The following is a 57671-nucleotide window of genomic DNA, read 5'->3' as shown; positions in this document are numbered from 1 at the left end:
GCAGGCGATTGATGAATTTGACGAAAATATTCGCCGAGGTGCTTATAAAAAAGGGCAACGTGGGCGCGGACGTAATCGTCAAGAATCAAAAACACAGACTACTGATAACGCAACACCTAATCAGAACAGTACAAAGCAAAATAAAGCCGATGACCGTGCTGAAAAAGGTAGAAATGATCAAACAATGGTAAATGATTCGTCAAATATTCCAGCCCGTCGCCGCCGCGCGGCCAGCCAGTCTAAAGCTGGCCGCAACGACAGTAGCAGACACAACGTGCAGCAAGTAGAGCAAGACAATAATGAGCTTGCTCAGCTACAGCAGTTGTCTCTTGCTAGTAACAAGCAATCGGCAAGTCAACAGGCAAAGCCTAAGCCATTATTTGTTATAGAGCACGAGAACGTTGTGCCGCCATTGCAGAAGCAACTGTCAGCTGATGATACGTCGAAACGTAGTAAAGCACCTGTGCGAAAGCCAGCATCAACCAATCAAGATGCACCAAAGCAAGCGGCTAAAACTGAGCACTCAAATAACGTTCAGCCGTCTAATACTAATCAGCCAGAAGCTCAAGCGTCAGCTAATCAGGCTAGACCAGTTCGCTCGATCGCAAGATCACCTGCGCTAGTCAGTATGGATAACGAGCCGATCCCGCATAAGCGTCGCCGTCGTCAACCTACTGTAGATAGTACGAGCAATATCGAAGTACAAGGCAATAACGATGCGAAGGGCAGTAATGACAAAACACAGCCAGTAGCGAAGTATGCGAAAAAAGCGCCTAAACCTGCAGTTGAAGTGTCTGATAAAAGCGATACTAAAAGTGTAAAGGACGTAGCTAGCAAGGCATTAGATAGCAGAGACGCGACAAAAACCGCTGCACCTGCGAGAGCCAAGAAATCGGTGAAAGCAACTACTGCAAAGGCTACTAAAGCGAAGCAAGATACGAGCGCTCAGCTGCCTGCTGTGAAAGTAACTGATAGTAAAGGCCCTGTACCATCGAAGCGCCGCCGCCGTCAGCCTAGTACTGAAAGCGCATAATATGGATAACAGTACAGATAATAGTAACTGGGTTACCTGTTATGTGGGCTTGGGTAGCAACCTCGCTAATGAGCTGGGTTCGCCTGCCGATCATTTGCAGCAGGCGCTTGCAGTAATGCGAGCACATGAGCAAGTACGCGAAGTAAGTGTCTCTTCTTTTTATGCTTCAGCACCGATGGGGCCACAAGACCAGCCAGATTTTGTTAATGCAGTGGCTGGTTTTGAGACAACGTTTGCCCCTTACGAGCTGCTTGCTTTTTGTCAGCAGTTAGAGAGTATGGCCAAGCGGGCACGTTTGCGTCGTTGGGGTGAACGTAGTCTAGATGTTGATATTTTGCTATACGGCGAGACACAGATTACTGATCCAACATTGACAATACCGCATGCTGGCTTAAGCGAGCGCAATTTTGTCTTAATACCACTGCGAGAGTTGGCACCAAATTTAACCATCGCAGGTAAGTCGATAGGTGACTATTCCCAAAGTCGCGATTGGACAGGTTTAAAATTACTATCAAGCGATTGATTATAAGTAATTGATGCTAAGTGATAGACATTAAATGTTTGAAAGATTCGTCTAACGTATTTCAAGCATAGCTCTTATAGTAGCAATATTGATAATCAAAGGCATTGCAAATTAATTGAGGGTCATATGACGACATTATCTACTCTAAATAAGTTTAAAAAAGAAGGTACCAAGTTCACTTGCTTGACCTGTTATGACTCGATGTTTGCACGAATGATGGAAAAAGCCGAAATTGATACGATTTTAATTGGGGATAGCTTGGGCATGGTTGTACAAGGCCATGACTCAACATTACCTGTAACAGTTAAAGATATGGCTTATCACACTGCCAATATTGCTCGTAGTAACAAGCACGCGTTGATATTGGCTGACCTACCGTTTATGAGTTATGTGACATTACCAGAAGCCGTTACTAATAGCCGCACGCTAATGCAAGCAGGGGCGCATGTCATAAAAATCGAAGGTGGTAGTGAGCTTTGTGAATTGGTAACGACCTTAGCGCAAGCAGGTACACCAACTTGTGTACATCTTGGTTTGACTCCGCAATCAGTCAACGTGTTTGGTGGTTATAAAATTCAAGGTCGCGGTGACGAAGCGGCTGATAAACTGCTTGCCGACGCCAAAGCAGTTGTCGCTGCAGGTGCTGCACTGCTAGTGCTAGAGTGTGTTCCAGCCGCGCTTGCAAAAGCCGTTACTGAAGCTGTTGCCGTGCCAGTCATTGGTATTGGTGCTGGCGCCGATACTGATGGTCAGGTATTGGTTATGCATGACATGCTAGGTATGGCGCATGGCCGAGTGCCACGTTTTATCCATGATTTTTTAACAGATGAGCGTAATAGCGCACACAGTATCGAAGGTGCTTTTGCGCTCTATCAGCAGTCAGTACGCGAGAGTAGCTTCCCAACTGAGCAGCACCAATTTAGCTGATTTTGACGTTATTAAAGTTGTTTAAGCTATTGAAAAAAAGAACGTTTGAATAGAAGAAAAGTAATCATGTCTCCAACTATTTATCATGATATCTCGTCATTACGTGAAGCGCTGCATCCTTATCGTGGTCAGCAAAGTGACAGACAAGACCGTCAGCAGCGCATTGCGCTAGTACCAACGATGGGTAATCTGCATGACGGTCATCTTGAGCTGGTAAAAATTGCCAAGCAGCATGCAGATGTAGTGGTGGTCAGTATTTTCGTTAACCCTACTCAGTTTGGCGTTGGGGAAGATTTTGACAGCTATCCCCGTACGCTAGATGCAGATGTAGCTAAGCTTGCGACAGTGGATGCAGATTATGTGTTTGCACCTAGTATTGATGCAATGTATCCAGTATTACCACCACCTACTGCTGTATTAGCTGGTGCTATTGCCAATCAGTTATGTGGACAATCACGTACTGGACACTTCGATGGTGTTGGTATTGTGGTTTCTAAACTGTTCAACATTGTGCAACCAGATGTGGCAGTATTTGGACAAAAAGACTATCAGCAGCTTGCTATCATTAAGCAGTTGGTACGTGACTTGAGTTATCCTATTAATATCATTGGTGCGCCTATTGTTCGTGCTGATGATGGCTTAGCGCTATCATCGCGTAATCAATACTTAAGTGCAAATGAGCGTCAAGCTGCCCCTGTATTACATCGAGCATTGCAAGAATTAGCGCAGAGTTTGAAAAGTACGGCTCTTAGTCAGCAAGCATTTGATAAGCTATTAGTAGAGACGCGGACACGTATTAGTGACGCAGGTTTTATTATTGATTATCTGGAAATCAAGACTGAGGAGTTAGGTTCTGTCGTAAGTGACTCTAAAACCTTTAATATAGAAAACAAAAATATCGTTATTTTAGTTGCAGCGTGGCTAGGAAAAGCGCGTTTGTTAGACAATCAGTTGGTAGTGGTAAATTAGCTTTTATGACATAGCAGTAGACTAGACACAATAGACTTGGATGAGTAGATCATGGGTGTAAGTCAGGATCAAAATAGTAATACAGCAGCAACGATAGCAGATCAGACGTCTACGAATAAGCTCAGTATATTGGTGGTCTCAGGGCGTTCAGGATCTGGTAAAACCTCAGTATTGAATATCTTAGAAGATCTAGGCTATTACTCTATTGATAACCTACCGCTGTCTTTGTTACCTAATGCTGCTCATAAACTGGTCAATGAAAGCGGCATTCATCGTATTGCGCTGGGTGTCGATATTCGAACGCCACGTGCTGATTTATCTAATTTTGCAGTGACGTATGCTTCTCTTAAGGAGACTTATGGGTCTCATGCGGTACAGATTTTATATGTGACTGCACAAGAGAGTACACTGATAGCTCGTTTTAACGCGACGCGCCGTGTACATCCTTTGATGTCACAAGATATCGATAGTGATAACGCTAAGCATATTGCCTTTAATTTACCCGCTGCTATCAAAAAAGAAGTTGAGCTATTAGAGCCAATTGCTGGTCATGCTGATATTAGGATTGATACCAGTAGCCTAAATATCCATCAGTTAAAAGACAGCTTGCGTGAACACATAGGCATGGACAACCAGATTGTCATCAATCTACTGTCTTTCGGTTTTAAATACGGTAGCCCTATCGATGCTGACTTTGTATTCGATGTTAGAATTTTACCGAATCCGCATTGGAACCCTGAGTTACGTGACTCGACAGGTCTGGATACTGAGGTAGGCGCATTCTTCTCAGATTATCCAGAAGTAGCAGAAATGATGGGTGATATTGATAAGTTTTTGACCCGTTGGCTACCAGAGTTTTTGCACAATAATCGTCATACGGTCACGGTTGCCATAGGCTGTACGGGTGGCAAACATCGCTCTGTTTTTATCACTGATCATCTACAACGCCGCCTTGCTGACGCCATGCCTAAAGGCGTGAAGGTATTGGCAAAACACCGCGAAAAAAGTCGTTGGTAATGATATCAGACACTATTTAATTTATTAATTATTATTTTGGAAAGCTTTTATGATCGACTGGAAAGAACAGGATATGCGCGTTTCGCGCACAGAACTCAAAAAAGCCCATGAGCGCTTGCAGCAATTATCTATACCGCTTGCTAGCTTATCGAAAAAACAGCTAAAAGCTTTACCTGCTAGTGATTATTTTATGGCGGAGTTAATGGCATTGGCTGATATTACCAGCGCTAATGCTCGCAACCGTCAGACCAAACGTGTTGGCAAGCTGATGATTGAAGAAAATCGTCATGAGCTGATAAAGGCACTATTTGATGCCTTTTTTCCTAAAGAGCAAGTTTCAAAAATAGAGAGCTGGTACGAGCGTCTGAATATCAATGATGAAGGTACGCTCAAGCAGTTTGTGAAGCAATATAAGGCTTCTGAGCACCATAGTATGTATCAGTTACTATTGTGGATAGAGTATGCCAAACATATGCAAGATGATGAGTTGCTAGCAGAATCTAAAGCAGATTTGGCAAGCTATATACGTGAAGTGGCTATTTTATCGCAGCTGAAGAAATAACATCTATATACCAAGCTAGAAATCTATTAATTAGAATTTTATTAGTTGAAAGATTAGTAGTTAAAAAATGGGTGATTAAAAGACGTATAGCTAAAAGGTTAAGATGCAAAAAAGCCAATCAATTTATGATTGGCTTTTTTGTGCACGACATACCGATGTGCTGTACGTCATGTGAGTTATTTAAGTATTTATTGCTTGAATTATTTCTTTTCAGCGCGAGTTTTGTCAACTAAATAGTCAACAACTTTAGCGACTTTAGCGTTTTCACCAGTTACCACATATTTGCCTTGTACCACGACAGATGGAACACCAGTGATTTGATAACGCTTGGCACCTTCTTGAGAGCGACCGATTTTTGTACCAACAGCGAATGAGTTATATAGGCTGTTAAATTTCTTTTCATCAACGCCTTTTGATGCATACCATTTGCTTAGTGACGCTTGATCAAACAGTTTTTTACCATCTTTATGGATAGCGTCAAATAATGCGTCATGAGTTTTGCTTTCAAAGCCTAAAAGCTGAGCCGCATAGAAACCGCGAGCATTGGCTTCCCAAACAGGGTTAAGTGCTGCTGGTGTCTTGAAGAAGGCAACATCTTTGTCTTTGGTTTTTGCCCATTTTTCCATGTGCGGGTTAAGCGCATTACAATGTGGGCAGCCATACCAAAAGAATTCACGAACAATGATAGCATCACCGCTGATTTTCTCTGGGTTGTCTAGCACACGGTAATCTTTTCCAGCGACATAATCTGCAGCTTGTGCGCCCATAGAGGCAAGTCCAATGGCCATGGCTAGACCAGTCAGTGTGATGACACGTTTCATACTTTATCCTTGAGGTGTGGAGACTTAGAATGGGTTAAGAGGTTGGTGTCTATATGGTTGTTAAACATGTGACGCTTTAAAATATATAGTTTTTAAAGGGTCTAAACCAGACAGTGTCGAGTATAATCGAACAATAGCAAAGTATCGACTATGATAACGTAAAATGTATGTACTTGTGAATCGCATTCTTAACCGATAGTTGTAAAGCTGTTAGCTATTATTTAAGGTATATTGCTTGTTACTTTCTGAACCTACTGTTTCTCAAACGTCTACTTTATTTCTATGTAAGATTTAAGATAGTCGAAAGTATTAGGATGCGATATTGTCACAAAAGTATTTAGCTCTTCTATATTAAGATACTGCCCAAAAAACAGGGTAAAGTTTGAGCCTATTCACAATCGGTGACGATGTGCTTACGACAAAACTGCTACTCTCATGCTAATATTAAGCACATAATCGTGCACTGTAAACGATAATAACGATAGTGACAATCAAGGAACATACCATGAGTTCAGCTTTAAATTCTTCATCAACTTCGAGTGATCAAAATAACAATAGCACTTTCAATAATACAGAGTCTAACACCATCAACGTAGATCCTAGCGAAGTCGAAAAATTTAATAACTTGGCGAGTGAGTGGTGGAGCAATACAGGGGCGTTTGCAACGCTACACGAGATCAATCCATTACGTTTAAACTGGATAGAAGAAAACGTCAAACGTGGCTATCAAAACGCTGCTAATAAAATCGCTGAGCAAGGACTTGCTGGCAAAAAAGTACTCGATGTAGGGTGCGGCGGCGGAATATTGTCAGAATCTATGGCTCGCCGCGGTGCTGATGTGACAGGGGTTGATTTAGGTACAGAAAACTTAAAAGCTGCTGCGTTACATGCAGAACAAAGCCAGTTAGACAATACGCTTCGTTATCAGCATATACCCGTTGAAGAGTTAGCAAAAACGCAGGCTGGTCAGTTTGACGTGGTGACTTGCATGGAGATGCTAGAGCACGTGCCAGATCCTAGTTCGATTGTGCAGGCTTGTTATGAGTTGTTAGCTCCTGGCGGCGTCTGTGTGTTATCAACGATTAATCGCAATCCTAAGTCTTATCTGTTTGCCATCGTGGGTGCAGAGTATGTGCTGCGATTGCTTGATCGCGGCACCCACGACTATGCCAAATTTATCACGCCAGCTGAATTAGACAAGATGGCCCTTAATACTGGATTTGTTCGTCAGGATATTATCGGTTTGCATTATAATCCGCTGACCAAACGCTACTGGCTTGCCCAAAACGTCGATGTTAATTATATGATAGCCGTACAAAAGCCATTGGTTTAATGCTACACGCAGCCATTTATTTGCCATACTTTCACTAAACACGTCATCAATCTCAAGAGCATTCACTATGACCCAATTTGTAAAAGCTGTTTTATTTGACCTTGATGGGACATTAATCGATACTGCTGCTGATTTTGTTCGTATCATTGGTAAAATGAGTCTCGAAAATGACTGGCAGGCACCGCCTGAAGCGGAAATCCGCGAGCAAGTCTCTGCGGGTGCCTCGGCCATGGTGCAATTGATGCTAAGACATAACGATCAACTCGAAGTCAGCGAGGAAGCGTTGCTTGAGTTTCGTCAGCAGTTCTTAGATGATTATGAAGCAGATATCTGTGTAGATAGCTGCGTGTTTCAGGCGCTTGAAGCGGTACTGACTGAACTTGAAGCAAAGGGCGTGCCATGGGGTATCGTTACCAACAAGCCGCGTTATTTAGCCGAAAAGCTATTAAGTGAGATGCAACTGGATCAGCGCTGTGCGGTTTTGGTCTGTCCAGATGATGTATCACGTACCAAACCAGACCCAGAGCCAATGTATATGGCGCTAGAAAAACTCGGTATTCCGCGAGGGGCAGCGGGCTGCGTACTCTATGTCGGTGACCATGTACGTGATATTGAAGCTGGCAACGCCGCTGGCATGCCAACGATTTTGGCCGCTTATGGATATATTCCGCCTGAAGATCAAAAGTCTTTAAAAAAATGGGGCGCCGACTATATTACGGATACCCCTGAGCAGTTAAATAAATTGCTGCTATCGTCTGGTAAGTTTGAATATTTATAGACTGCTATATATCATCAGATTTACAACCATAAGCACATATCCTCAACGATTTAATGATAAGTAGTGAGCAATGCCATGAGTGACAATAATAATCAACCAGTCGTTCAACAAGACAATAAAAAAACGGTTCAGAGTCCTATTCAGCCTTTGACTCATGATGATATTCGTAGCTTTGTACCGTCCAGTAATTGCTTAGATGGTAAGACTATTTTGGTGACTGGTGCGGGGGATGGTATTGGCCGTGTTGCCGCACTGACCTATGCTCGTTATGGTGCCACAGTTTTATTGTTAGGACGCACTAGTAGCAAGCTTGAATACGTCTACGATGAGATTGAGAGTCTTGGTGGTAAGCAGCCTGCTATGTTGCCTATGAACTTAGAAGGGGCGACTTACGCCGAAATGCAGCAGCTTGAAGGGCTAATTAATAAAGAAGTCGGCCAGTTAGATGGCATATTGCATAATGCTGGTGTATTAGGACAACTGACGCCGCTTGAGATGTATGACGTTGATACTTTCGCCCAAGTGATGAAAGTCAATTTCACAGCGACTTTTATGCTGACTCAAGCGCTATTGCCGCTATTAAAAGATGCTGATCATGGGTCTGTTGTCTTTACCTCTAGCACTGTAGGTACACATCCTCGCGCATTTTGGGGGGCTTATGCACTTTCTAAACAAGCAGTAGAAGGGATGAGTGATATCTTTACTCAAGAGACGCAGAACACAACCAATCTACGTTTTAACTGCGTTAATCCAGGTGGTACTCGTACCAATATGCGTGCGCATGCGTATCCAGGTGAAAACCCTATGAGCTTAAAAACACCTGAAGATATCATGGCAGGCTATGTCTGTCTGATGAGTGACGAAAGTATTGGCGTACGCGGTCAAGTAATTGAGCTACAACCTAAAGATTAGTAGCAAATTTTGTAAATCGATTACGTCATTCTTTATGGATGATTTTATACACTATCGCAGGTTGCAATTAACCATAGCTAGCCCCATCTATTTGTTATTAAAGACATTTGTACTGTCTAATTATAATGAATAAAAAAATAGGATAAGATTATGGCAGGTGGCTGGTCAAGAGATGGTGCTGAGCACGAACAGATGGATGCAACTGTAAATGATGCGTTGGAGCGAGCGCGACGTTCGTTACCGACAGGTGTGAGTGCTGAGCTGTGTGACGAATGTAGTAAGCCTATTCCAGAGGCAAGGCGACTGGCAGTGCCCGGTATTCAGCACTGCGTTAGCTGTCAGACGGAGCTTGAACAAGAAGCAAAAGCGGCTGAGCTATTTAACCGTCGTGGTAGTAAAGATAGTCAATTGCGTTAAAAAATAGTTAGTTGCGTTGAAAAAAAGGGCAGACATTGCTAGTCAAAATAGCAATGTCTGCCCTTTTTTTGTCTGTTGCTATATAACCAGTGTCATCAGTTCGCGATCGCACTCTTCCCAATCTATCAAGGCCGATGACGCTTTGGCACCATTCTCAGTTTCTGATTTTTCTGTAGCTTTATCGACAGCATTTGTATCGACAGTATTGTCTAATTGCAAAATAATTTCCAATCGACTATCCGTCTGTGGGTCAATGGTTCTGGTGGTTAGACTACCAGGGTTAAAATTGATCTGCATCCAGCCATCAGAAGTATGCACCACGCCTTTGATACGTTGCCAGTTTGGCAGTGCTAATAACCAATTCTGTAAATCGTCAGCGTTTAGTATGTAGTGAGCGGGTAGTCGCCATCCAGCCAATTGAAAGTCTTGCTGATCTTCATGGTAGCGATAGGGCAGATCACTATCAGCACTAGCCTGAGCTTCGGTCTCATCGGTAGATGAAATCGATGATGGTACAGTTGCTAAAGAGTTGGCTTGAGACTGTACAGCAATCATCGATTTTTGAGGATGAGCCATACTGATTTTTCGTTGATTCGAAATGATAGAGCTGGGCTTATTCAGTTGGTCGTTTAAAGTAGACGAGTATGCATCTGCTACAAGTTTATTTGCTACAAACTTATCTGATGAATGGACATCTGATGAGTCTGTTGTCTCAGGTGTCGTTAGTTCTGATGCTGCCCAAATGATTTTTACTTGTGAATTTAGCTTGGTTATCCATTCTACTAAGACTTGTTTTTCGCTAGTATCTAATTGGACATAACGATTGATTAGCAGCACATCGGCATCACGAACATGCGCTTGAAAACCATCATGGTCACGATACTTAATCTGTTGCCACTGCTCGCCACTCAGTACGGTTATCACCGCATTCATTTTTAGGGCAGTTTGCCAGTGCGGCGCACTAAGTTGTAGTATCAGCTCACGTGGATGAGCCAACCCTGTGGGCTCAATGAGTAATCGCTGCGGATGATGTTCACTGAGCAGACGACTGATTGCAATTTGTAAGGGCAGCTGACTGGTGCAGCAAATACAGCCACCACTGACTTCACGAATGGCGATATTTTTTTGCTCAAGATCGTTATCTTGGGAGCTGGCTAGGAGTGCGCCATCAATACCGATACGACCAAACTCATTGATTAAGAGAGCCCAGCGTTCGTCATCAGGTTTTGTTGCCAGTAACTGATTGATTACGGTGGTTTTGCCAGCACCTAAAAACCCTGTCACTAACGTGCAGGGTATGTTTTGAAAAATAATTGGGTTTTTCACAGGTATGCTCATCATATTGGCACGTGTTTGTGAATAAACAAACACGGCCTATATTAAAAAAATTAGATCAGTCAAAAGTTATTCACTCTTGATGGTTTCTACCTCAGCTTCATCAGGAACGAACACATAACCCACGCCCCAAACAGTCTGGATATAACGCGCCTGTGAAGGGTTGTCTTCAATCAGACGACGTAGACGTGATACTTGGACGTCGATAGAACGCTCCATCGCACCCCATTCACGACCACGAGCAAGGTTCATCAATTTATCACGGGTCAATGGCTCACGTGGATGCTGTACGAGCGCTTTTAGTACTGAAAACTCACCTGTTGTCAAAGTGACTACGTTACCATCGCGTTTAAGTGTACGTGTCGATAGATCTAGTGTCCATGGACCAAACTCGACCACTTCCATTTGATGACTTGGTGCACCTGGCAATTCACGGTTTTGACGACGTAATACAGCTTTGATACGAGCCAACAGCTCTTTTGGGTTAAAAGGCTTGGGCAAGTAATCATCTGCACCCGCTTCTAGACCGGCGATACGGTCAGCATCGCCACCTTTAGCAGTCAGCATAATGATAGGAATGTCCGCATTGTCTTCACGTAAACGCTTACAGATACTGATACCGTCTTCGCCTGGTAGCATCAAATCGAGTACGACCAAAGAGAAAAGCTCACGTTGCATGAGTTTGTCCATCTGACTGCCGTCATGAGCGGTACGAACGACAAAGCCGTCGTCTTCTAGGAAGCGTTGCAACAAAGAGCGTAGACGAGCATCGTCATCGACGACTAAAATACGCTGAGTCAACGTGTCAGGGCTGTTGTTATCAGTCATACAGGCATCCTTTTATAAAAATTATTGTTATCAGAAACTACAAGTAAATAGCTATGAGCAAAAACACTGCCACTAATTATCATTATTTAATTATTGGTTACGAATAAGCACTTCATAAAATTAAAAACTATTGTTCAATATGTCAGCACATATCAATATTTGTGTTATTGATACTTTAGTGTATAAGATTGCACCGAGAATTGCATCACCCATGATAATAAATGCTGTATGCGTTTGTTTAACAAGTCCATAGGATGTGTGATATAGAACGATTTGCGTCTTAAAATGCGCAATAAATAACGAAAAGATAAAAAGGATTTTTATTCATGCAGCTTTTGCTATAATGCAAAGCTACATTTCTCAACGATTGATACGTATATGAGTAGCACTGATACCTTAACGTCATCTCAAACCTCGACAAATGCACAGGTTTTAGATGCAACCACACACGCGAATATTCACGACAAGCTTGCTCGCGCGCTTGGCATTAAGACTGCTCAAGTCAATGCGTTTGTCAAACTTTATGATGAAGGCGCGACGGTTCCTTTTATTGCGCGTTACCGTAAAGAAAAGACTCAGAATCTTGATGATGCGCAGCTGCGTGCTTTAGAGAAGTCTCTTAACTATGAGCGTGACATGGCAACACGTCGCCTCAAAATTACTGAGCTGTTAAGCACACAGGGCAATCTGACTGACGAGCTACAGACGCGTATCGATAATGCGACGTCTAAGCTTGAGCTTGAAGACATCTATCTGCCATATCGTCCGCGTCGTCGTTCACCTGCTGCCAAAGCTCGTGCCGCTGGTCTTGATACTGCTGCCCAAGCAGTCTTGACCCAAGAAATCACTCCGACAGATGCCTTGGCTGATTATCAAGTCCAGTCAAGTATCACTGATGACAGTGGTAATGAAATCGAAGTTGATTTTAGCGATATTGAAAAACAACTCGCTGGCGTACAAGCGATTATCGTTGATGAATGGACACAAGCATTGGGCTTGCTAGATAACTTGCGCAGTGGCTTTGCCAAGACTGCTAGTATCGTATCTAGCGTTGCAAGCGAAGAAAAGCGCGAAGTTGGCGAAAAATTCAAAGACTACTTTGAGCATAGCGAAAGCCTTGCTCGACTGCCAAATCATCGCCTATTAGCAATGTTACGCGGTCGTCAAGAAAACGTCTTGGGTCTAAAGATTGAAGGCGAAGACGCACCATTTATCGAAAAAATTATCAATCATTTCGATGTTGATGCCAAAGCGCCAGCAGCCCGCCGTGAGTTTTTGTCAGAGGCAGCCAGTAGCTTGTGGAAAGACAAATGGCGTCCGCATATCGAGCACCGCTTGTTAACTGAAAAGCGCCTAGCCGCAGAAGCGGATGCGATTGATGTGTTCGCTAGCAACTTACAGCATTTGCTAATGTCTGCACCTGCAGGTCCTAAAGTAATCTTGGGTGTCGATCCTGGTATCCGTCATGGCGTAAAAATGGCCATCGTTGATGCGCAAGGTCATATGATGTCAGATAGCGAAGAGAAGCCTGTCATCGCGACAGTGTATCCGTTTGCACCTGATAATAAGATGGATGAAGCCAAGAAAGTCATCGATGCGCTGTTGAGCACTTATAACGTTGATTTGGTCGCTATCGGTAATGGTACGGCAAGTCGCGAAACAGATGCGATGATCAAAGAGATTTTGGCTGCGAACGATGCATTAAAAGCCAAAGCTGTTATCGTTAATGAGTCGGGTGCGTCTGTTTATTCAGCGAGTGAACTTGCTAGTGATGAGCTGGCCAATCTAGACGTTTCTGTACGCGGAGCGGTTTCTATTGCTCGTCGCTTGCAGGATCCATTGTCAGAACTTGTTAAAGTTGATCCGAAAGCCATTGGTGTGGGTCAATATCAGCATGACGTCAATCAAAACCAGCTTGCAGACAGTCTGGATAAAGTAACTCAAGATAGCGTGAATGCCGTGGGTGTGGATGTGAATACAGCCAGTCCAGCTATCTTAGCTCACATCGCAGGTCTTAACCGCAATGTGGCGCAGCAAATCGTCACTTATCGCAAAGAGCATGGTGCATTTGATAGCCGTGAAGCGCTCAAAAACGTCCCACGTCTAGGTGCTAAGACATTTGAGCAAGCAGCTGGTTTCTTGCGTATTCATAATGGTAGCAATCCATTAGATGCCACTGGTGTGCATCCAGAGAGTTATGCATTGGTCGATAGCTTACTCGCACAAGCGGGCAAGCCGTTGTCAGAAGTTATTGGTAACGACGGTGTGCTAAATACTATCGATACGACTACATTGGCTGCTAACGATGATAATGTCAGCGTAAAAGCGATTATCGAAGAGCTTGCTAAACCTGCTCGTGATCCTCGTCCTGAGTTTAAAACGGCCAATTTCCGTGATGACGTCAATAGTATCAAAGATTTGAGCGAAGGCATGACGTTAGAAGGGGTAGTCACTAACGTAACGGCCTTTGGTTGTTTCGTTGACGTCGGTGTGCATCAGGATGGTTTGGTACATATCTCGCAGATGGCCAATGACTTTGTCGCAGATCCTATGAACCGTGTCAAACCTGGCGATATCATATCGGTACGGGTTATCTCTATCGATGAAAAACGTGGTCGTATCGGCTTTAGCATGAAACCTGAATCTGAAAAACCTGTCCGTACGGCTGCCAAGTCTACGACAGCTAGTACAGATGGTGAGAAAACCAGTCGTCCACGCAGTAATAATACAAATAGTGACCGTCCAAATAATAGCCGTCCAGCTGCTGACAAACGACCGTCTAAGCCACGTGGCAAGCGTCAGGATAAAGACAACGCGAGCAATCGTAGTAAGCCAGTAAAAAGTGATAAAGCTGAAGCCCCAAGTAAAATGGGTACACTCGGCGCTTTATTACAAGAAGCTGGCGTGACTAAAACTAAGAAATAAATGCTGCTAAAAATAGCTAAAATTTATAGTTTGGTATAAAAAAAAGGCAGCCATATGGCTGCCTTTTTATATAAGTAATACGCTTACAAAATAATCAAACAAACTAACTATCTGCTTAGCGTGATACAGCGATACGACGGTTCTCTTTGAACTGTACGTTTGCTGGCTGAGTAGCTAATAACTCACCACGCTTGTCTTTTTTCTTTTCTTGCAAAGTACTAGCAGCATCTGCAACTTTATTCTCAGTAGCCGCTTCACCAGCAATCAAAGGCTGATAGTCTGCATTACTGTGTTGCATGTTAGGCGCTTGAGCGTTCTGTACAGGAGCCTGAGCAGTTGTAGCAGTAGTCATTGTTGCCGCATTGGTTGTTGCCTGAGCGTTATTCATCAAAGCTGCATTATCATTGCTTGCTTCATTATCCATATCGTCAGTTTCGTCGTTCATCTCATCTGCTTCGTTACCCATGTCCATATCGACATCAGCAGTAGTTGACGCTTCGACATCTACAGCGCCAGGTTGTGTCGCTAGCAACTCACCATCAGGACCTTCTATTTCGGCCTGTACAGTGCTCTCGACAGCAGCGTTACGCATATCTGCTGGCATTAGATCGCTGTTGTTAACGGGTGCCGCCATTGCCATAGTTGGTAGTACAAGGGTAGCGCCGACGATTAGTGATAAAACATTCTTTTTCATTATAAAACTCCATGATACATAATTAGCAATAGTTAAAAACGGTAACTCATATTTAATAATGAGCCGTTTTTATTTAAAGGTGTCTGTAAATACTGTACGCAAATTATCAACGATGTAGTTTATATTTCAGTAGCAAACTCATTAAGGTTCTAACAGTTTAATGTTTTCTTGTGACGTTATGAAACTGCCATACCTAAAGTCTAGCTGATATTTTAACTTCTAGATTTTTCAAAAACTCATTAATAGCAAAGGTTGATTGTGTTATTACAACTGTTAATAAGTGAGTCTGCTAATAATAAATATCTACCGACTTCTCTAGTATTGAGAATATGAATATTTGATTGCTCATAGTTGTTATTTGAACTTAGATAACTGTTATTAATAGTTTTCTGAGTGCTATTTGTCAGTATTACAGAGACTTTCATCAGTAGTTTTTATTTATAATTCAAAACCAGTGTTTAGATAATTATCAGATTTTAGTACATAAGTTTTTTGATGATATACATTTAATTAAACTAATGTTTACATACAATTTTTCTACAATATTTATAAAACGATAGTAGAAATATTAGATTAGTAGTTAGTATCATAAAGTATTAAATAATTGGGAAACAGAAACATTGTTCACCAAAAAAATACGTTGTTCTTAATTTAATTTTCGTCTAAATATTTATAGCAAGCCATAAAAAACCGTATCTCGAAACCAAGATACGGTCATAAAAACATTGAGCTTTTGTTATCATTCAATAGATTAACTATCAATCACTTCAAAGCTAAGACCAGAATGCGCTTCTAAGCGAGTTATTAGCTTATCTCCCATCGCAGATGCTGGTGTCCAGAACCCACCGCCAATGTCCTCTTTGCTGATATCTTGTGCCAAGCATAATGCCGCCTGCGAAATCATACGAGAGGTACTACCGTAACCAGGATCTCTATCACCTGTTACCTTAACAGTAATAGTGTCATTTTTGGCCGTTTGGCCAAAGTGACGAATATCAAAGTAGCCGTTTTCTTGCTCGTCCTTAGAAGGGCCTGAGCCAGCTTTTGGTAAAACGTGCTTGGATAGTAACTCGCGACTTGGTTTAATCATCATCGCAGTAGCAAAGCCCAATAAACCTGCACTCATAGCATAGCTAGACAGTTTTCCTTTGACGCCATCTTTCATCCACATCGCTTCATCATATTTGAAATCGCGACCGTATTCATAGCTGAGTAATTGGTTAGTGCGATGGACGATACGCGTATTGATGGTCGCCATGACGAAAGGTGCTAACCAGCGCTTATGATTGCTATCATATACTGGTTTGCTAACATTATCCTGACGTACATTTGGTGCATCAGTATCATCGTTTAACAAATATGGATTGGCCACTTGTTTGCGACGTGCTTTGTCCTCACCAGCTTCTTCAAATATTGATGCCATTGACGCGATAGTACCACCTGAGATACCACCTTTCGCTGCTTTGACACGCATATGGATGACATTACAGGTCTCGCCGAACTTTTCTTCTGCCTTAGCTTGGGTAAAGTATGCGCCCAAATCTGATGGGATAGAGTCAAAACCACAAGAGTTAACAATACGGGCACCACTTTGCTTGGCAGTGTCTTGGTATTTATCCATCATATCTTTGATGAAAATGGCCTCACCAGTAAGATCGACATAATCTGTACCGTTTTCAGCACAAGATTTGATCAGTGGCTCACCATATTTCAGATATGGGCCGACAGTAGAAATGATGACTTGAGTTTGCTTTGTCATCATATCAAGGCTGGCAGCATCGTTACTGTTGGCAATAATAATGTCTACCTTACTCTCAAGTTTGGCCTGTAACTTATTGAGCTTATCTTCATCACGACCTGCGATTGCCCATGATACGTTTGAGCCATCTTCATTTTTATTATTTGATAAAAAATTGGTTAAATAGTGGGCAGTGATCTGACCGACGAAGCTTGTCGCACCATATAGAACAACTGCATAAGGGCGTGTGTCGCCGCTGGTTTTTTGTGTAGGGTTTTCAGTATCCGTATTGGTATCCATATGTATTGTCCTTAATAGATTTGAGAATAAGTGGATAGTAAACTATAAACCAAGTCGTTTGATTAGGTTAGGGGTTTGTGAGGTCGCTACAGTTTATAGTTTGCAGCCTACCTCACATACAACATCACATATAACGTGAGGAATTTAAAATAGTTCTGCATATAGTTAAAAGAATAGCGTTCATCAAAAGAGTATTCAATAAAAGCACATTCAGGTAAAAAGCGCTTAGTTTAAGAACTCTCAGTTAAATAACGCTGTATTCAGAAATATAATTCTATTTCGAAAATATCATCTATTAAAGAAAAAGAGGTATGAGACATCAACAGTTACTACAAACTTTACATAACCTACCGATATTATTACTAAAATGAACGTTTTTTAGAGACGAACATTGCTAATCTATAAGCGTAAACAGTAATAACTAGCATTAGATAAAAACAAGTTAAATAAATGCTATATAAATTTTAATATCTGTTTTTCACCATTATTTGAGGAGAATATTATGTTTCGTTGGGCTATTATTTTTGCAGTGGTCGCACTGTTAGCGAGCTTATTAGGGTTTGGTGGCGTTGCAGGCTTGTCTGCTAATTTGGCATACATTTTCTTAGCAGTTGCTGTGATTTTGTTTATCGTTGCCTTTGTCAGTCGTAAAATGTAAATACGGCTTATTGTTATAAAGAATTACTATAAAAAAGACCCTCAATTGAGGGTCTTTTTTTGTCTGCTTTAACGAAGGTAATCGTTAGAAAACTAGGATAATCGGCATCAAGGCATACGTTGTAGACTTGCTACTATAAGCGTTTGGGCTGAATAATATGCTCCATGCGTTTGGCTAAACGAATATCTAGACTAGATATACCGCCTGTATCATGGTTGGTTAGACGAACTTCTACGATATTGTAGGTGTTACGCCATTCAGGATGATGCTCAAGCGCTTCAGCATGAAATGCCACTTGATTCATAAAGCTCATAGCTTCGATAAAATCGCTAAAGTGATAGGTCTTGACGATGCTATTGCCGTCACGCTGCCAACCAGCAAGCTCTTCTAGCTGTAGATTGATTTGTTTGTCAGATAAACTACTCATATTAATAACCTTTATTGTTATGTCGAATTGGTTTATTAAAAGTGGTGCTAGGGTATGTCTCCTATGCTAAATAAATATCTACATATTTTTCTGCTTTTCCCGATATCACTTAACTGAACCTAGTTAACGAATTAGTTGAGCCTAATTATGTAGCCAGTTAAATCAAATCTTGATACTCAGGATTTTTGCTAATGTATGATGCGACAAATGAGCATTGCGGTATCACTTTCTTGTTTTGCTCGCGTGCATAATTCAATGCGTGCTCTACCAGTGCTGAACCAACACCGCGTCCACCCAACTGCTGCGGTACGATAGTATGATCGTAAACCAACTTGTCAGCCCTTTCCTGATAGCTAATATAACCTGTCTGACCATCGATAGAGGTCTCAAAACGTTTTGCTGCTTGGTTATGAACAATTTCTAGATTTGGTTTAGAGGTTTGGTTACTCATTAATATACTCCATTTCTTATTATCAAATTTTTATTATGAACTAAATATTTTATTAATTTAATAGTGCCAGTTTAGTATGTGGGTTTGATGCTTAACAATCTAGACGCTTACCGTAATGGTTGATAGGGCGACTGTTAACATCATTTATGTCTTTTGTCCTACCTTATCATGGTCGTATCTGGTTGCAAATCTGAATATGTCACAATGCATAGGATATGGCTTTACGAACGACTGGAGGCAAAAAGCGAGTGAGACCGCCAGTATTTTCTATCGCTAATTTTTCTTCTAAATTGTTTTCTAAATTGTTTTCTAAATTGGCCGCTGACCTATCATCTTTAAGAGTAGTACTATCTGCATTTTCCGTTGATTGCATATAGGCTTGCCATTCTTTTTCACTAGGTTTGCTAAAGTGATAAATACGTCCCAGTACTTGCTTTAGTTGTGTGCCAAAGCGGCCAGTGTTGTAGCTTAAATCATACTTACGGCATATGGCCTGTACCTGCGGTGCAATCTTTGCATAGTGGCCAGCTGGCATATCAGGAAATATATGATGCTCAATTTGATGAGACAAATTACCTGTCAAAAGGTGAAACCATTTGCTGCCTTTGATATTGCTAGAGCCAAGGATTTGGCGTACATACCAATCGCCTTTACTTTCATTGGCATCAAGTTGGGTATAGATATGCGCTTGCTCAGTGAAATGGCCGCAAAAAATCACCGCCCACGTCCATAGATTTCGGACAGTGTTGGCAGTCATGTTACCGCTCAGCGTACTAAAGGCGCTACGACGACCTAGTGTCAGCGCTACTACAGATGGCAGTGCGATATAGTCTTTGCCTATTTGCCGTCCAATTTTGGCAAATAAGGCGCGAGACTTTTGTTGCATGATTTTGTGCAGATTAGGGGAGTCGGCGTATTCATCTGCACTGATTTGGATGTCATGAAAGGCTACCGCCCATTCAAAGCCAAATGCCAGTACCGCTGTACTAAACATATTGTAGCGATCTTCTGGCGTCCAAGGCTGCTCGTCAGTCACTCGAATCAAATGATAGCCTACGTCATGATCACGGCCAACAATATTGGTAAAAGTATGATGTAGATAATTATGAGAGTGTTGCCATAATGGAGCAGGGCAGACAATATCCCAGTCGAATTTTTGACTATTAAGGTGCGGGTGTTGCATCCAGTCATATTGACCATGCATGACGTTATGACCCAGCTCCATATTATTCAATATTTTGCTAAAGCTAAGTAAAGATGTACCTAGTAGCCAAGTAGCGACCAGACTGCGTTTCGATGGCATACGCCCAGCCGCTGCAAGTAGACCACGGGCAATGACTTCGCTATATACCACGGTCGCATATATCCGCTGTATGTAGCGTGCATCCTCACTGCCTAGCGAGTCCATAACGCTTTTGTACAGGGCATTGAGCTCTACGGCTAAAGCATCACTTTGAAGCTTTGATAAAGGTGCGCCAGTCAACGTTGGGTAGCGAGTCCGTGTCGATGCGTCTGGCTGATCGCTATCATTGATTGCTTCATCATTAAGCTGCGAGTAAGGAGCTTGCGGCGTCAAAGGTGAAGGCGCGTTTTTTGCTAGCTGTGCATCGGAAAGTGGTGTCAAGATAGGCACAGCAGATTGTGGCATAGTAACGGGTGGTAGTAAGCGCATAAATAAATCCTTAACCGAAACGGCATATATAAGCAGCACTGCATCCGGTTTTATAAGTTATCTGAGTTTTAGCCTATAAGGTGACGTTTGTCTTTTATTTCTCATAGGTTGTCTAGCATATACTTTCTATTGAGCCAGTTGTTCTATTAAGCCAGTCATCAAATATCGAGTACCACATCAGTCATGGCAATATTGATGCAAGTCTGAACAGACTCGTAACCATCCCCGCTTACTTTCCCTGTCTGGACGTTTTTGACCACGCCGCTGACTTTATTACAGCGGCATAACTGGCAAATACCTTGCCGACAACCATGTGCTAGTCGTATATCTGCATTATCAGCCGCAGCCAGTATGGTCGTGTCACTGACAAATTGCCGCTGCCGTGACCGCAAATAGACAGTGTGTTCTTCTACAGGTATCGTCTTATCGAATGTTTGATTGCTGTTATTATCAACATCAGCTAGAGCATTACCAAAGTTCTCTACGATGATGTTATCGCGCAGCTGTTTATTTGTAGGGAAGGTTATCTCTGCGGCGGCATTATATAAGCCAGCTAATAACGCTGGTGAACCGCAAGCAAATATTTGCGTATCTGCTAGAGGTAAGTTTAGCGACAGCAGACTCTCTGCACTTAAATACCTTGTGCCAGCCAAATAGGTAGTCGGATCTTCAGTATGGATTAAATGATAAATAAAGTCTGGATATGCATCCTTCAGCTGTTGCCACTGATGTTGCAGTTTGGATAAAACAGTCCGACTGTAATGCAATAGCGTTACCTGATGTCCATTACTCAGGGCTTGAGTGATAAGTCCGAGCATGGGTGTGATACCGCTACCACCAGCGATAAATAGCAAAGGAGTGAGCTGCTTATTATCCGATATTTCATGCCTTAGTATCGAGGTCTGCTCCAAAGTGAAATGACCAAGAGGCAGGCTTGTATTAACGACGCTAGCCAGTGGCATCTGTTTAGTTAAATAGTTAGATACCAACCCTTGCGGTTTAATCGCGATAGTTACCGTATGACGTTGGTCTGCCGTATGGCTCTCGGTAATATCGTCGAGCCACCAGAGGGGTTGATGCGCCAAGCCCACTATCGAGTAACTACGCTGGTGATAAACTCCATCGATACAAACGCGCAAATCGAGATATTGACCGCCTTGCCAACCACCCATCACCTCAGAAATCTGCTGTTTAAAGGCTCTATTGCTCTCAAATCGAAGTGCTATCAAATCATCACTTAATGTATAGCGTGCGATCAGGCGTAACTTAGGAGTCGTCAATGACCAAAACGGATGTAAGCGCGATCCGATAAAATCGACAAACGCACGTTGAATAATTTCAGGGCGATAGCCGTTGGCCATATTATCAGTACCTGTATGATTGCTATGAAAGTGAGTAATGTAACGCGTACAAAGTCAGCTTATAGTTAATTTTGACAATCGAACACAAAATTGAGCCAATAGACCTTGTTAAGCCACACTAACATGCTAACGGCTATTGATTAAATTTGCGAAAGTTTTGATGCTATTTTTTGTGGTCTTTATAAAACGCTAATGAATCAAAATGTTAAGTTAGTTCATTAAGATAAGACTCCTTGAGTTATTTTTTAAAGCGAGTTTTATAGCCAAAAGGCATAGCCTGCTGTCAAAAACAGTAAAACAACTGGTAAAACAACCTGTCAGCTTGCAGGGTATGCGCCACAATGCGATAATGACCTATAATTTGTAACCCTGATTTTGAGGTACGGCACGCTTGGCATCATCGCTGAGTTGCATTTGCTGTTCTCTTCTATGCAGTCTATCGGAGTGTTAATGGCTCAATATATTTACACGATGAACAACGTGTCAAAACTTGTTCCCCCTAAGCGTGAAATCCTAAAAAATATCAACCTATCGTTTTTCCCTGGTGCCAAAATTGGTGTTTTGGGTATCAACGGTTCAGGTAAATCAACCTTGCTCCGTATCATGGCAGGCGTGGATACTGAGTTTAGTGGTGAAGCACGCGCGCAGGCAGGTACCAAAGTTGGCTATCTGCCACAGGAACCACAGCTAGATGACAGCAAAGATGTTCGTGGTAATGTCGAAGACGGTATGCGCGAAGCATTAGATGCGCTAGCACGTCTAGATGCTATCTATGCTGAATACGCAGAGCCTGATGCTGATTTTGATAAGCTTGCTGAAGAGCAAGGAAAGATGGAAGATATCATCCAGTCTTGGGATGCGCACAACTTAAATAACCAGCTAGAAAAAGCAGCCGATGCGCTCCGTCTGCCACCATGGGATGCGGACGTTAGCAAACTGTCAGGTGGTGAGAAACGCCGTGTGGCACTATGCCGTCTGCTATTGTCGCGCCCTGACATGCTATTACTCGACGAACCGACCAACCATTTGGACGCCGAGTCTGTTGCATGGCTAGAGCAGTTCTTGCAGAACTATAGCGGTACTATCGTTGCCATTACCCATGATCGCTATTTCTTGGATAATGTTGCTCAGTGGATCTTGGAGCTTGACCGTGGCCATGGCTATCCGTATGAAGGCAACTATACTGAATGGCTAGAGCAAAAGAACACGCGTCTAGAGCAGCAGAACAAGCAAGAAGAATCATTTGCTAAAGCGCTGAAAAAAGAGCTTGAGTGGATTCGCAAAAACCAAAAAGGCCAACAGGCTAAGTCTAAATCTCGTGTACAGCGTTTTGAAGAATTGAACTCAACTGAGTTCCAAAAACGTAACGAGACTTCTGAGATTTATATTCCACCTGGTCCACGTTTGGGTAATAAGGTTATTGAGATCAATGACATCTCTAAATCATTCGGCGATCGTCTGCTGTATGAAAACCTAAGCTTTAACGTACCAGCTGGTGGTATCGTTGGTATTATCGGTCCAAATGGTGCGGGTAAAACCACGCTGTTTAACATGATTACTGAGCGCGATACGCCAGATACAGGTTCAGTCGATTTGGGTGAAAGTGTTAAGGTTGCCTATGTCGGTCAGGTACGTGATCATCTAGATGACAACAAAACTGTATGGGAAGAGGTTTCTGACGGCCTTGATATCATTACGGTTGGCGACTACACCACACCAAGCCGTGCTTATATCGGACGTTTTAACTTCAAAGGTTCAGATCAGCAAAAGCACGTCGGTCAATTATCAGGTGGTGAGCGTAACCGTTTGCAGTTAGCGAAAACGCTAAAGCAAGGCGCAAACGTATTGCTCCTCGATGAACCATCAAACGATTTGGATATCGAAACCTTACGTGCACTAGAGGATGCGATTCAAGTATTCCCAGGTACAGTAATGGTCGTATCGCATGATCGCTGGTTCCTGGACCGTATCGCGACTCATATCTTGGCATTTGAAGAAGAAGGCCCAGTCTGGTTCGATGGTAACTATACTGAGTTTGAAGCGTATCGTAAAAAGACAATGGGTGATGATGCTAGTCCTAAACGTGCCAAGTATAAGAAAATCACTAACTAATACGGCTGTTTAATGTAGTCCAATCCAAAAAAAGACCGCTAATCGTTAGCGGTCTTTTTTTTGTTTAGCTCAAAATCTTAAAGGGTATGGCTAGTTGTTAAAATTAACGCTTACGCCCAAACTTACGCTGTTTTTTATTACTAATCTCAGTAATGGCGTGAGTGATTTCTTCTTCGTCCAAACTAGCGACTTGCTGCAAGATTTGCATCATGTCAGGCGTTAGCACGTACTTAGCATGATGAGCGATATCGTTAATGCGATGATCGAAAGTTAGTATGCCTGTTTCATCATCTTTTTGTAGATAGTCAAGACGAGTCAACGCACTGATAAAGCTGGTAAACAAGGCGCGGTCAAAGAAATCGGGAATATCATCTGCATAAAGCACAGACAAACGCTGTCCAAGTAGGTGACACAGGTCAACAACTTCGTTTTCAGTTAAATTACCAGAGCCTTGCTGAGCAAGTAGAGCAAGCGTCATAAAGTAACGCTCAAGGCTTTGGCCAACTGGAGTTGCTAGCACTTGCAGCTGCTGATAGTGCTTACTATTAGACTCAGGCACGCTGAGCGTATCATCACCTAAGTCAACGATGAGCCCATGAGATAGTAGATTATCCACTTTCTTATTGAGCGTATCAGCCAAGCCATGTGCTGGATAATATAAGAATAGCTCACTTTGTAAGAACGGATATAGCTGCTCAGCGATACTATCGAGACGGCTGCGTTTGATACGTCCATTGCGTGCGACTAGCGCAGACAGGAACGACAGCAAAATAAAGACATGCAAGATATTGTTACGGAAGTAGCTGAGTAATGCTGCTTGCTTACCTGCGACCTGAATGATATCGCCCAAGATATGCGGCGTACGCTCAATAAGTTTTAATTTAATACCATAATCAATGATTTGCTGCGGCGTCATATCAGTGATAACCGTATCCTCTGAGTAGACCAACTGCTGAGCCAGACCTTGATACAAAGCAATTTGCTCACGGCAAATATTTTCATCCAATGCCGCTTTCGGTGCCGATAGTAAAACTAATGACAGTAGCGAGACAGGGGTGACGACTGCAGCTTTATTGATATGCTGCATGACTTTCACGCCGATGTTATCAACCATAGCGCTGGTCTTTTCATCAAGCGGCGAGTCAGTACGATCAGATGGCAAACTATTGGCTGGCACATCGAACTTTGTCATAAAGTCGCTAAGATGCAACGGCGTACCAAAGCTCAAGTGCACATTACCAAAGATACGTTCGATTTTGCGGCCAACTTTGAGTAGTCCGATTAAAGACTCTGACTCTTTTGGCTTACCCTTTAGCTCACCGACATACGTGCCGCCTTCCATAATACGCTCATAACCAATATAAGTTGGAATAAATACCACAGGCTTATTGGTTTGGCGCAATTGGCTATGGACGGTCATCGCTAGCATACCCATTTTCGGCGGTAGCAAGCGACCTGAACGTGAGCGACCACCTTCGATGAAGTATTCAATCGGAGTGTTGCGCGTGATAAGAGTATGCATATATTCGCGCAGTACAGCAGTATATAGCGCGTTACCACGGAAGCTACGACGAATATAAAAAGCAACGGCACCGCGTAATAGTGGGCCTAATACAGGTACATCTAAATTGTCACCTGCTGCGACATAAGGGATACTCAGGCCACGTTTGTAGATGACATAAGATAGTAATAGATAGTCAACATGGCTGCGATGACAAGGCACATAAATCAGCTCATAATCGGTCGCAAGGTCACGTACTCGCTCAAAGTGATGGACTTCTACGCCGTCATATAACTGCGTCCATAACCATGTCAGAAATTTATAAAAACCACGGATGATAGAATGAGAGTAGTCATTGACCATCTCATTAGCGTAGCCTCTGGCCTGACTGCGAGCCTCTCGAACGCTGGTCCCTTTTTCGGCTGCTTCCATCTCGATCGCATGCTTGATCGCTGGCGAGTACACCAGCTTGTCTACCAAGTTGCGTCTATCTGATAGATCTGGGCCAAGCATACTGGCGCGCTGTTTATCTAAATAAATCGACAATTGCTGCTGCAACATACGAACCAGTTCACGATTACTATCAGCTGATGCGACTAGCGCATAACTCGGTGCTTGCTCAGCGTCAGCTGCGGCATCATTGTTAGTAGCCGTTGACTCTGTATCGAGTGAATCCGTCGCTGTTAAATCTACTTTAAGGGCATCTGTAGCAACTGAGTCAAAGGTAGCAGGTCCTTCCACGTCGCCTTTGAGATTATCATTGATAATGGTACGTAAGTCTTGCGGTGGGTGGAACTGTACGAAAGTATCGCGGCCCATCACCCCGATATTAAATAATTGCTTAGTAATGCTAGGATCTTGCCAGTTGTCAGCAGTTAGCAGCTTAAATAGAGAATCTTCTTTTTCAGGTGCGCGTCCCCACAGAATCGATACGGGTACTAGGCGTACCTTTAGCTCCGGATATTGCAGTACAGCTGAAACCAAGCGAGAAAGGCGAGGAGACAACTGGCTGTCTTTGGCACTTGGGTGATTCAAAAATATGATTGCCGCATTTTCTTTAATATTATGGGCGGCATCATTTACTCCAACCAGTGCTGGCGGTAAGTTATGTTCTTGCGTCTGCAAGTCAATCAGAATACTGTTGGAACGAGAATAGTCCTGTAGTACATAAAACCGTAGCGTTTGATCATCATTGTCGAACTCAGGTAGCTCGCCTAATAGCTTAGGTTTTACGGCGATATCGAGCATCTGACCTGACAGCTTACGATACAGCTGATTGATCGGTGCATTAGAATAAGGCTTAGTAGCGATTGCATTGCCATCAGTTTCAGCAGTGTCAGTTTCAGACGCATGGTCAGTCGCGACCGGCGCTTTAAAAATCCGTTTTTTTAGGAACTTCGGTATCATAATCAGTATCAAAAATAGTCAAATATGTTGCGCTTATGATGCCATAAAAGCCACCAAAGCGATATATAGTGTCTGTATATACTACCAATATTAATACGGTCTGGTTACGCTGTAGTGAGTGACAAATTATACAAAATGCTCAAACATTTGAAAGTTCATATATTTAGCGTAATAATATATTTTTATCACCGATGACTCATAAATATAGCGTCTATTTTTCAATTTCATTTTATTAAGCCTAAAACTTATGACTCCAGCTATCGATCTTGCCAAAAAACGTAACCTTGATTACCAAGTACACGAATATACTCACGACAGCAATGCCGCATCGTTTGGTTTAGAAGCTGCAGAAAAGCTCGGCGTAGCGGTGGCACAGGTATTTAAAACTTTAGTAGTGACTACCGATACTGGTGTGCTCGCTGTGGCGATATTGCCAGTCGACAAGACACTTAATTTTAAAAAAATGGCTAAGGCACTATCTTCTAATAAGTTGCTATCCTGCAAGAAAGTACAGATGGCTGACCCCAAACAAGCAGAGCGTAGCACGGGTTATGTGCTAGGCGGTGTCAGTCCACTGGGTCAAAAGAAGCGACTAAAAACCGTGATAGATAGTACAGCTCAAGACCAGGGCACAGTCTATGTGAGTGGTGGCCGCCGCGGTCTGGAGATTGAATTGCCGCCTGCACAGTTGGCTGCAACGCTTGATGCTTGCTTTAGTGATATCACTGATGAATAAAATATTATACGGTGGCTGTAATCTGGCTAGTACAAAATGGCCATATCGACAATTTTGCTAAGCATATTTATGAGTAATCTATACTGGTTTTTCTTGTACTGAAGATATTTTAGCGCAAGATTGCTGTAGATTGACCATAGCGATGAGGCGTAGACTTATACGCTAGCTTATCTATTATTTTTATCTACATTTAAGGACATGCTCATGCCACATTTAACCATTCAAGTGACACCCAACGTCAGTATCGCTCATGAAGAATCATTGCTCAAATCGCTAAACAAAGCATTGTGGGATAGTGACCAGTTCAAGCAACCTGCTGATATCAAAGCACGTATTGTACCTATTAAGTCATTTCTAGTTGGTGTTGAAGACGATGAGCAAGCAAATGGATTCATTTACGCCCACCTAAAGCTGATGAGCGGACGTGATATGGCCACTCGTGACCAGTTGGCTGAGCTGTTGGTTACTACTATCGAGGAAAAAATAGGCGCAGAGCAGTCAGGACGTGCAGCATTGCAGATATGTGTAGAAGTTGAAGAGATAAGTGCGGTGTATCATAAGAAAATGCTTGGTAGCTAACAGTGCTTGCCTTAAATTACTCATTGCTGTGTATTCTGTATAAGCAGATTTTTAGTTAAGCATAAAAAAGCGCCTAAATGATAGGCGCTTTTTTATGGATTATCGATGCTGTATTAGTCAATTTTAGTCTAAGAAAGCAAAGTGATCGATTTCCATTGATGTCATGCTTTCGCTTGGGGCAACCATCGCTTCTGCGTGACCAGACGTGCGTGGTAGCAACTTATCAAAGTAGAATTCAGCAGTCTGAATTTTTGCTTTGTAGAATTCTGGTGCTTCTGTGCCGCCATTTTCTAGCTTTTCATAAGCTACTGCTGCCATACGAGCCCAATGATAACCCATCATTACGTAGCCTGAGTACATTAGAAAGTCCTCTGACGCTGCTGAGATGATTTCACGATCTTTACGTGCCATCAGCATCAAGCGTACCGTCAAGGTGTTCCACTCAGCACATAGTTTGGTCAATGCCCAAACGAATTTACGCATTTCTTTATCGAGTGCGTACTCGCCACACCATTTCATGATGCTTGACGTGTAGTCACGGATAATCTTACCTTTAGACTGTAAGATAACCTTACGACCTAGTAGATCAAGTGCTTGTACGCCAGTAGTCCCTTCGTACATCGTCGCAATACGAGCATCACGAGCGATCATCTCCATGCCCCATTCTTTGATGTAGCCGTGACCACCATAGACTTGCTGACCATGCTTGGCAGCTTCGATACCTAGCTCAGTTAAGAAGCCTTTTAGAATTGGCGTATAGAAGCCCAATTTGTCATCCCATTTTTCGAACTCTTCATCATCGCCATTGACAATACCTTGTGCCATTTTGTCGGCATAACGTGCTGAATGATAAATCATTGAGCGACCGCCTTCAGCAAAGGCTTTTTGCGTCAGTAGCATACGGCGTACGTCGGCATGGTGGATGATAGCATCAGCTACTTTTTCAGGATCTTTAGTACCAGATAGCGTACGCATAGAACGGCGTTCTTTGGCATATGGCAAGGCGTTTTGGAAAGACAATTCAGTATGCGCCAGACCTTGGATACCAGTACCGATACGAGCCGTGTTCATAAAAGTGAACATGGCTTTTAGGCCTTTATGCGGTTCGCCGATTAGATAGCCGACTGCGCCGTCAAAGTTCAATACACACGTCGAAGATGCGCTGATGCCCATTTTGTGCTCAATTGAACCACAAACTACGGCATTGCGCTCGCCAGCTTCACCTTCAGCATTCGGGGTGAATTTTGGTACGATAAATAGTGAGATACCGCGCGTGCCTTCTGGTGCATTTGGTAGGCGTGCTAGGACGATATGGACGATGTTATCTGTTAAATCATGCTCACCGCTTGAGATAAAGATTTTGGTACCGCTGATTTTGTAGGTACCGTCATCTTGTGGAATGGCTTTTGATTTAACTTGACCCAAATCTGTACCGCACTGTGGCTCAGTCAGACACATAGTACCTGCCCATGAGCCTTCGACCAATTTAGGTAAATACAGTGCTTTTTGCTCGTCAGTACCGTACTGAAGCAATGTGTTGATACAACCTGTTGATAGACCAGGATACATCGACCATGACCAGTTAGCAGTACCGATCATCTCAGCTTTAATAAGGTTGATTGACGTTGGCAGATTCATGCCACCGAATTCTTCAGGATATGAGATACCTTGCCAGCCGCCTTCTACAAACTGGTCATAAGCCTCTTTGAAGCCCTTTGGCGTGGTCACGACGCCATCTTCGAAATGACAGCCTTCTTCACCACCTGATTGATAGAGCGGGGCAATGACGTTTTCAGCAAAATCAGCCATGCCTTGTAGAATCATGTCTACAGTTTCAGGATCAGCGTTTTCGCCGTTGTCTAAGCTTTTGTAATGCGTCTGATAGTCAAATACATCATTAATCAAAAATTTGATATCACGTAAGGGGGCTTTGTAAGTTAACATAATCGCTCTCTTTGGTTAGTTCGCTATCATAGACTTATGGCGCAATATTTGAGTCACAACTTATGTAAGCGATATTTACTTATTTTAGATGAGCTAGACGTTATATTAGTCATCAAGTGAATTATTAGTGGACAGCTTTCTAGTGTATTAGTTATTAGAACGTCTTTAGTGACGGACAGCTGTTATAGCGTTGATATGATTATAAATCTTCTACAGCAACAAATATACAACTAATAACTATTATTCATGATTAATTATGTTATTAATTCATTTTAGTTTGTATAGGTAAATTGTATCTTCGCTTGAAATTATTCTATAAAGGGCTATGTAGACTCATCTAAATTCAAAGACAAATGGACTTATCAAATAGGAAAAGCCATTTATGAGCACCTCAAAAAAGCAACAGCGAGCTTCTTGGTTGAGCACACTATTAACTCGTATTAAGGGGTTAATCGATGGTGAGCTGAATCATTTACTCACAGTCAATCGCAGTCAGCGACCATGGCATATGCCAATCATCGCGGCGATTGCGATTAGCTTTCCGGTGTTTGTAGGGGCTTATTTTGGTGACTTGTCTTCAGGTATCAAAGCCTCGCTAGGCTCTATGATTATTTTAAACCTACCATTTGCAGGCGGGCTGCCACACCGGCTAGTGACGGTCATGGCTTGGGGGTTTGCGATGATACTTAGCTTTGCACTGGGTCTGATCGCGCAGCTGTTGCCAGTGCTGCGATTACCTGTGTTTATGCTGATTGGGATTAGCGTGGTGATGTTAGGTCGTTATTATCGGCAACCACCACCAGCAGGATTGTTTGTGTTGATGGCGGGTGCGATTGCGCTATTTATCCCTGTGCCGATTGATCAAGTGCTCTCAGCGATAGGGCTTGTGATATTGGGTAGTGGCTCCTCGATGTTGCTAGCGCTACTCTATAGTTTGTTCTTATTGGCGACGCGTCCAGTTGCTTCTGTACCTGTCTATGACTATCAGCCTGATATGATTAGCGATAGTCTGATCGTGGTAAGTTTCGTTAGTTTGGCGTTGGTCGTTGCTGTTCTGTTAGAGCTGCCTTATCCCTACTGGGCAGCGATGAGCTGCTTTATTATCATCCAAGGTATGCAGCTACGAACCATGTGGATCAAACAGTTGCACCGTTTATTGGGTACGTTGGCTGGCATGGGCGTGGCGGGCTGGATGCTGTCTTGGGGACTATCAGGATGGAGCATCGCTATAGCAATACTATGTATGATGTTTTTGATTGAATCGTTTGTCGATCGGCATTATGGACTGGCGGTAATATTTATCACGCCGCTGACGATATTTATCGCTGAATATGGTAGTACGATGTCAGTGCCACCAGTCGCTGGAGACGTTATCCAAGCGCGTATGATTGATACGGCGCTCGGCTGCGTGATTGGATTGAGCGGTGGTCTGGCGATACACTCTACGCGATTGCGTGTACCGCTACGCCGTTTTGAAAATTGGCTGTTACTACGTTTTAGTTAATAGGGTAGAGCTTTACAAAGATTTTTCTTTGATTAACTGTCTTTATTTAGCGCTGTTGTCGCTTGTGCGACATCGATAGTATGCCCAGTCCAACGCTCAAAGCTTAAAGCGGCTTGACCGATAAGCATACCGTAGCCTTCAGAGGTCTGTGCGCCGCGAGCGGCAAAATGCTGTAAAAATGGTAGCGGACGACCATACATCATGTCGTAAGCGTACTGACAGTTTAGAGTATCATCCAGCGGCAACGTATCACCTGACAAGCCAATCGAGGTGGCATTAATGATAATGTCAAAAGAGCCACTGAGTTCATTGGTCGCGCAAACCTCGATGTTTTGGTTATCGATTATTGAGCTGGCCGCGCTTAGCTCATTTACCAAATCGGCTGCCTTAGACACGGTGCGATTGGCAATCGTGAGAGAGCCAATACCCGCTTCAAATAATGGCAATATTACGCCACGAGCGGCACCGCCTGCACCTATTAGCGCCACACGAGCATCGGTCAGTGGCCAGTCCATACTCATAATGTGATTGATAAGTCCTTGTCCATCCGTGTTATCACCATAGAGTGCTTCGGTGATTGGTACGCCGCTTTCTAATAGTGCTTTGTTCAACAGTAATGTATTGACCGCGCCTGCCGTCTTGGCATGTTCTGATAAGCCACCACGCGCCGCACAGCAATCATAAGCAACTTGTTTAAAAGGAACTGTCACGTTAGCGCCCACACCGCCACCACAAAAAAACGCCTCCACGACAGCCGTAAAACTAGCGGCATCATCAGGGCAGTACTGACGCTGATAACTAATATCAATCCCTGCTTGTACAGCAAACTGCTCATGAATCTCAGGAGATTTACTATGGGCGATTGGATTGCCAATAACGATAAAGTGTTGGGTCATAAATAGTCCGCTGGCTAGAGAATAAAAATACTATCAAAGAAGCCATAAGTGGCGTTCAATCATCATAAGGGATAACGCTATGATTGACAAACCAAGAGGCCATTACCAATCAATGATTAGGAAGTGACATTGTTAGTCAGAGGCAGCCTTATCGCTTTTGAAAATAAATTGTGACATTGAAGCAAACATACGCAAAACACGCGTAAGCAGTTTTGTACTTTCCATTAAAGAAAAGGTCGTTTTGGTACGTTATATATTTAACAAATCTGTACTCTCGGGGAGTGCTCCGCGTAACGTAAAAGGTAGTCAAGTGCTGAGCAGTTGGGTAAACTATAAAATATGGAAACCTATATCAATATGCTGTAATGACTGCTAGATTATAATATTTGTGAAATATGCTCTTTATTGAAAACTATTCGTTATCAGCGGCGTTCCTGCCAGCTCGTTAATACTATTTCGAGATCAATCTAAAAGTGTGAGTAAATTATCCATGTGGAATCCTAACCTACAGACCCTTCTAGTCGGTACGATAATGGCAGTTGGTGTGACGCTCAGTGGCTGTGACAGCACCAAAGAAGATGCTCCAAATCCAGATGCTGAGACCACTGAGCAGGCAACAACGAATGAGCCAGTACAGGACAGCGCAAACAATCCTGACCTAGACGGTGCCACTGCTCAGCAAGGCACACCAGTGAGATATGATGTCGCAGCATGGGGTACTGATAAGGTTGAGTCACTCGCGGTGGATGAGTTAGATAGTATAAAATCTGTGTTTGGCGAAGTGATGAGTACTGACGAAAACAGCCTAGACTATGCCAGTAATCCAGCGGCGAAATATCGCTTTATGAAAACGGACGCGCCTTATCTAGATATCATCGACTCTGAAAAATATCTAGAGCTAGGCTGGTACTATGCCAATCCTACTGACACAGACAAAGAAAAAGAGCTGAGCCAAAACCACGCCAAAAAAGCCTATCAGCTATCGCGTCAATTGATGGGCGATGATGGCGGTAAAATGGTTGCTGATATGCTCAATAGTCAAATCATCAAAAATAGAATCGTCGGTGGACAAAAGATAGAGCTGGCAAAATGCGAGTTTTATAGCTGCATGCTGGTTATCAATAAAGCCGCCGCTCAAACAGACAATAGCTAAATCATGATCGATATGACATCAGTGCCAAACGGCTGGGTGTGTCTGTACCCACAAGGCGACAGGGTGACCGAAGATAGTAGTTTGACCAGCCAAACGGTAACGATGTCTTTAGATAATCGCGGGCTGGCATATGCTGATGGGTTTTTTACCACTATAGGTGTCATCGATGGGTTGATACTATGGTCAGATTATCATTATCAGCGGCTTGTCTCTCATGCTGAAGCCTTGCAGCTAAACATAAATAGCGAAGAGCTATTAGCAGTACTGCAACTGTACGCTCAGCAATTAGAGCAGGGTATGCTGAAGCTAGTAGTAACCCGCGCTGCGCAGGATGTGCGCGGTTATGGCTATACACCTAGTGCAGATGGTAGCGATTGTGAGATATGGCTAAAGGCTACGGCAATGAGAGTTTCTACTGCACTGCAATTGTCTTTACCTGATGGAAACTTAATACCTATCCAACCTTATGCCTCGGCAATATGTTTGTCTTCTCAGATTGCTTGCTTACCGCCACCGCTGGCAGGTCTCAAGAGTCTTAATCGTTTAGACAATGTCCTCGCTAGTGGTGAACTACAGCAAATAAAAGCTGAGCCATTGGCATCAAAGCTTGCTTCAACACTTAGTGAAGGACTACTACGCGATATGAGCGGGCAGTGGGTCGAGGGCACAATGAGTAACGTGTTCTATCAATTGGCAGAAGCACCACTATCAGAATCCAAAACTGCCTTTAGTATTCATAAAGATAATGAAAACTACCTAACCACTGGCCAATGGTACACCCCTTCTATGGCTCAATCAGGCGTTGCTGGCGTCATGCGTCAGGTAATTATAGATGCACTATCCACGACGCAATATCCAGTCATAATCAGGTCGCTACAAGATGAGGATTTGCCTAAATTAACGCAGCTTTTCTTTTGCAATGCACTGCGCGGCATCATGCCAATGAGCAGTCTGACGTTATTGTCAGGTGATGTTGTGGATTTTGAATCTGCCTAGTTGTTATTGAAAGATATTGAATTGGGTATCAATAAAATCATCTGGATATAAAACCACTTGCTCATTTCTATATATTTCTTGCGCTTTTAAAAGGGCACTTTGCTCATCTTCAGCGACAACATCCACGATAGTGCTTAATGTTTCGACAATTTCAACTTGAAAGGTTTGTGCTGCCTTTTTATCTTTTCTTATTATATTCACACTCGATTCTCATATATCACTTCAGTCATTTATACAAGTAGATTAGCAAAAGCCCTCAAAAGAAGTGATCGTCTTTTGTTACGCAGACTTGTGTCATAAAGCAAATCGATCAATGCTGCTTATCCAATAAGGAGATAAGCCAATGTACGAAGTTTATGAAGATGAAAGTATCCCGCTACAAATCCGTCGTTTGATGGTTTTTGATGAAATTATTCACTTACCTTGTTATTCACAGATAGCATTTAGTATTGTTTATTCTAAGAAAGATAGAAAATACACAGCATTTGGGAGTGTGTTTAAGTATGCGCATACCCGTCAAGAAGTCATTGAACAAGGTTTAGATAAGCAGTTTCATGAAGATACTGTGATGTGTGCAATCACAATCGAAAGATAAGCTTTTACTAAAGCTTCTCGCACTCCGTTAGGGCTGCTAATGAGCTGGAATAAACAGGTGAAAAATCGAGCTTATACCTGTCTCGATGGCAATGTGAAACACTTTTTCAAAGTAAATGATGAGCTAGAGCTAGATTACCCTCCTCATAAGTTTTACGGTCGTTTGGTTGCTGCCAAAGGTTTACCATTATGGGATGATAAGTGTTCTTAGTATAACTTTCGATAGTGACCACGGCTTATAAATTCAATAATGCCTTTATCTCGTAATACTTGTAATTGTTGGCGAATTTTATCTTTTACGTGCTTGTTTTCAGGATGTTTGAGCTGCAACTCATCAGCGAAACCATAAACCTGCTTTAGCGAAAAGTGAGTATCAAGCCTATCGATACATTGCCAGACATCGAGTGTCCAACCGCGTGAAGCCATAGATTGTTTGCGTAAAAATAAAGTCTTTTGGAACTGTTGGGTGACATTTTCACGCGGTATAACTTGTTGGTCTTTGACCAAAAACACTTTGCCTGATTCGGGTACGTGGCGTAAGTCAATATTGCAACCAACCCAACCTGCTCGTTTTGCCGTCATTGATAAGGGTTTACGCTTAACAATAATATCGGGTGTAAAGAAATGCTTGGGAATAATTAGAAAATTGTTGACGGTGTATTCTTTTGAGTAAGTTAAAAAGAAAAAGCTGGGATTGTCCTTACTATTGATACGCTCAATCATCGTCTTATAAGCACCATCATTGACAACATTGCTTAACTTAGCTTTTTTACTTTTTAGCTCATATTGCTCATTACAATTTTCGCAATAGAAATCAGCGACAGGTTTGTTATTAGCAAACTCAGCTAGCGACTGGGCGCTACAATTGGTGCAGTAACTATTTTCTTTTACCCATGCTTCACTGAGTACACGAACTTTTTGAGGTTCAGAGTGATAGTTTTTAGCAAGACTTTGGTTAAAATGTAGGTTCATAAGATATTTTCATTATTAATAGATAAGCTGAGAATACTGAAAAAAACACCTAAGTATTAAGCCATATAAACTGCTATCAATAGCAAGATAATTCATAAGCTAAGCAAATACCATTGAAAATCGCACGGTTCAGTGCTAAATTCTAGCAAACATCTGCCTCGCGAGTTGCCATGAGCAAGCCTACACCCAATATACCACCTGAACGTCCCAATGAGTCGCCGTCAAACAAACAAGATGGCACAGTCGAGGAGCGTGTCGATACCACGCTGCCGGACGCGCAACCAGTGGTAGATGAGGTGGAAGACACATCAGCAACGCCAGCAACCAACGTCTCGCTCATCAGTGGCAACAGTAAACCACGTCAATATAAAGTCAATAACCCATCGTTTTTTATGCAACGCGGCTATCAAGTGCTGCTGGTGCTAGGGCTCATTGCTGCATTTTTCTTAGTCATGGTTTATCAGACGTTGTTTGGGCGTATCGAGCAGCCGCAGCAAATGGTCACGATTGAGCCAGGTCAGACGTATTATGGTCTACTACCGCAGTGGCAGCAGCAGATTCCGCTGTTTTCGGCAGGCGTGGCCAAGCTGTATATCAAGTCACAAGTCGATGCGCCATTGCATGCTGGTACGTATCAACTGCCCGAAAACCCGACTATCGCTGAGGCGCTACAGATACTAGGTCAAGGCGCAAAAGCGGCTATGGTCAAGGTACAGATTATCGAAGGTAAGACATCTAAAGACCTTTATCAAGCGCTGCGTGATGATGACAAAATTGAGAAAGAAGTACTGACCGCAGATAGTGACAATGCCAGTATCGCCCAAGCATTGGATTTGACAGGTGTATTACCAGACAGTGTGGCTAATAGCAGTGACCCGATTGTTAACTATAATCTTGAAGGTTGGTTCGCGCCTGATACCTACTATTATGGTGAAGGAACCAGCGATAAAAAAGTACTGACTGACTTATATAAGCGTCAGCAGCAGGTACTGACTGATGCGTGGGAAAATCGTGCCCCGAACCTCCCTTACAAGAGTCCATATGAAGCGTTAGTGATGGCGTCTATTATCGAAAAAGAGACCAGCGTTGCTGATGAACGTCCTTTAGTCTCTGCCGTATTTAGAAACCGCTTGAATAAAAACATGCGTATGCAGACGGACCCGACCATCATCTATGGTATGGGCAGTCGTTATGATGGCAATATTCGCCGCAAAGACATCAATGAAAAGACGTCTTATAACACCTACCAAATTGATGGTTTACCGCCAACGCCAATTGCGCTACCATCAGCGGCCTCTATCGAAGCGACCTTGCATCCTGCCGATAGTGAAGCATTGTATTTTGTGGCAACGGGAAATGGTGGGCACAAATTTACCAATAGCTTGGCTGAGCACAATCAAGCGGTAAAAGACTATCTCAGTGTCATGCGTGAGAAAAAATCTCAAACGCCGCCGCAGTAATATTTCTTCTTAATCTTCTTATAAAACTTATCGTTTATTGAGTGCTACAAAGTAGATGTAGCGCTCATCAATGACATAAGGTCATATCATGTCAGTATCTATGCACACCAGCGCAACACCATCACATGACAGCATACCATCATCTAATCTACCTGAATCAAGTACTTCAAATACGGAGACGGCACCTACGTTAGGCCGCTTTATTAGTTTTGAAGGGACTGAAGGCGTGGGCAAAACCACCGCGATTGAACAGCTGTGTTTGCGGTTAGAAGCTAATGGCATTTCGTATCTGCGTACTCGTGAACCGGGTGGTAGCCCATTTGCTGAGCAATTGCGTGACATATTATTGGACCCAGCGACGGATATCGAAGACGATACTGAGCTGCTACTATTGTTTGCGGCGCGCTGTGATCATATGCAGCAAGTCATCTTACCAGCGCTCCAAAATGGTACTTGGGTTATATGTGATAGGTTTACCGACTCTACTATTGCGTATCAGGGGTTTGGGCGTGCGTATGGCGACGAGCTGGTACGTGGTAAAATCGATATGCTTATCAAACAATTTGTGACGCAGCTTCCTGAGCTGACATTGTGGTTGGATTTGCCAGTAGCCGAGGGCATGAAACGTGCCAATAAGCGCAGTGCGGCAGATCGTTTTGAGCAGCAGGCTACCGAGTTTTTTACTTGGGTGCATACTGGTTTTAGCCAGCTAGCGAGCGAATACCCTGAGCGCATACAGCGTATTGATGCATCGGGCAGTACGGATGATGTGAGTGCGCGTATATGGCAGACAGTTATGGACAGATTCGATATTAAATAATTAAATTTTGCCAAGTAGATTTATAAGGCAGTTAGATGTAATCGATAGTTAGTTAGACAGTCAGTTAGCACCAATAAAAAGCCCCGGCACATTGCTGGGGCTTTTTGTTAAGGTAAATATTTTATTTTTAAGTCAATAAAGCAGATAACTATGCACGTTATTTGTCATCTATTTTATCTATTTTTACACCATCAGTAGTAGCGATAGAGGCGTCGCTATCCTGAGCAGAGTCAGGTAGACGATTTGGGTCAAGCGCCCCTTTTTTGTTTTTAGGGGCACTACCATTGCCATTACTGTTCGTAGAGGTTTTGGTCTTCGAAGTCGCTGTCGAGTTTGCAGACATGACGCCTTTATTATCCACATTAGTAGCAGACGTTTTTGGCTCTTCTGCTGGCTCACTTTTCTCTACGGTAGTGCTAGAAGGTGACTTAGTCTCGGTGCTACTGCTTTGGGTAGCTGATGACTGATTAGCAGTGTTTTGCCCATCACTTTTGTCACTATCTACCGAAGGCTCTGGCGCTGCTGTCTGGCTATCGTCAGGGCTAGGCTCCTGCTCTTTGCGCTTTTCAGGGGCTTTTGAGTTGGATTCAAAGTTAGCATCCGCTGCCATGCGAGCCTGCTCTTGCTTAGGCGTTACATCGACTGGCTTCGGCTGTACTTCATCGTCTACCACTAGCGATATAAGCTTACGGTCACGAGGGACAGTACCGTCAAATTTATCGGTGATGACGTGCAGTTTGCCTTCTTTATCTACCGTATATAGCGGTACAAATTGCTTATTATCCGCTTTATATTGCTCAAAGCTATAGCTATCCGTAATGTTGGTAATCTTAATTCGAGCTTTTTTGGACAGCATACTGGCAAGCTTGGTATAGGTCACATCTTTGCCAAACAACCACTGTGAATGGAAGTTCGATTGCTTGTCATCACGCTCGCTTTTGACTTTTTCGTCACTGAATTTAAGACGGTATAGCTTACGCTCACCAAATTCATGACGATAGTGAATCTCGGACAACGTATTCATTTCTTTGTCCATACTCATCGCAAACAGACGACCAATACCGATTAGATCCAGATGATGATCTGCATGATCAGAGATAGGATTACCAAAGTAAGTGCGCAGACCGCTCATGCGTGCGCGTGCAATGTTGGTGTAGTTATTGTGCGCAACAATAACGTCAAAACCTTGATCTTTTAAAGAAGTAGCAATCAATAGCGCAATTGGGTTTGAGCCAACGATAAGGATACCGTTGGTCTCAGGCTCACGTACGCCAAGTAAATTACCGACTACTTTTGCACCCAAGCCTTGAATCATGACCGTACCAATGATGACCATAAATACGAGAGGTACAAGTAGCTCTACACCCTGAATATCATACTCTTGCAAACGAATGGCAAACAGTGATGAAATGGCAGCAGCGACGATACCACGTGGGCCAATCCAGCTAATCATCAGCTTTTCATTGGTCTTAAGGTTCGAGCCGATAGCTGATGCCCAGACTGATAATGGACGTGCGACAAACATCACAATCGCGAGCAGCACTAGCCCGGCAAAACCAACGCTGAGCAAGCTTGCCAATTCTACGCGCGCCGCCAGAATAATAAATAGCACTGAAATCAGCAAAATGGTCAACGATTCATTGAACTCTAAAATCGTTTCACGTGGGAATTTTGGCCAGTTTGCCAATGCCACGCCCAATACTGTGACAGTTAATAAACCAGATTCATGCTCTAAATGATTTGATATCGAAAATAACACCAGTACAAATGCTAAGGTAAAGACATTACGCAAAAACTCAGGAATCATATGACGGCGCATAAGGAACGCAAGTAGCCAAGCGCCCGCCATACCCATTGCCGTTGCCAATACGACAATTTTAGCAAACAGTAGAATACTACTGGCTTCGCCGCCTGAGATAATGTACTCATAGACCAATACCACAGCGATAGCGCCGATTGGGTCAATGATAATACCTTCCCATTTTAGGATGTTGGAAATGGTTTTGTTAGGGCGTACACTACGCAGCAGCGGCATAATGACCGTTGGACCCGTCACACAGACTAACGCACCGAATAGTAGAGCAATCAATGGATCGACATCGAATAGTAAATAGGTCGATAGGGCCACGATAGCAATGGTAATCAGTACACCGACCGATACCAGCATCTGTACCACGGTACCATGTTGCTTAATCTCATCAAACTCTAGCGTTAGCGATCCTTCAAATAGGATAATCGCTACGCCCAAAGAGATGAAGGGAAACATCAGCTCGCCTAATACCAAATCTGGGTCAAATACACCCAGCACTGGGCCAACGATAATACCAATCAGTAATAAAAATAAAATGGATGGTTGCTTTAAATACCAAGCCAACCATTGGGCGGCAATGCCAATCCCAACCACGCCGGATAGCAAAAGGGCGGTATCCATAAATTAATCCTTTTATAATCTTGTCATATTTTATATCTATCGATAGCTGTTATAAGATAGTCGCTACCGTTTATTTAACATTAAGTTGTTATCCGTTTTTGTTGTAGCCAAACCATCGCACTGATAGCCATCATGAATCACAACATAAGCTAGATATGATATAACTACTATAAAGTAGCAAAGACAAAAGCGCTTCTAGATAAATCACAATACGCTAGAAATGCAAAAGATGGAAAACAAGAGTGATGATAGCCAGTTCATAAGCCTGTAATAAACAGTCTTATATACAAGCTAACTTTTGTTTGTTTAGTAAAATATTTGGTTTGACATCATACCATGATTTTATTTCAAGCTGATGTAAGCCGTACCTGCTAAAAAGCTATCTTACGGCCACGAAAGTATACGAAGCCCGTATGAAATAACGCTGTCTTGGGTTATCCTGCACTATGCAAATGGCATCAGCATAATACTTTAAGTTTTTATTTATCATACAGTAGCTGCGTTGGGCATGCACGTCACGCACAGGATAATAGTGTTGGCGCTATGAAATGTCATATACTGAACGTTGAGAGTATTTGTTTTTATAAGACACTATTAATCATGTTCTACACTATTAACCATCTTCTAAAGACAGGCACTCTATAAATATTCAAGTAATGAGTAGGGATAAAAATAATCGTAAAGTAATGGCTAAATAGTTATGACAATAAGTTCGAATAAAAGTGATGTGCAATATAAATAGATAAGAGAATATAATTTCACCAAATAGTAACGAATAGGGGCATGCCGCTTGGTGTAGTCGCTATCGCTGACAATCATAACGTGGCTGTTAATAACAGCGATTACTCATATGGAGGACACAAAATGCCTATCAATATGTTCAAAGGACAGACCACTGCCGATATGCAGCGCTGGTTACAACGTAGTGCGCTGGCACTCGCTGTTAGTACCGCGATGTTCGCTAGTATTAATCTCACGACGATAAACAGTGCTCAGGCTGTAGTCACTACGGCTGATTTCTCTGGTTTGGTGCAACAAGTTACGCCAGCAGTGGCACGCGTCAATGTCACCAAAACGATTAGTGAAGCCGAGCTTGCTAAGGCTCAGACTGCTGAAGTATTACGTCAGTTCTTTGGTGATCGTCTACGCATCCCTGATCGAGTTGCTACTCCAGCGATTGAACATGCTTATGGTACGGCCTTTTTTATTACCTCCAATGGATATATGCTGACCAATCATCATGTCATCGCAGGTGCGGACAAAATCACTGTGACGCTCAATGACAGAACCGAGCTTGATGCAACTTTGGTTGGTAGTGACGAGCGCTCAGATGTGGCCGTGCTAAAAGTTGAAGGCAATCAATTTCCAGCCCTGCCTATTGGCGACTCAAGTGGTTTAAAAGTAGGGGAGCCAGTATTAGCAATCGGCTCGCCATTTGGTTTTGACTATTCAGCCTCTGCTGGTATTGTCAGTGCCAAGTCGCGTAGCTTTTCGCGTGAGACCAGTGTGCCATTTATCCAAACGGATGTGGCATTAAACCCGGGTAACTCTGGCGGGCCACTATTTAACCAGCGCGGCGAAGTGATTGGTATCAATTCGCGCATCTTTAGTGGTACTGGCGGTTATATGGGGCTGTCATTCTCTATCCCTATTGACGCTGCCATGGATATTTATGAGCAGCTAAAAAATGATGGTGAAGTGGCGCGTGCATATCTAGGTATTTACCCACAAGATATCGATCGCAATCTGGCCGAGGCTTATAATTTAGAGCGTCCTCAAGGTGCCTTACTGACTCGCGTATCACCAGATTCACCAGCACAAAAATCAGGCCTAAAACCTGGTGACATCATTTTGAAATACAATGACGTACAAATCATGGAGGCATCTGATTTGCTGAACTTGCTCAACCGAGCGCGTCCAAGCGACCCCTTCCGTGCACGGATTCAGCGTAACGGTAAGCAGATGGTGATTAACGGCAAGCTCGCTTACGCGCCCAATGATGTAAGAGCACAGAGCGGCGATGAGCAAAATGATGATGTACAATTGGGCTTGCGTTTACGCGATTTGACGACAGATGAACAAGCAGAAATCGCTGTCGATAATAAAACGGGCATATTGGTTACCACGGTGGATCCTACTGGATTGGCCGCGCGCTCAGGTATTCTAGCAGGTGATGTCATTACCAATTTTCATCAAAAGCCGATCGAAACAGTGGCAGACTTTTCAGGTGCTATCTCATCTCTTCCTAAAAAAGGCGTAGTCACTATAGAAGTTATACGCCAAGGCATTCCTGCTATTATTGGTCTGCGTATTGAGTAGGTGTCATGATTAAAGCGTGACTGTGAATGTCACTGTTAATGTGACTAATAACGTAACTCAGATTACGGTGCAGAGTATAAAGGCAGCGCGCACGTCAATAATTGTGCTTGTCTATCATGGAGGTCGACCTCTATAATGTTTGATTTTTTATCAAACAGCTAAGAGTAAGACCTCAACAGCAATCCATTCGTTAAATGAGTTATTGATCAATCAATAGGCTCTAAGGTGGGCCGAGTCGCTTAGTAGGCTCGTACCATTATGCAACCGCTAGGTAATTATGACTGACCCCGCTCTACATACGCTTATTACAACGACGTCAGCAGCACTGCTAGCGTACATTGCACTGTGGTCAGGGCTACAAACGTTTAATGCCAATCCTACCAAGCGCTTTATGCGTATTTGGGTGAAGCTAGCATTGTATTATGCTGCTTATACGATGCCTGTTTGGGCGATATTGCTTATCATGGTTTGGTCACAGGAGCTGATGCCGATGTTAGCGCAGCTATCACTATCTGCCGTACTGATGGCAATATTGATGATGGGCTTATACTTTTATACTGTCATTGTACAACCTAACCGCTTACGATTAGAGCATCATTCTATTGACTTAGATTTGTCTACACCGCTCAAAGTAGCCGTATTGGCAGATTTGCGTATAGGAATATATGGTGGTAAGCCGCGTCATATTCGCAAGCTGGTCTCTACTATCAATGCCTTATCGGCAGATGCCGTACTGATTACGGGCGACTGGCTATACTATCCTAGTGCAGACTTGGTGGGTCAGTTAATGCTATTTAAAGGGGTGAATAAACCTGTTTATACGGTCATGAGTACCTCAGACTTGCGTTATCAATCTATGAATACGACCAAGCAAGGTCAGCCATTATTAGAAGATACATTGGCCAGTACTTTTGATGTACTCGACATCAATTATATTGGTCAGCAATGTACGTCACTACCACTCAAATGTGCAAGAGCGAAAAATAAGCAGTCAGTCGTCAATCAGTCGACTAATCAAACTAATAATCAAGACAGTGTTGAGCAAGAAAGTTCAAATATAAATCCATTAGTAGCGGTACTTTGCGGCTGGCAAGATGTGCCCAAGCAATCTACAGATATCGAAACGTCAGAGGCGACTGATAAAGCAATGCTTGGAACAGAGATTGCCAATGCCACCAGTCCAGTGATTATCTTGGCATCACGATTTGATAGTATCAGTGATCTGCCAAAATCTTTACAACCACGCCCTTTATTGATAACCGGCGCTGCAAAGGCTATTCAAAAAAATATCCTGCTTGCTCAAAAACAAAACGATATTCGACGCAGTAGTGAGCAGTCAGCATTGCTATATAACAGTCGCATGGGTAAGCAGCGCGGCTTATATCAACATGCAAGTGCACAGATATTTGTTAGTAGCGGCATCGGTACGAGAGGGTTGCCTTTTCGATTCTATCGACCTACTATCGATGTGTTGACGATTCGTTAATATTACATAAGAGACTTATCAGCGTACGTTGATTACGCTAAACTGCTCCTTTAATGATGTAACTATTCATCTACAAGGTTTTAGTTCAAGTTCTATAAATTTAAGCAAAAAATAATACACGTTTTTTGGTACTAAAATTATGGGCTGACTGTCAATTGATTGATAGCGGTCAAATCAAAATATGCTACACTAACGAGCACTCTTATTATTATATTTCTGTCGGTTAGTAAGTACGCCTATTACTCTTGGTAGATTGCCATCACGATACTAATATCGTAGATATAATAATCTATGGTACAAACGCTATTATAGTAAGTAGAGACGCAGCATTAACATCAAGTAAGTTACGCCATCAGCGTTTATCAACGCATATAAAGCAATGGCCACTTGCAAACGACCTATCATGTGACAGCTTTAATAAAAGCTAGGATAATACAGTAAGGCACGGTTATGAGCACAGCATACGACGAGATCAAAACCCGACTACAAGGCTCAATGGTAGCCTTGGTAACGCCCATGCACCCTGACGGTAAGGTCGATTATAAACGTCTCGCAGATCTCATAGATTGGCAGATAGAGCAGGGCACACACTGCCTTGTGGCTGTTGGTACTACTGGCGAATCAGCGACCCTATCTATGCAAGAGCATAGCGATGTCATTCGCTATTTTGTCCAGCATGTTAAAGGTCGTGTACCGGTCATCGCGGGTACTGGTGCCAACAACACGATGGAAGCCATCAAACTGACTCAGGATGCTGCCGATGCAGGTGCAGATTGCGCGCTGCTCGTTGCTCCTTACTACAATAAGCCGCCACAAGAAGGCTTATTCCAGCATTATCAAGCCATTGCCAAAGCCGTAAATATACCGCAAATGCTGTATAACGTGCCTGGACGTACAGTGGTTGATATCGCTCAAGAAACGGTCGAGCGTTTGTGTGATATCGATAATATCGTTGCTATCAAAGATGCGACAGGATCTGTCGGTCGCGGTGAGCAATTGATCAAAGCCGTTGGTGACAGAATGGTTGTGCTATCTGGTGATGACGGCACTGCACTTGATCTAATGAAAGTAGGCGGCAAAGGCAATATCTCAGTCACTGCTAACGTGGCACCAAAAGCCATGAGTGAGACTTTTTCTGCAGGTTTACGTGGTGACTTTGAAGCGGCTGGTAAAATCCATGACGTGGTCAAGCATCTGCACCGTGACCTATTTATCGAATCAAGCCCTATCCCAGCGAAATACGCCTTGCATAAAATGGGCATTATCGATAAAGGTATCCGTCTGCCATTGGTTTGGCTCGCGGAGCAGCATCATGCGACTATCGATGAAGCATTGGTTCGAGCAAACATACGATAAATTGATATTTAGCCAATTGATATTCGGCGATTTAAGACTTGCTGCACATTAGATAAGTGCCATTCGAGCTAGCAGCAAGTCAACTTATCATGATAAGTCCATCGCCTACATGAGCAATAACTGCTAACTCAGAGAGACAACATGATGACAGTAACATCAAAGACAGCATCATCAACGAAAAAATTATTTCCAGCAATGCTGACCTTGGTTTTGGGTAGTACTTTGGTATTGAGCGGCTGTCAAGCAACTAAAAACTTGCTTGGTAAACGTGACAACGGTAGCTTAGATTATCAACAAAGCAAAAAGCTTGCACCGATAGAGCTACCTGCCGCACAAGAAACGGCACCCTTTGTACCTTTGTATTCAACACCTAATGCTGGGGCAAACACACTCCAACTACAAAATGAGTCAGGCAATCAGTATCAGCTACCAAAGCCTCAGCGTGCTGTTAGCAGCACTTCGAACTAAACTTATTCCCTTATCTATATCGCTGACTGTTGCGTTTTTTATCATAGCCGCAAACCATGTATCTTACATCAGTCAGCGGTAGCTGCGCGTTTTTACCACATAAGCTTGAACGAACAGGAACCCCCATAATGCAAAAGCAACAACTGCTGTATAAAGGTAAAGCCAAGTCTGTCTATGAAACAGAGGACAATGATCTTCTGATTTTGCACTTCCGTGATGATACCTCAGCGCTTGATGGTAAGCGTATCGAACAATTAGCACGTAAAGGTGTGGTTAATAACCGCTTTAATGCTTTTATCATGCAAAAATTGTCTGATGCTGGTATCGAAACACATTTCGAGAAGCAATTGTCTGATGACGAAGTGTTGGTTAAACGCTTGGACATGATTCCTGTAGAGTGCGTGGTGCGTAACTTTGCAGCTGGTAGTTTGGTGCGTCGTTTAGGCTTAGAAGAAGGTCAGGCATTGACGCCGCCAACTTATGAGCTTTTTTATAAAGATGATGCGCTAGGTGATCCGATGGTTAACGAATCACTTTCTGTATCTCTTGGCTGGGCGACCAAAGAGCAACTGGCTAAGATGGAAGAGCTAACCTATCAAGTCAACGATGTATTAAAAGCATTGTTTGATGCGGGTGATTTAATCTTAGTTGATTTTAAACTAGAGTTTGGCGTATTCCATGACCGTATCGTGTTAGGTGATGAGTTCTCACCAGATGGCTGCCGTATCTGGGATAAGAACACTAAGAAAAAACTTGATAAAGACCGTTTCCGTCAGTCATTAGGCGATGTGATCGAAGCTTATGAAGAAGTCGCTGACCGTATTGGTGTACCATTAAAATAAGTATCAGATACTTAGCATAAAATAAAAACTGAGCCATGTGCTCAGTTTTTTTATGTCATTATATTAATGTTGGTTCCCTAGTGAGGACTTGAACATCTGGCTATAGGCTAGGAGTATCAAGGTTTAAAATCTCTGAATTGGTTGCAGTGTACTTCATGGTGTACTTACCATAAATATTCCATTAGTGATCGGTGCGCTATACAGGTATCGGAATACTAACATTAGGTATAAATTTATATACCATGAAATTGATAGTATGAGTCGTTACGAACGTTATGTTAAATGGTTTTGACTAAATTATTCTGAGACGAAATAATATGAAACAAGAAGAAATTAGAGAAAAAATGACCATTCTTATTGATAAGTTATTATCAAATACTTTAAGTGAGCAAGAAGATAACAAAGTTTTGGATGAAATCAGTCGAATTTCTCCATATCGATATTGGAGTGATTTAATTTTCTGGACTAACGACTACGTTGATGAGATTGATGGAAATCTTAAGTTAAAGCACGACGAGTTTTTTGATGAGGTATTTAACGGTTCTAAATTAAATGAAGAAAAGAAAAAACAGAAAATCAAAGAACTTTTGGCACATTTAATAACAAATGATTTTTCAGGTTTACCGATACAGTCTAGCATGGCTGTAAGCGCTGAAATTGATAGACTATCTCCTGATAAGAATTGGTGGGCAATCCTACATCCGAATACAGGCGTTTTGAATCCAGAGTTTATGGATAGAGAAGGTGATTTTAATTATGAACTGTTTGTTGAAAAGCTATTTGATTAGCATGAGTCTATTATTTGAGAGTATAGTTCCCATGTAGGGTGTCGAACCAGCGAAAGCACCTGATTGGTCATCCTAATGTATACCCCAACGGAACCAGCTATTTCACTCGACAAACCTATTAACAGACCACTTAAAACAGACTGCCATAATGGAACCACTTATAACAGACTGCAATTCCTATCTATTTATCAACCTGTAATACCCTTTAGGCACAGGCTGGTAGTTTAGCTCGTATAAAAAATCAAACATAGCGCCAACACTGTCCTCGATACCTTATCTTATTTTTATGCTAATTTGTTATTGCTTACTCATATCAATTAGACCATAAAAATAAGAAAAGGTTTTGCTAATGTCTACTGCCTCATCAACTGTTTTGGAGCCTGACTGGTTCGCTCGTCCAACCTGTGTGGTCGCTGCTGACCTGATTGGTAAAGTCTTATGTCGACAGTTAACCGATAGTGATGGACAGCAAAAAACGCTACGTATGCGTATCTCTGAAACCGAAGCCTATATTGGTCAAGATGATCCTGCGTGCCATTCACATGCAGGTACTCGAACGGCACGCACAGAGATTATGTATGAGCAAGGCGGTGTGTTCTATGTCTATTTGACCTATGGCGTGCATCATATGTTAAATTTGATTAGCGGCTCTGTAGAGTCGCCTGAATCGGTATTGATCCGCGCTGGGTTTTTGACTGATGATAGTGACCGTCTTATTGAAGAGCAACAACTCAGTTCAGATAAACAGTTTACACATCCTAAGCAGTTCGCAGGTCCTGGGAAATTGACCAAACGCTTGCAAATTGATCGTCATTTATATGGCAAATCTATTTCGCCATCATCAGACGTTTGGATAGAAGATGATGGCTGCCAGCCACCTGTATCACTACGCCCACGTATTGGTATTGATTATGCAGGTGACGCAAAAGACTGGCTGCTACGTTATATATGGACTGATCACCCTTCTTTATCTAAGAACTAGCAGATTGAGATTCAAAACCATTCTATAAGGTAAACCTATGTATAAGTTGACTGTTTTTATTCCTGATGCAGCGTTAGACCAAGTGAAATCTGCTCTGTTTACTGCTGGTGCTGGGAAGATTGGAAACTATGAGCAATGCTGTTGGCAGGTACGAGGAGCCGGTCAGTTTATACCATTGTCAGGTAGTAATCCGCATATTGGTACACAGGATAGCTTAGAAACGGTCGATGAGTGGCGAGTAGAAATGGTGGTAGATGAAGCTTTTATCGATGCTACCATTGCCGCGTTAAAAGAAGCGCATCCCTATGAAACGCCAGCTTATGATGTGATAAAAGTTTTGAATTTCTAGTTTTATATAGAAAAATATTAGCTTATTGAGTGTAAGAATTCTCATAAAAAAACCAAATAAGCCACTTGATGACTTATTTGGTTATAAAGTTTTTAATGTTCCAACTTAATATTAATAGTGAATATCAGACCCTAATAATTGATTAATCTTTTTTAAGTTTAATCACGTTGTAGCTTGGATAGCCTAGCTCGATTTTATAATCATCGCGTCCACGTTCAGCCTTTATCTTAATCTTACGATCACCGTTTTTATATTTGACGTCTTTGACGCGATATCCCATGCTACGGACTTTACTAGCAGCTCGTTGCTCGACAACGGAGACATAGCTGTCTTTATCGTTCTTTTTGTCTTTGTGTTTTTTATGCCCTTTATTGTCCTTATGAGTATGCTCGTATAGGTCGTCATAGCCATTGTAGCCATTCGGCGCAGTCACACAGCCTGTGGTCACTGCCAATAAGGCTGCGACTATGCTGCCAGTCGCTACCGTTTTTAACGTCGAAAATGATAGAGTTTTCATAATGATTTCCTAATAATATGTCGTTGCTCAATATGGATAAAAGCTAAATGTACCGAGGTAATTAGTTAAAAATGCTGAAAGTAATCAATCTTTTCTGACTTTGATCACATCTAAATTTGGATAACTTAATAATATTTCGTACTTCTGTGAACCGCGTTTGGCCTCAATTTCAAAGACGCCTCGCTTGTTTTTCTCTTCAAGCTCGATATCTTCAACACGGTAGCCCATAGCCCTTACTTTGTTGATAGCACGGCGTTTGATAGTTGGGTAACGTGCTTCTCTTTTAATAGTGTCTTCAACATCGCCTTTTTTATAGCGCTGACCATTTTGATAATTACCTTGATGCTTGTTTTCTTTATAGCGGTCATTATTCTTTTGCGACTTATTATTATCCCAGTTATCTGGCCATGCTCTTTTGCTTGAGCTGATGAGTCTTAGGGTAGGGTAAGTATATTTTAGCTCGTAGGCTTGGTTGTTCTTTTTAGCATAAGCCGTAAGAGCTCGATCACCACGGTAACTATCAGCTCTGATATCTATAACCTGATAGCCTTTGCGGCGCAAGTCTTGTCGAAGCTGCTGACTTACGCGATTAAAATTATTGTTCTGGCTATTATTATCACCACGATATACGGGCTGATTGTCATATCCTGGACCTACAACCGCACAACCCACGGTCGTACCCAATAAGGAAGCGACAAGACCGATAGACAAAGTGGCCTTAATAGAGAAGGGTTTTATTATGTTCATGAGGCAATATCCTATGATGGTATTAAATAGGCGATATATGTTAAAAATATCTATAACTGCTATAACTATAAGATTTTAAAAGTATTCTGGCGAATTAAATTAAATCGTCATTAATAAGTATCTCTAGTGATTTATTTTTCGAAATATTTCCTTACATTATCTATAATAGAGCACAAAACTTTGCGCTAGGTGTCATTTGCGTTAATAAGTTGTAATAATTGTGGCAAGTAAAATAGATTGTTGTAAGCATATGCTTACACGCAATGACGTTTACGCGACTTAACATACGAGTGAGAGTTAGGCATTATAGTCACACGGCATTAGGAAATGTGACTCAAGGATTGAGTTGACCGCATTAAGGATAATGATTCGATAACTAGCGTCAGGATGACAATAGCGATTGAAGTAAGGACACAGTCCCTTTGCTGATAGCAGCAAGTAATACTGAAGCTGTAGTGTAGTAAAAAGGGCAGGATGCCCAGTATCACAATATACTGAATATTTGTGCAAGGATGCATGAAAAGCAGTCGTGATAGGTAACATGGATAGTTAACAATAAAACCGCATAACAATTGATTGCTATGCGGTTTTATCGTGTCTGGAGAATGGTAATTTATTTCTCCAACAGATTATCTGTACAGTATAAATTTGCCATAAAAAAACCGCATATATTTCTATGCGGTTTTTCAGTTTATTCAGTACAGTAGTTATGAACTAAATATATTAATATTTGTTTTCTACACGCCAGTCATCTACTTCACGCTCTGCGTCTTCTTTGGCATGACCATAGCGCTCTTGTACGCGGCCTACTAGCTTGTCACGGCTACCTTCGATATGGGTAAGGTCATCATCTGTTAGCTCGGCCCATTTTTGTTTAACCGAACCTTTCATTTGGTTCCATTCGCCTTTTAGAGTATGTTCGTTCATTGTATTATTCCTTTTATTGAACTTATTGTGTTTGATTTATTTCTTAATAACTATTTTGGTTCTTATTTCACGATTTCGATTACTGATACTACTATTTAATTTTTATTCTAATTATATTGCACAAGGATAAAGGATGGGTTCCAAATATCTTGTGAGATTAAATATAGGACTTTTCAATTCAGCTGTCTGTATATGCTATGTTTATAGTGTTACTTAATTATAGTGAGCGTTTACTAAGTGTTATCTACAGGGCTGCTGTAGTAGTCCCACGTAAATTGCGTCTATTGTGCGTGATAATAATTTTTTCTATGAATTTATTTTTTATATGAATATTAAAAAAATATATCATTATTCGAAAATACTTATGTAGATAAAAAAGCAGATACTCAAAAATAGAGTAGCTGCTTTTTTATTGTCTTTGAAATTGATTGAAAGTTATTTCGTCGAATATTTATTCAAGTACTGATGATAGCGTTTGGTGAGTTTCTTTATTCGTATACGATCAGAAATTAATGAGAAAATTGGCGACGCATTTGGTTTGGGTGATTTTCCTTGCCCCATGCGTTGTAATTGTCGTTTGATGACCGCCATTGTAGCAACTGCACTTAAGGTTTTATCTTTCCAGCGTACCACAGGATTGTGAGCACTAAGCGTACTATCACTTTTCCAGTCATTCGGTAGAGCAGGGTTCATGGCTAATGCGGTTCCCATACCAACCACGTCAATCCCTTGCGCCAGTACATCTTCTGCGACAGCCAATCGCCTAACGCCACCTGTCGTCATGATAGGCATGGTAGCGACTTGAGCAATCTCCTTTGCAAAGTCTAAAAAGTAAGCTTCTCGTTGCAACGTGCGACCATCAGCTGTACTGCCTTGCATGGCTGGGCTTTCGTAACTGCCACCTGATAATTCGACCAAATCTACGGCCAATTCATTCATCGCTAAAATAACCACTTTAGCATCATCTGCATCGAATCCTCCGCGCTGGAAATCGGCCGAGTTTATCTTAACAGCCACTGCAAAGGTAGGCGCAACTTGAGCACGAACGGCTTTGATTACTTCGATTAATAATCGCATCCGATTCTCAATCGAACCGCCGTATTCATCTTTACGTTTATTAGTAAGCGGTGATAAAAATTGAGAAATTAGATAGCCGTGGGCGGCATGAATTTGTACACCATCGAAGCCAGCTTGCTCTGCTTTTAGGGCACTATCCGCGAACCGCTGTATCAGTTGCTCGATATCTTGCTGCGTCATCGCACGCGGTTTACCAAATAGATGAGAGTGCTTACCTAAATCTATCGCTACGTCAGAAGGTGATAGCACATCGCCGCCCATGGCAACATATAATTGACGACCAGGATGATTGAGCTGCATCCAAACCTGTGTATTGTTGTGTTTAGCAGCATTTGCCCACGCTCTAAAAGGCGCTATCTCACTGTGTTTGTCTAATACGACACCACCAGGCCCTGTCATAGCGCGGCCATCGACCATCACGTTTCCCGTGATCAACAGACCTGTACCGCCTTCTGCCCAGTTTTTATATAGATGGAGCAGAGTAGAGCCAGGGACTTGACCGACATCAGCCATGTTTTCTTCCATGGCAGCTTTTGCTAAGCGGTTGGGTAAGGTAGCGCCACAAGGCAGCACTAAAGGGGAGAATGCAGGTGATGTCATGATAGTGGCCTAAAAATAGTTGTTTTGTGAAGCATGAGTTCTACTATGGGTTTGGCTATAGACATATGGTTTAAATGACTATAACCTTATAGCTAAGATATTCGCTGTCGGCAGTTGACCATTATCATCACATTTTTTTGGCACAATAGCACCTAAGGTAAATTACTGGTGTGTCGATATAATTATCTATTGAATAGGAAGACCTCTGCATTGAATGTACTAACGCAAGATTTAACAGTCCCAGTAGAATCTAAACGTGAGCTAGCAAAAGCCAAGACTCGGCGTGCGTTATTAAAAAGTGCCTTGCGGTTGTATAGTTTGGAAGGTGCTCAGGGCATGAGCATGAATAAAATTGCCAAAGGTGCAGGTATTGCACAGCCCAGTTTTTACAATCATTTTGAGAGCCTAGAGGCGCTGCAAAACGAGCTGAGCACCCAACTAAAAGACAACTACCTATCACCGATGCGACTGGCATGGGTCAATATGCTCAAAGATTATGACCTGTTGAGTAAAGATCAGTTTAATCAGCAATGTCGACAATGCCTGATTATGATTTTTGATTCTGCATTTGAGAATATCGCACTGTTTCAACACTTGCTCGAAGACCGTCCTAGATTTAGTGACAATATAGAAAACCAGTCATCATTAAATAATGGACTGGGCAATCTGATTACCGAAATACAAGAAGAGTGGACAGAGATATTCATTCAGGGATTGCAGTTATCTAATCGTACTTGCGAGCGCAGTGCTGTCAATCTATGCGTCGATATGGCGGCGGCACAAGTACATGAGTTGATATTGGGCTGTCATCAGCAGCGTTACTCAAGGCAACAAGCGATTGCCACGTTGAGTATCAGCTTTGATGCACTGTTCGCCAATTTTTTGCACGGAAGCAATACTAGTCAGTAGTGATAATAAGCAAAAATTATTGTCATGAAATCTAGAACAAAAAACACAACAGGGAGAGTGACTATGGCCACCACCACGGCTGCACCAACGTTAGGCGAAACGCAAACGCATTTTAGAACTTGTACATTGTGCGAGGCAATGTGCGGCGTCGAAATAAAACATGATGGCGAAAAAGTCTTGTCGATTAAAGGGGACAAAAACGATCCCTTTTCGCAAGGCTATATTTGTCCGAAAGCCACCGCTTTGCAAGATTTGCATGAAGATCCTGACCGTTTACGTCAGCCGGTAGAGAGAACGGCTGACGGTTGGAAATCTATTAGTTGGCCAGAAGCGTTGGATAAAGTCGCCGCAGGTATTCAATCCATACAGCAAAAGTATGGTCAAAATGCGTTAGGTGTTTATCTAGGCAATCCTAACGTACACAACATGGGTGGTATGTTGACCATCAAACAACTACTTACCAGTTTAAAGACGCGCAGTCGTTTTTCTGCCACTTCTATCGACCAGCTGCCACATCATATTATTAGCATGCATCTGTTTGGTCACATGCTGCGTATTCCAGTTCCCGATATCAATAATACGCAATATATGCTTATCATCGGTGGCAATCCGTTGGCTTCTAACGGCAGTATCATGACTGCGCCCAACATGCGTCAAAAGCTAAAAGATATCAAAGCGCGCGATGGTAAGGTAGTAGTGGTTGATCCAAGACGTACCGAAACCGCAGACATCGCTAGTGAGCACCACTTTATTCGTCCAGCGACGGACGTATTGCTGTTATTGGCCATGCTCAATGAAATCTATACGCAAGGCTATGCCAAGCTCGATACTAGAGTGGCGGCCTTGGCACCCGAGATCGATCGACTTGCTTTGTTTGCTGAACAATATACGCCTGAGTCAGTGGCAGACATCACGGGTATTACCGCAGCCGAAATCAAACGTATCGTCAAAGAGTTTTGTGAAGCGGAAAGCTCTGTTTGTTATGGCCGTATGGGCATCTCAGTGCAAGAGTTTGGTTTGCTCAGCCAATATCTATCTATGGTCATCAATATTGTCACGGGTCGTTTAGATGAGGTGGGCGGACTCATGTTCCCGAATCCTGCTGTCGATGTTGTGAATAGCTCTGGCCCAGGCTATCTGGGTAAACGTCATAGCCGCGTCAGCAATTTGCCAGATTTTAATGGTGAGTATCCCGTGGTTGCGATGGCAGATGAGATGTTGGTAGAAGGGGAAGGCCAGTTAAAGGGATTCGTTACGGTCGCTGGCAACCCTGTTCTGAGTACGCCAAATGGTGAAAAGTTGGATGAAGCACTATCTCAGTTAGAGTTTATGGTTTCGCTTGATTACTTTGTGACTGAAACCAGTCGCCATGCCAATATTATTCTGCCGCCTGTATCGCCATTAGAGCGCGACCATTATGACATTACTTTTAATGGTTTTGCCGTGCACAATGTCGCCAAATATTCGCCTGCTTTGTTTGATAAAACTGACGATACCAAGCATGACTGGGAGATTTATTTAGGACTGGCAGAGCGCTTAGATAAAGATGCGCCAGAAGCAACGCAAAAAGAACGTGCCGCGACAAAAGCCTTTGGTCCTAAGTTCTTGTTAGAGCAAGGTCTTAAGTATGGACCTCATAAAGAGGTGACATTCGAAGCACTGGTTGAAAATCCGCATGGTATCGATTTGGGTCCGCTGCATCGTATGTTGCCAGAGGCTATTAAACACGCTGATAAACAAATTCATCTTCATGTTGATTTTTATCAGTCAGATTTGGCCCGTGTCAAAGAAATGGTGCAAGAGTATGACAGTAGCCAAACGCTGCTCATCGGCCGCCGTCATGTGCGTAGTAACAACTCATGGTTGCACAATAGCCATCGACTGGTAAAAGGTAAGTCTCGCTGTACATTGATGTTGCATCCGCAAACGGCAGCGCAACATGGTATTGCAGACGGTCAAGATGTCAGAGTAACTTCTCGAGTAGGTAGCGTGGTCATCGCAGCAGAAGTGACGGATGAGCTGATGCCAGGTGTGGTCAGCATTCCGCATGGCTTTGGTCACGGTCGTGAAGGCGTTAAGCAAAAGATTGCTCAAGCACACGCAGGGGTTAGCGTCAACGATTTGACCGATGAGACGTTGATTGATCAGTTGAGTGGTAATGCCGCCGTTAACGGTGTGCCTGTGCAATTAGAAGCATTGGATATGGGTGTTGATGGTTTATCTGCTGCTACAGACAATGTAGCAGAAGGCGCACTAGCATAAAATTAATGATAAGTTTGTAGAAATACAAAAAAGGCGTTCACGTAAAGTGAGCGCCTTTTTTTGTTTGCAATTTAAATATATCGCTGACTCGATCAAACGCTCATGCCGATAAAATCAAAATCGACATTAGGGGTTTCGCCTTGGATTAACAAACTAAGGGCCTTTGCAGAGCCACAAGAGTGTGTCCACCCTAATGTGCCATGTCCTGTATTGAGCCATAAATTATCAAAAGTGGCTGAAGCGTTATGACTACCATGTTTGACTTGACCACAGTGTGCGCGACCAATCAAAGGTACGTTCGATGGGGTCATCGGGCGCAGTCCTGTCCAATATTGCACCGAGTTTGCGATAATGCCTTTCGGAAATAACTGCTGTACACGCCGAGTGATGGCTTCACAGCGCGTGGCATTTAAGTCTAAATTATAGCCATTAAATTCAGCGGTACCAGCAACTCGCAATTTGTCCCCCAGTCGTGAGGTGACCAGCTTAAATTCATCATCAATCAAACTGACAAAAGGCGCTAAGTGCGGTGCCCGTGGATTCACCGTATAGGTAGCCGAATAACCTTTTGCTGGAAATATTGGCGCGTGTATCCCCAAAGGTTTTAGCAGAGGTACGCTATAGCTGCCAAGCGCGATCACATGACTATCAGCTGTGAAAGTCTGCGCATTTTCGCCTTTTGGACGAATAGTAATACTGTGCACGTGCGGGCGCGAAGAGTCTGTATCGGTATTGAGTGCTAAGATCTCGGTATCATATAAAAACTGTACACCAGCATCGATGCAGCGCTGTGCCAATCGTTGGGTAAATAGATGCGCATTGCCAGACTCATCACGACTGGTATAGGTCGCTCCAGTAAGCTTATGCGCAATTGGATAGAGCGCTGGTTCTAAGTTGACAGCATTATTGATATCAATCACATGGCGCTCACAACCGAGGGCTTGCATGCGTTCAGTTGGTTCGATAGCCGCATCAAACTCTGCTTGATTGGTATAAAAATGCATGATACCGCGTGTTTGCTGCTCGTAGTTGATGCCAATATCCGCGCGCAGCTGTTGTAAGGTATCTCTTGAATATAGACCTAAGCGCACCATTTGCACGAGATTGGCATCGGCTCTATCGGCGCGGCACTCTTGCAAAAATTGCATGGCCCATTTGAGCTGCGCTTTATCAGCGCGCAAACGATAGAGTAGTGGAGCATCCTCTTTAAACAGCCATTTGAGCGCTTTCATCGGGGTTGTAGGATTGGCCCAAGG

The 57671-nt window shown here is 42.7% G+C and carries 52 protein-coding genes (2 of these 52 only partly in view); 32 read left to right on the top strand and 20 right to left on the bottom strand.

Going from position 1 to position 57671, the window contains the following annotated elements:
* The 6 genes from pcnB to yjgA all read left to right on the top strand — a co-directional run.
* Positions 1–1033, top strand: the end of a protein-coding gene (gene pcnB, locus ACI2IW_RS07255; protein WP_404693195.1) for a polynucleotide adenylyltransferase PcnB. 1196 nt of this gene lie to the left of the window's left edge; only the last 1033 of its 2229 coding nucleotides appear in the window; its start codon lies beyond the left edge, outside the window; its stop codon occupies positions 1031–1033.
* Between the two features lies 1 nt (position 1034).
* Positions 1035–1556: a 2-amino-4-hydroxy-6-hydroxymethyldihydropteridine diphosphokinase gene (folK, locus tag ACI2IW_RS07250; RefSeq protein WP_404693194.1), complete on the top strand. Its 522-nt coding sequence runs from the start codon at positions 1035–1037 to the stop codon at positions 1554–1556.
* Between the two features lie 126 nt (positions 1557–1682).
* A complete protein-coding gene (gene panB, locus ACI2IW_RS07245) occupies positions 1683–2483 on the top strand; it encodes a 3-methyl-2-oxobutanoate hydroxymethyltransferase (RefSeq protein ID WP_404693193.1) in 801 nt (266 codons plus the stop codon).
* A 66-nt stretch (positions 2484–2549) separates the two neighbouring features.
* A complete protein-coding gene (gene panC / locus ACI2IW_RS07240; protein ID WP_404693192.1) occupies positions 2550–3452 on the top strand; it encodes a pantoate--beta-alanine ligase in 903 nt (300 codons plus the stop codon).
* 51 nt (positions 3453–3503) lie between these two features.
* Positions 3504–4469 (top strand): RNase adapter RapZ, encoded by a 966-nt coding sequence (rapZ, locus tag ACI2IW_RS07235; protein WP_404693191.1) that lies wholly within the window; start codon positions 3504–3506, stop codon positions 4467–4469.
* A 49-nt stretch (positions 4470–4518) separates the two neighbouring features.
* On the top strand, positions 4519–5031 hold the full coding sequence (gene yjgA, locus ACI2IW_RS07230) for a ribosome biogenesis factor YjgA (protein ID WP_057757930.1): 513 nt from the start codon (positions 4519–4521) through the stop codon (positions 5029–5031).
* A 200-nt stretch (positions 5032–5231) separates the two neighbouring features.
* Here the strand turns inward: yjgA and ACI2IW_RS07225 are convergent, their stop codons facing one another.
* Positions 5232–5852, bottom strand: coding sequence for a thiol:disulfide interchange protein DsbA/DsbL (locus ACI2IW_RS07225; RefSeq protein WP_057757933.1), 621 nt, complete (start codon positions 5850–5852; stop codon positions 5232–5234).
* Between the two features lie 505 nt (positions 5853–6357).
* Between ACI2IW_RS07225 and ubiG the strand changes: the two genes are divergently transcribed.
* The 4 genes from ubiG (at position 6358) to ACI2IW_RS07205 (ending at position 9292) form a co-directional block, all read left to right on the top strand.
* Positions 6358–7185, top strand: coding sequence for a bifunctional 2-polyprenyl-6-hydroxyphenol methylase/3-demethylubiquinol 3-O-methyltransferase UbiG (ubiG, locus tag ACI2IW_RS07220; RefSeq protein ID WP_404693190.1), 828 nt, complete (start codon positions 6358–6360; stop codon positions 7183–7185).
* Positions 7186–7252: 67 nt separating this feature from the next.
* Positions 7253–7963, top strand: a complete 711-nt coding sequence (locus ACI2IW_RS07215; RefSeq protein ID WP_101204604.1) for an HAD family hydrolase — start codon at positions 7253–7255, stop codon at positions 7961–7963.
* 75 nt (positions 7964–8038) lie between these two features.
* Entirely contained in the window at positions 8039–8875 is an 837-nt protein-coding gene (locus ACI2IW_RS07210; RefSeq protein ID WP_227676958.1) for a YciK family oxidoreductase, read from the top strand.
* A gap of 150 nt (positions 8876–9025) precedes the next feature.
* Positions 9026–9292: a DksA/TraR family C4-type zinc finger protein gene (locus ACI2IW_RS07205; RefSeq protein WP_404693189.1), complete on the top strand. Its 267-nt coding sequence runs from the start codon at positions 9026–9028 to the stop codon at positions 9290–9292.
* A 78-nt stretch (positions 9293–9370) separates the two neighbouring features.
* On the opposite strand, the gene ACI2IW_RS07200 is transcribed toward ACI2IW_RS07205, so the two are convergent.
* Positions 9371–10633, bottom strand: a complete 1263-nt coding sequence (locus ACI2IW_RS07200; protein WP_404693188.1) for a CobW family GTP-binding protein — start codon at positions 10631–10633, stop codon at positions 9371–9373.
* Between the two features lie 63 nt (positions 10634–10696).
* On the bottom strand, positions 10697–11455 hold the full coding sequence (ompR, locus tag ACI2IW_RS07195) for a two-component system response regulator OmpR (RefSeq protein ID WP_057757943.1): 759 nt from the start codon (positions 11453–11455) through the stop codon (positions 10697–10699).
* 378 nt (positions 11456–11833) lie between these two features.
* Between ompR and ACI2IW_RS07190 the strand changes: the two genes are divergently transcribed.
* On the top strand, positions 11834–14380 hold the full coding sequence (locus tag ACI2IW_RS07190; RefSeq protein ID WP_404693187.1) for a Tex family protein: 2547 nt from the start codon (positions 11834–11836) through the stop codon (positions 14378–14380).
* 115 nt (positions 14381–14495) lie between these two features.
* Here ACI2IW_RS07190 and ACI2IW_RS07185 read toward each other — a convergent pair whose 3' ends face one another.
* Together ACI2IW_RS07185 and ACI2IW_RS07180 are read right to left on the bottom strand one after the other, a co-directional pair.
* Positions 14496–15074: a hypothetical protein gene (locus ACI2IW_RS07185; RefSeq protein WP_404693186.1), complete on the bottom strand. Its 579-nt coding sequence runs from the start codon at positions 15072–15074 to the stop codon at positions 14496–14498.
* Between the two features lie 751 nt (positions 15075–15825).
* On the bottom strand, positions 15826–17112 hold the full coding sequence (locus ACI2IW_RS07180) for a saccharopine dehydrogenase family protein (protein ID WP_404693185.1): 1287 nt from the start codon (positions 17110–17112) through the stop codon (positions 15826–15828).
* Between the two features lie 502 nt (positions 17113–17614).
* Between ACI2IW_RS07180 and ACI2IW_RS07175 the strand changes: the two genes are divergently transcribed.
* Positions 17615–17770: a DUF1328 domain-containing protein gene (locus ACI2IW_RS07175; protein ID WP_114701374.1), complete on the top strand. Its 156-nt coding sequence runs from the start codon at positions 17615–17617 to the stop codon at positions 17768–17770.
* Between the two features lie 133 nt (positions 17771–17903).
* Here the strand turns inward: ACI2IW_RS07175 and ACI2IW_RS07170 are convergent, their stop codons facing one another.
* From ACI2IW_RS07170 to ACI2IW_RS07155, 4 genes are all read right to left on the bottom strand, one after another.
* Complete coding sequence (locus ACI2IW_RS07170) at positions 17904–18197, bottom strand: 4a-hydroxytetrahydrobiopterin dehydratase (protein WP_404693184.1); 294 nt, start codon at positions 18195–18197, stop codon at positions 17904–17906.
* 157 nt (positions 18198–18354) lie between these two features.
* A complete protein-coding gene (locus ACI2IW_RS07165) occupies positions 18355–18648 on the bottom strand; it encodes a GNAT family N-acetyltransferase (protein WP_404693183.1) in 294 nt (97 codons plus the stop codon).
* Between the two features lie 199 nt (positions 18649–18847).
* Positions 18848–20320, bottom strand: a complete 1473-nt coding sequence (locus ACI2IW_RS07160) for a fatty acid desaturase family protein (protein ID WP_404693182.1) — start codon at positions 20318–20320, stop codon at positions 18848–18850.
* A gap of 158 nt (positions 20321–20478) precedes the next feature.
* Entirely contained in the window at positions 20479–21681 is a 1203-nt protein-coding gene (locus ACI2IW_RS07155; protein ID WP_404693181.1) for a flavin reductase family protein, read from the bottom strand.
* Between the two features lie 450 nt (positions 21682–22131).
* Here ACI2IW_RS07155 and ettA point away from each other — a divergent pair, with 450 nt between their 5' ends.
* Positions 22132–23793 carry an energy-dependent translational throttle protein EttA gene (ettA, locus tag ACI2IW_RS07150; RefSeq protein WP_057757965.1) on the top strand — a complete coding sequence of 554 codons (1662 nt, stop codon included), beginning with the start codon at positions 22132–22134 and terminating at the stop codon, positions 23791–23793.
* Between the two features lie 103 nt (positions 23794–23896).
* Here the strand turns inward: ettA and plsB are convergent, their stop codons facing one another.
* On the bottom strand, positions 23897–26701 hold the full coding sequence (gene plsB / locus ACI2IW_RS07145; RefSeq protein ID WP_404693180.1) for a glycerol-3-phosphate 1-O-acyltransferase PlsB: 2805 nt from the start codon (positions 26699–26701) through the stop codon (positions 23897–23899).
* Between the two features lie 247 nt (positions 26702–26948).
* Between plsB and ybaK the strand changes: the two genes are divergently transcribed.
* Positions 26949–27437, top strand: coding sequence for a Cys-tRNA(Pro) deacylase (gene ybaK, locus ACI2IW_RS07140; protein WP_404693179.1), 489 nt, complete (start codon positions 26949–26951; stop codon positions 27435–27437).
* A 204-nt stretch (positions 27438–27641) separates the two neighbouring features.
* Positions 27642–28016 carry a 5-carboxymethyl-2-hydroxymuconate Delta-isomerase gene (locus ACI2IW_RS07135; RefSeq protein ID WP_404693178.1) on the top strand — a complete coding sequence of 125 codons (375 nt, stop codon included), beginning with the start codon at positions 27642–27644 and terminating at the stop codon, positions 28014–28016.
* Positions 28017–28139: 123 nt separating this feature from the next.
* On the opposite strand, the gene ACI2IW_RS07130 is transcribed toward ACI2IW_RS07135, so the two are convergent.
* Positions 28140–29960, bottom strand: a complete 1821-nt coding sequence (locus ACI2IW_RS07130) for an acyl-CoA dehydrogenase C-terminal domain-containing protein (RefSeq protein ID WP_290178294.1) — start codon at positions 29958–29960, stop codon at positions 28140–28142.
* Positions 29961–30342: 382 nt separating this feature from the next.
* On the opposite strand from ACI2IW_RS07130, the gene ACI2IW_RS07125 reads away from it, so the two are divergent.
* Positions 30343–31464 carry an FUSC family protein gene (locus ACI2IW_RS07125; RefSeq protein ID WP_404693177.1) on the top strand — a complete coding sequence of 374 codons (1122 nt, stop codon included), beginning with the start codon at positions 30343–30345 and terminating at the stop codon, positions 31462–31464.
* 32 nt (positions 31465–31496) lie between these two features.
* On the opposite strand, the gene aroE is transcribed toward ACI2IW_RS07125, so the two are convergent.
* Positions 31497–32360, bottom strand: a complete 864-nt coding sequence (gene aroE, locus ACI2IW_RS07120; protein WP_404693176.1) for a shikimate dehydrogenase — start codon at positions 32358–32360, stop codon at positions 31497–31499.
* A gap of 490 nt (positions 32361–32850) precedes the next feature.
* On the opposite strand from aroE, the gene ACI2IW_RS07115 reads away from it, so the two are divergent.
* Both ACI2IW_RS07115 and ACI2IW_RS07110 read left to right on the top strand, forming a co-directional pair.
* Complete coding sequence (locus ACI2IW_RS07115) at positions 32851–33513, top strand: hypothetical protein (RefSeq protein WP_165598150.1); 663 nt, start codon at positions 32851–32853, stop codon at positions 33511–33513.
* A gap of 12 nt (positions 33514–33525) precedes the next feature.
* A complete protein-coding gene (locus ACI2IW_RS07110; RefSeq protein ID WP_404693175.1) occupies positions 33526–34509 on the top strand; it encodes an aminotransferase class IV in 984 nt (327 codons plus the stop codon).
* A 3-nt stretch (positions 34510–34512) separates the two neighbouring features.
* Here ACI2IW_RS07110 and ACI2IW_RS07105 read toward each other — a convergent pair whose 3' ends face one another.
* The gene (locus tag ACI2IW_RS07105; RefSeq protein ID WP_404693174.1) at positions 34513–34710 is read right to left on the bottom strand and encodes a DpnD/PcfM family protein; all 198 of its coding nucleotides are present in this window, start codon (positions 34708–34710) and stop codon (positions 34513–34515) included.
* A 142-nt stretch (positions 34711–34852) separates the two neighbouring features.
* Here ACI2IW_RS07105 and ACI2IW_RS07100 point away from each other — a divergent pair, with 142 nt between their 5' ends.
* Together ACI2IW_RS07100 and ACI2IW_RS07095 are read left to right on the top strand one after the other, a co-directional pair.
* Complete coding sequence (locus tag ACI2IW_RS07100) at positions 34853–35104, top strand: hypothetical protein (protein WP_404693173.1); 252 nt, start codon at positions 34853–34855, stop codon at positions 35102–35104.
* Positions 35105–35143: 39 nt separating this feature from the next.
* A complete protein-coding gene (locus ACI2IW_RS07095) occupies positions 35144–35314 on the top strand; it encodes a hypothetical protein (RefSeq protein WP_404693172.1) in 171 nt (56 codons plus the stop codon).
* On the opposite strand, the gene ACI2IW_RS07090 is transcribed toward ACI2IW_RS07095, so the two are convergent.
* Complete coding sequence (locus ACI2IW_RS07090) at positions 35311–36075, bottom strand: DpnI domain-containing protein (RefSeq protein ID WP_404693171.1); 765 nt, start codon at positions 36073–36075, stop codon at positions 35311–35313. The two genes, ACI2IW_RS07095 and ACI2IW_RS07090, sit on opposite strands and share 4 nt — an antisense overlap.
* Positions 36076–36245: 170 nt before the next feature.
* Between ACI2IW_RS07090 and mltG the strand changes: the two genes are divergently transcribed.
* Together mltG and tmk are read left to right on the top strand one after the other, a co-directional pair.
* Positions 36246–37535: an endolytic transglycosylase MltG gene (mltG, locus tag ACI2IW_RS07085; RefSeq protein WP_404693170.1), complete on the top strand. Its 1290-nt coding sequence runs from the start codon at positions 36246–36248 to the stop codon at positions 37533–37535.
* Between the two features lie 100 nt (positions 37536–37635).
* Positions 37636–38355, top strand: coding sequence for a dTMP kinase (gene tmk, locus ACI2IW_RS07080; RefSeq protein ID WP_404693324.1), 720 nt, complete (start codon positions 37636–37638; stop codon positions 38353–38355).
* A gap of 157 nt (positions 38356–38512) precedes the next feature.
* On the opposite strand, the gene ACI2IW_RS07075 is transcribed toward tmk, so the two are convergent.
* Positions 38513–40786 (bottom strand): cation:proton antiporter, encoded by a 2274-nt coding sequence (locus ACI2IW_RS07075; RefSeq protein WP_404693169.1) that lies wholly within the window; start codon positions 40784–40786, stop codon positions 38513–38515.
* Positions 40787–41650: 864 nt separating this feature from the next.
* Between ACI2IW_RS07075 and ACI2IW_RS07070 the strand changes: the two genes are divergently transcribed.
* From ACI2IW_RS07070 to ACI2IW_RS07035, 8 genes are all read left to right on the top strand, one after another.
* Entirely contained in the window at positions 41651–43105 is a 1455-nt protein-coding gene (locus ACI2IW_RS07070) for a Do family serine endopeptidase (protein WP_404693323.1), read from the top strand.
* 277 nt (positions 43106–43382) lie between these two features.
* Entirely contained in the window at positions 43383–44591 is a 1209-nt protein-coding gene (locus ACI2IW_RS07065; RefSeq protein WP_404693168.1) for a hypothetical protein, read from the top strand.
* Positions 44592–45041: 450 nt separating this feature from the next.
* Positions 45042–45947, top strand: a complete 906-nt coding sequence (gene dapA / locus ACI2IW_RS07060; protein ID WP_101204579.1) for a 4-hydroxy-tetrahydrodipicolinate synthase — start codon at positions 45042–45044, stop codon at positions 45945–45947.
* Between the two features lie 141 nt (positions 45948–46088).
* Positions 46089–46415, top strand: a complete 327-nt coding sequence (locus ACI2IW_RS07055) for a hypothetical protein (protein WP_404693167.1) — start codon at positions 46089–46091, stop codon at positions 46413–46415.
* Positions 46416–46543: 128 nt separating this feature from the next.
* Positions 46544–47257 (top strand): phosphoribosylaminoimidazolesuccinocarboxamide synthase, encoded by a 714-nt coding sequence (gene purC, locus ACI2IW_RS07050; protein ID WP_057757995.1) that lies wholly within the window; start codon positions 46544–46546, stop codon positions 47255–47257.
* A gap of 317 nt (positions 47258–47574) precedes the next feature.
* Entirely contained in the window at positions 47575–48045 is a 471-nt protein-coding gene (locus ACI2IW_RS07045; RefSeq protein ID WP_404693166.1) for a hypothetical protein, read from the top strand.
* A 349-nt stretch (positions 48046–48394) separates the two neighbouring features.
* Entirely contained in the window at positions 48395–49027 is a 633-nt protein-coding gene (locus ACI2IW_RS07040) for a DNA-3-methyladenine glycosylase (protein WP_404693165.1), read from the top strand.
* A gap of 37 nt (positions 49028–49064) precedes the next feature.
* Complete coding sequence (locus ACI2IW_RS07035) at positions 49065–49376, top strand: NGG1p interacting factor NIF3 (protein WP_404693164.1); 312 nt, start codon at positions 49065–49067, stop codon at positions 49374–49376.
* A 142-nt stretch (positions 49377–49518) separates the two neighbouring features.
* On the opposite strand, the gene ACI2IW_RS07030 is transcribed toward ACI2IW_RS07035, so the two are convergent.
* The 4 genes from ACI2IW_RS07030 to ACI2IW_RS07015 all read right to left on the bottom strand — a co-directional run bounded on the left by ACI2IW_RS07030 (position 49519) and on the right by ACI2IW_RS07015 (position 53244).
* A complete protein-coding gene (locus ACI2IW_RS07030) occupies positions 49519–49893 on the bottom strand; it encodes a hypothetical protein (protein WP_102090887.1) in 375 nt (124 codons plus the stop codon).
* Positions 49894–49977: 84 nt separating this feature from the next.
* Entirely contained in the window at positions 49978–50640 is a 663-nt protein-coding gene (locus ACI2IW_RS07025; RefSeq protein ID WP_404693163.1) for a hypothetical protein, read from the bottom strand.
* Positions 50641–51363: 723 nt separating this feature from the next.
* Positions 51364–51567, bottom strand: coding sequence for a CsbD family protein (locus ACI2IW_RS07020; RefSeq protein ID WP_057758006.1), 204 nt, complete (start codon positions 51565–51567; stop codon positions 51364–51366).
* Positions 51568–52002: 435 nt separating this feature from the next.
* Complete coding sequence (locus tag ACI2IW_RS07015) at positions 52003–53244, bottom strand: NADH:flavin oxidoreductase/NADH oxidase family protein (protein WP_404693162.1); 1242 nt, start codon at positions 53242–53244, stop codon at positions 52003–52005.
* A gap of 210 nt (positions 53245–53454) precedes the next feature.
* Between ACI2IW_RS07015 and ACI2IW_RS07010 the strand changes: the two genes are divergently transcribed.
* Positions 53455–54153: a TetR/AcrR family transcriptional regulator gene (locus ACI2IW_RS07010; protein WP_404693161.1), complete on the top strand. Its 699-nt coding sequence runs from the start codon at positions 53455–53457 to the stop codon at positions 54151–54153.
* Between the two features lie 63 nt (positions 54154–54216).
* Positions 54217–56415 carry a molybdopterin oxidoreductase family protein gene (locus ACI2IW_RS07005; protein ID WP_404693160.1) on the top strand — a complete coding sequence of 733 codons (2199 nt, stop codon included), beginning with the start codon at positions 54217–54219 and terminating at the stop codon, positions 56413–56415.
* A 92-nt stretch (positions 56416–56507) separates the two neighbouring features.
* On the opposite strand, the gene ACI2IW_RS07000 is transcribed toward ACI2IW_RS07005, so the two are convergent.
* Positions 56508–57671, bottom strand: partial view of a D-amino acid dehydrogenase gene (locus ACI2IW_RS07000; protein WP_404693159.1) — the 3' portion only. Its footprint extends 162 nt past the window's final position; 1164 of the gene's 1326 nt are visible here — the last part of the coding sequence; the start codon falls outside the window, past its right edge; the stop codon is at positions 56508–56510.

Origin of the sequence: Psychrobacter sp. NPDC078501, assembly GCF_044900935.1 — a bacterium.
Classification (GTDB): Bacteria; Pseudomonadota; Gammaproteobacteria; order Pseudomonadales; family Moraxellaceae; genus Psychrobacter.
The sequence above is the reverse complement of the archived record's forward strand: the minus strand, read 5'-3'. Positions and strand labels throughout refer to the sequence as shown.

Bases quoted from the DNA above. Each gene is read 5' to 3' on its own strand.
- ACI2IW_RS07125 (WP_404693177.1), top strand. From the start codon at position 30,343: ATGAGCACCTCAAAAAAGCAACAGCGAGCTTCTTGGTTGAGCACACTA.
- ubiG (WP_404693190.1), top strand. From the start codon at position 6,358: ATGAGTTCAGCTTTAAATTCTTCATCAACTTCGAGTGATCAAAATAAC.
- dapA (WP_101204579.1), top strand. From the start codon at position 45,042: ATGAGCACAGCATACGACGAGATCAAAACCCGACTACAAGGCTCAATG.
- ACI2IW_RS07160 (WP_404693182.1), bottom strand. From the start codon at position 20,320: ATGCGCTTACTACCACCCGTTACTATGCCACAATCTGCTGTGCCTATC.
- ACI2IW_RS07180 (WP_404693185.1), bottom strand. From the start codon at position 17,112: ATGGATACCAATACGGATACTGAAAACCCTACACAAAAAACCAGCGGC.
- ACI2IW_RS07035 (WP_404693164.1), top strand. From the start codon at position 49,065: ATGTATAAGTTGACTGTTTTTATTCCTGATGCAGCGTTAGACCAAGTG.
- aroE (WP_404693176.1), bottom strand. From the start codon at position 32,360: ATGACCCAACACTTTATCGTTATTGGCAATCCAATCGCCCATAGTAAA.
- ACI2IW_RS07205 (WP_404693189.1), top strand. From the start codon at position 9,026: ATGGCAGGTGGCTGGTCAAGAGATGGTGCTGAGCACGAACAGATGGAT.
- ACI2IW_RS07215 (WP_101204604.1), top strand. From the start codon at position 7,253: ATGACCCAATTTGTAAAAGCTGTTTTATTTGACCTTGATGGGACATTA.
- ACI2IW_RS07020 (WP_057758006.1), bottom strand. From the start codon at position 51,567: ATGAACGAACATACTCTAAAAGGCGAATGGAACCAAATGAAAGGTTCG.
- ACI2IW_RS07045 (WP_404693166.1), top strand. From the start codon at position 47,575: ATGAAACAAGAAGAAATTAGAGAAAAAATGACCATTCTTATTGATAAG.
- ACI2IW_RS07065 (WP_404693168.1), top strand. From the start codon at position 43,383: ATGACTGACCCCGCTCTACATACGCTTATTACAACGACGTCAGCAGCA.
- ompR (WP_057757943.1), bottom strand. From the start codon at position 11,455: ATGACTGATAACAACAGCCCTGACACGTTGACTCAGCGTATTTTAGTC.
- ACI2IW_RS07070 (WP_404693323.1), top strand. From the start codon at position 41,651: ATGCCTATCAATATGTTCAAAGGACAGACCACTGCCGATATGCAGCGC.
- ACI2IW_RS07095 (WP_404693172.1), top strand. From the start codon at position 35,144: ATGAGCTGGAATAAACAGGTGAAAAATCGAGCTTATACCTGTCTCGAT.
- plsB (WP_404693180.1), bottom strand. From the start codon at position 26,701: ATGATACCGAAGTTCCTAAAAAAACGGATTTTTAAAGCGCCGGTCGCG.
- yjgA (WP_057757930.1), top strand. From the start codon at position 4,519: ATGATCGACTGGAAAGAACAGGATATGCGCGTTTCGCGCACAGAACTC.
- ACI2IW_RS07165 (WP_404693183.1), bottom strand. From the start codon at position 18,648: ATGAGTAACCAAACCTCTAAACCAAATCTAGAAATTGTTCATAACCAA.
- folK (WP_404693194.1), top strand. From the start codon at position 1,035: ATGGATAACAGTACAGATAATAGTAACTGGGTTACCTGTTATGTGGGC.
- ACI2IW_RS07185 (WP_404693186.1), bottom strand. From the start codon at position 15,074: ATGAAAAAGAATGTTTTATCACTAATCGTCGGCGCTACCCTTGTACTA.
- ACI2IW_RS07135 (WP_404693178.1), top strand. From the start codon at position 27,642: ATGCCACATTTAACCATTCAAGTGACACCCAACGTCAGTATCGCTCAT.
- ACI2IW_RS07025 (WP_404693163.1), bottom strand. From the start codon at position 50,640: ATGAACATAATAAAACCCTTCTCTATTAAGGCCACTTTGTCTATCGGT.
- ACI2IW_RS07190 (WP_404693187.1), top strand. From the start codon at position 11,834: ATGAGTAGCACTGATACCTTAACGTCATCTCAAACCTCGACAAATGCA.
- rapZ (WP_404693191.1), top strand. From the start codon at position 3,504: ATGGGTGTAAGTCAGGATCAAAATAGTAATACAGCAGCAACGATAGCA.
- ettA (WP_057757965.1), top strand. From the start codon at position 22,132: ATGGCTCAATATATTTACACGATGAACAACGTGTCAAAACTTGTTCCC.
- panB (WP_404693193.1), top strand. From the start codon at position 1,683: ATGACGACATTATCTACTCTAAATAAGTTTAAAAAAGAAGGTACCAAG.
- ACI2IW_RS07110 (WP_404693175.1), top strand. From the start codon at position 33,526: ATGACATCAGTGCCAAACGGCTGGGTGTGTCTGTACCCACAAGGCGAC.
- ACI2IW_RS07075 (WP_404693169.1), bottom strand. From the start codon at position 40,786: ATGGATACCGCCCTTTTGCTATCCGGCGTGGTTGGGATTGGCATTGCC.
- ACI2IW_RS07100 (WP_404693173.1), top strand. From the start codon at position 34,853: ATGTACGAAGTTTATGAAGATGAAAGTATCCCGCTACAAATCCGTCGT.
- ybaK (WP_404693179.1), top strand. From the start codon at position 26,949: ATGACTCCAGCTATCGATCTTGCCAAAAAACGTAACCTTGATTACCAA.
- ACI2IW_RS07175 (WP_114701374.1), top strand. From the start codon at position 17,615: ATGTTTCGTTGGGCTATTATTTTTGCAGTGGTCGCACTGTTAGCGAGC.
- ACI2IW_RS07130 (WP_290178294.1), bottom strand. From the start codon at position 29,960: ATGTTAACTTACAAAGCCCCCTTACGTGATATCAAATTTTTGATTAAT.
- ACI2IW_RS07170 (WP_404693184.1), bottom strand. From the start codon at position 18,197: ATGAGTAGTTTATCTGACAAACAAATCAATCTACAGCTAGAAGAGCTT.
- ACI2IW_RS07015 (WP_404693162.1), bottom strand. From the start codon at position 53,244: ATGACATCACCTGCATTCTCCCCTTTAGTGCTGCCTTGTGGCGCTACC.
- panC (WP_404693192.1), top strand. From the start codon at position 2,550: ATGTCTCCAACTATTTATCATGATATCTCGTCATTACGTGAAGCGCTG.
- ACI2IW_RS07200 (WP_404693188.1), bottom strand. From the start codon at position 10,633: ATGATGAGCATACCTGTGAAAAACCCAATTATTTTTCAAAACATACCC.
- mltG (WP_404693170.1), top strand. From the start codon at position 36,246: ATGAGCAAGCCTACACCCAATATACCACCTGAACGTCCCAATGAGTCG.
- purC (WP_057757995.1), top strand. From the start codon at position 46,544: ATGCAAAAGCAACAACTGCTGTATAAAGGTAAAGCCAAGTCTGTCTAT.
- ACI2IW_RS07225 (WP_057757933.1), bottom strand. From the start codon at position 5,852: ATGAAACGTGTCATCACACTGACTGGTCTAGCCATGGCCATTGGACTT.
- ACI2IW_RS07005 (WP_404693160.1), top strand. From the start codon at position 54,217: ATGGCCACCACCACGGCTGCACCAACGTTAGGCGAAACGCAAACGCAT.
- ACI2IW_RS07030 (WP_102090887.1), bottom strand. From the start codon at position 49,893: ATGAAAACTCTATCATTTTCGACGTTAAAAACGGTAGCGACTGGCAGC.
- ACI2IW_RS07055 (WP_404693167.1), top strand. From the start codon at position 46,089: ATGATGACAGTAACATCAAAGACAGCATCATCAACGAAAAAATTATTT.
- ACI2IW_RS07040 (WP_404693165.1), top strand. From the start codon at position 48,395: ATGTCTACTGCCTCATCAACTGTTTTGGAGCCTGACTGGTTCGCTCGT.
- ACI2IW_RS07090 (WP_404693171.1), bottom strand. From the start codon at position 36,075: ATGAACCTACATTTTAACCAAAGTCTTGCTAAAAACTATCACTCTGAA.
- ACI2IW_RS07155 (WP_404693181.1), bottom strand. From the start codon at position 21,681: ATGGCCAACGGCTATCGCCCTGAAATTATTCAACGTGCGTTTGTCGAT.
- ACI2IW_RS07210 (WP_227676958.1), top strand. From the start codon at position 8,039: ATGAGTGACAATAATAATCAACCAGTCGTTCAACAAGACAATAAAAAA.
- tmk (WP_404693324.1), top strand. From the start codon at position 37,636: ATGCACACCAGCGCAACACCATCACATGACAGCATACCATCATCTAAT.
- ACI2IW_RS07115 (WP_165598150.1), top strand. From the start codon at position 32,851: ATGTGGAATCCTAACCTACAGACCCTTCTAGTCGGTACGATAATGGCA.